We start from the raw sequence: 57,671 nt of genomic DNA, 5'->3' as shown, positions 1-57,671 counted from the left end.
ACAATTCACTGGTACACGCTGGTTTTAATAAAGTATTTCAGAGTATTAAACCAGCTTTAGAGAAAAGTCTTACGCCTTTGTTAACTACAAATGGTCGTGGCACTGTACATTGTGTTGGTCATAGCCTAGGTGGAGCACTAGCACACATCACCGCAGATTGGGTTAAGCGTCGATATAAAAATCGCGTTTGTTTATATACTTTTGGCTCGCCACGAGTAGGTTTAGATGGTTTTTCAATTAAAACATCGGGCAGTATTGATAAAATTTTTCGCTGTACTCATGCTAGTGATCCTGTACCGTTAATACCACTGTGGCCTTTTATGCATGCTCCGTATAAATCTCCAGAAATTTTACTTAGCTCTGCTCCGGGCATACGTGCTTCGGGCCATAGCATGGGAGTAAATGGCGCTCCAGGCTATCTAAATACAGCTAATAGCAATGACTGGGGGGCATTGCAAAAAAAATCGACAGATCTATTCAAAGAAATTGATCTAAAATATCCAGACCGTCATCAGGTTACGTTTACCACTTATTGGTCTAACCGCCTTAACTACGCGTTAATCACCCTACTTAAAAAAGCGGGCCTATTAGCTTTGGTCACAGCTCAGGCCGGTATTGGCACTTTCTTAACTTTTTATGACATGCTCGCCTCATCAGTAGAGAAGATAGCAAAACTGTCAGGAGAATTAGCCGAACAAACCCGCGGGCTGCTAGGGCACATGCTAGTGTTTGCCGGTAAAGCTGGGGTTAAAGTTGCTGACTTATCTTACCGTTTTATCCGTTGGGTATTTGAGGTTACGGTTGGTGCTTTAATGCGTATGGCTAGACAAGCTTTAGATTACATTAACTAAGACTTTTGAAGCCTACTTTTTGTATTAGCTTGCTTTTTCATACATTTACAATGTAAGCGAATGTGTTTATGTCGCAATTTTTTTCTCAGGTAAAAGTAAATTATTTTAATAACAGCTGCTTCATTACCTTTCTATTTATTATTTTATTACAGCCAGTAAGCGCGGATATGTTGGGTTGGTTAAAAAGTTACGATGTACATCTTAGCCCTGAAATCAAGGGTAAAATTATGCTCAATGGTAAACCATTGGCTGGTGTAACTATCTACCGGAGTATGGATTATCATCATGAATACGTAGATTCAACTATTAGTCTAGATGATGGTGCATTCAACTTGCCTATGAAAAACATTAAATCCAGATTGCCTGGTAACAAGCTGGATCAAAGTACACTACGCTTAGTTATTTCGACGGAGTATCTAGGTAAAGAATATTTAATCTGGTACTCCACTACGCCTAGCATTGAACCCCACCAGAGTTATATTGAAAAACTGGCAGAGGTAAATTGTGATTTAACTAGCCCAGAATTAATACATGAATTTATCAATTATGAGTACCCTAATTTCCCTCATTCCGTACACAGTATTTGCCGATGGCAATAGCATTTATAAAAAAGGGACTGTAACTAATTTCACTAACTTTTTTTAGTTTATAAATCCGAGCGTGAATTTGCTAAGTATTATATTATGGCTAGCTATAGCTGCTTGAAATTAATAAGGACTTTTACGCTATGAAAACTTTCTCTCGAGCATTCTTATTTCTTTGCTTAATAGCATTATTAACTATCACTAACACTAGTGAAAGTCAGGCACAAGAAACAGCTGAAGCTAAAACTGCAGCAACAGTTTTACGCATAGGCGTTAAAGACGCCCCACCTTTTGTCATGTATGACGGCACCCGCTATACCGGTTTATCTATTGATTTATGGCATGAAATTGCTGATGAACATGGTTGGCAGTTTGAGTATCATCCTTATGACTTAACCGAATTACTCGATGCGGCATCGAACGCTGAAATTGATGTTGGCATAGGTGCTATTACCGCAACTGCGCAGCGGGCAATAAAAATGGACTTTACCCATATCATTTTAAGCTCAGGCTTATCAGTTGCCGTACGCAGTGAATGGGCTTCTGGTTGGATGGCGGTGTTATCAGCATTAGCCTCAGCGGCTTTTTTAAAAATCATTACGCTGCTTGTGTTAGTGCTTTTAGCAGTTGGCTTTCTTGTATGGTTGCTTGAGCGCAAAAAGAACCAAGAGCAATTTGGCGGTAGCACAGCGCAAGGCTTATTTTCCGGTTTTTGGTGGGCCATGGTAACGATGACAACAGTAGGCTACGGAGATGTGGCGCCTCGTACCGTGGGCGGTCGTTTATTAGGTTTAGTCTGGATGCTTACCGCTTTATTGATCGTGTCGTTTTTTACCGCGTCTATTACTAGTGCTTTAACCGTGGGTCAGTTAAGTAATAAATTAAGTAGTGCTGATGATCTTAGAGGGATGAATATTGCCAGCCTAGGTGGCAGTACTAGTGCATTATGGTTAGAAAGTCGGAAATTAAACTACGACCAAGCAACCGATTTAAGCCAAGCTTTGCAGCAATTAAAAGACGGTAAAGTGGATGCGGTTATTTATGATGAACCGTTATTACGCTGGACCATTAATCAGCAATTTGCGGGGAAATTACAAGTGCTACCGATCACCCTCGCCCGTCAGGATTATGTGTTTATATTGCCTGATAATAGTGCGCTACGTGAAAAGATAAACACTAGTTTATTAAATAAAATTAATTCGCCTGACTGGCCACGCCGCGTAACCAGCTACTTTGATGGTAATCAATAGGCATTAATGCGGTTATGTTTTTGGCTAAGCTAACACTAGCTAGACCTTAAAAATATAACCGCGCTTATAACAGCTATACATCAGAATATAAGATAACGCTAAAAAGCTTAAGGCAAAGGCGAGTGAGCCATTATAGTCACCGAATAAGGGCTGATAGATGGTGTTATACAACCAGCTGTGTAATGAGCTTTCACCTATGCTAATCATACCTAAAGCCCGCGCAGCAACACCGGCAAACATAAAAAATAAAATAGCGTTAGCACCAAACACAATAAAAGGTGCACTCCACAACCGATATCTTTTAATATCACATAACCAAATACAAGCCGCTAAGGCTAAGGCACAGTAACCGCTGCTGAGTAATACAAAACTAGGGGTCCACAAGCTTTTATTAATTGGCAAACCATAATGCCAAAATTCAGCTATCCACACCGCGACAACGCCAAATAAGGCTAAGCCACGCACTTTAGCCACTAAGGTGCGATCTGCTTGCAACCACTGAGCAATTAATAAACCACTGATACAACTAACAATAGCCGGCAAGGTTGACCAAAGCCCTTCAGGGTCAAAAGCAAAGGGGGTGGCACTGCGATAATAAACGTGGCTGGCGCCCAATATCGTATGATCTAGCCAAGCCGCAAAACTATTACCAAACTCAAACAAACCAACAAACTCTGTACCATATTCAGATTGATATGGCAGTTTATACATTGCCGCTAAATAAATGATAGTAAGCCCAATAGCCGCAAAAATTCGACCGCGAGTGCCGCAATATAAAGCGATTACTAAGCTAAAAAAATACACCACAGCGATGCGTTGCAGTACGCCAAATGCTCGCAATGTCATAAGCTTTTGTTCAATATAGCTATAATTAACATCGCGAAAATTATAGTAAAACAGCACTAAAAACAGCCCTAAAACATATAACTTGGCGCTACGTATAAGGCCCTGCTTTAATTGCTCGATTTTATTAAATGCTGAATTGGTTAAGGTGGGCTTGGCTAAACTCAGCTGGATGGAAATACCGACTATGACAATAAAAAAGGGAAAAATTAGATCGGTAACGGTCCAACCATGCCATTCTGCATGTCGCAGCGGCGCATAAACATAGCTCCAACTGCCCGGGTTATTGACTAAAATCATTGCGGTTATGGTTAGGCCGCGTAATACATCTAGCGCCAGCATACGATGGCCAGGTAACTGGGCAAGAATATGTTGGCAGTGCCGCCTAACCATAGCGAGCATTAGTGCTGACTCATTTTTACACTGACCGGTAGTTGACCACCGGCTTTAATTTGTCCTAGCAATACTTGAGCTAATGCTTGGTAAGTGGCGTTACCGGCATCGATACTAGTAGGATCTTCAGCAGTGTTGTAGGCATAAGTGGCTAAGACTAAATCCGCATACTGGCCATAATCACTAATATCATAAGGTGCCCGTAAACTGATATAAACATGCGGTTTATTGGCTGCTACCACTTTAGGTAAAAGCAGCTCAAATATAGTTTTTTGCCGCTGATAAGCCGCGGCTATGGTTCTTATTCCCGTCATATCGTCCATACCGCCAATGTCGGCTAAGCTTTGCATCGGTGAAATAAAGCCGCTAATAACCACATCTGCTTTAGCAATTTTCGCCGCCACATCGCTAATATCAGTTTGCTGTAAGCTTATAATATCAATCGTTAATGCCGCTTTGCTGTAATAGGCCAAGCTAGCAGCCAATGCCGATGCTTTAGCTTGATCTGGCATAATTAATAATAACTTTTGCTGCTTTTTGATAATCAACTGTTCATCGTTCGCTGCGTCAGTATGTGGTGGCTTAACTTGAGTTATGGCCGCTTGGGCTAAGGCAAGCTCACTGGCTCTATGTTGTAGGCTACCTAAAGCCGCAGTAGCTTGTTGCACTTGCTCTGAAACAGAATTAGCTTTTGGTAACAACGGATATTGCTGCTTTAACTTAATAATACGCTGATAAGATGCCGCCAATTCCGCTTTAGGAATAATGTTATCCGCTACCGCTTGGCTTAACTGCTCTAATAAAGCAGCTAACGCGGGCAACTCTGCCGGTTGTTGTAATTTCACTGGCATTAGGGCGATATCGGCGCCAGCTGAAAATGTTTGGATTACCGCTTCGGTATGAGTGAAAAACTTACTAATACCGGCCATATCTAAGGCATCGGTAACAATAACGCCGTTATACCCTAACTCTTGGCGTAATACACCGTGCAAAATTTTACGTGATAAAGTCGCGGGCTTTATCATGACCTCACCTTGTTTAGACACAAAAGTGCTGTCATCTAATGCTGGAAATTGAATATGTGCCGTCATAATCATGCCAGGGTTTTGCTGCTGAATAATGTGCTGATACGGGTATAAGTCCACTTGGCGTATTTGCTCGGCACTATGTTCCACTATCGGCAAGCCTAAGTGGCTATCTACTGCTGTATCGCCATGACCAGGAAAGTGTTTAAGGGCGGCAATCATGCCTTGCTGTTGCATGGCTTGGGTCATTGCAGCGCCTAGCTCGGCGACTTGGTGCGGATCTTCGGAAAACGCGCGAACGTTAATAACCGGATTATCAGGGTTAACGTTTACATCTACCGTGGGCGCAAAGTTAACATTAATACCGAGTGGCAATAATTCTGCGGCTAATACTTTGCCCACTTCAGAAGCAAAGCGAGTGCCATGCTCTGCATACGTGGCACCTATAGCCATATTACCGCTAAAAGACGTGGCTAGTGAACGCGGTAATCGAGCAACACGGCCACCCTCTTGGTCAATACCAATAAATAATGGTTGCTGTAATGGTGAGCTGGTGGCGGCTTGTTGTAAGTCGCGATTGAGCTGCACAATTTGCTGAATATTATCTAAGTTTTCGGCAAATAAAATTATGCCGCCAATATCATAATCGCGGATCAGCTTTGCTAGCTCTGGCGGCAACTTGGTCATAGGGGTTTTACAACGCCCAGCAGCGACGGGCTTTTCGCAATAATAGCGTAAATCTAGCATTAACTTTTGACCCAGCATTTGTTTAACACTGGCCGCTGGGATCTTGTTGCTATGGCTGTTTGGCATGGTTTTAGTTAACTCGCTGTTATTATTCATACCATTACCTACCACAGCAGCCGCCATTAAACTTGAGCTGAACAGCAGCGTCGTTAATATCGTTAATGTCTGTAGACATGACTTTTTTACCTCGATCCGAAATTTGGCCACTTTGGCATCCTATGATTTTGACAAACGCTAACTGCAGTACAACAAAAATAATTTATTCATTCAAGCTAAATCAAAATGAATACTTTACTCCAATATAAGACATTATGGTAAGGTTAGCCTATTGATAATTTTTACTGAGTGTTAACCATGCAACTAACCTTGTTAGATTGGGGGGTGTTTGTTGGCTACTTCGCCATTTTGGCCTGTGCTGGCTGGTATTTTAATCGTAAAAAATCCACCGATAGTAACGACTATTTTTTAGGTGGTAATAACATGCCAGTCTGGGTAGTGGCTATTTCAGTATTAGCGACTTCGCAATCTGCTGCTACTTTTTTAGGTGGCCCCGACATGGGCTTTCGTGGCAATTTAACTTATTTAGCCACTAATATTGGCGCTATTATAGCGGCTATTCTAGTGATTAAATTTTTATTACCGCGCTACTACCAATATAAAGTTACCACCGTTTATGAATTGTTAGAACAACGCTTTGGCGCGACGGCTAAAAACCATGCCGGTAAAATGTATTTATTTGGCCGAGTGTTTGCCAGCGGCGCCCGCTTGTATATGGCGGCAATCGCTGTGGCAATGTTGCTATTTGGTAATATTGATGCCAGCAGTGTGATATCGGCCGTTATCTTACTGGCGGTTATTGGCTTAGCCTGTACCGTAGTTGGTGGTATTCGCTCGGTTATTTATACCGATGCGCTGCAATGTGCGGTTTATGTTAGTGCCGCATTATTAGTTTTAGGCTATTTATACACTAGCCTAGGCTTAGATTTAAGCACCTTGCACCAAGCACTTAGCCAGCCAATTGAAGGCGGCGATTCTAAGTTATTACTGTTTGATTGGCGCTTAGATACCAGCTCTGCTGGCGTATTTAATATGGCCTCAGCCTTAACCGGTTTTATTTTATTAAACATAGCCGCCTTTGGTATGGATCAGGATATGACTCAGCGAGTACTTACCTGTAAAGACAGTAAATCTGGCGCTAAAGCATTATTAAGCTCGGTATTTATGGTAATACCGGTGATGTTAATTTTTATTTTAATTGGCTTTTTACTCTATATCTTTTATCAACGGCCTGATTTATATCAACCCACTCAGCAATTTGCCGATAGTTTTGCCGGTGAAAAAGTCACTGTGTTTATGTACTACGTGTTAAATGAAATGCCTTCTGGTTTACGCGGCTTAGTGATTGTTGGCGTGATTGCCGCTGCCCTATCGACTATCACGTCAGGCTTAAACTCTATGTCTTCAGTGTTAGTCGCCGATATGTATAAACCGTGGAAGCTGGCGAAACAACCTGCTACACCGGCCAAACACTTTGTAAAAGCCGGTCAGTTTGGCATGTTATTTACCGCTGTTACCTTATCTTTAATGGCGATATTGTGTTTTTATTGGCAGCAATATTCCGATATGCCGCTACTGGCATTTGCCCTAAGCGTGATGGTGTTTTCTTACAGCGGTTTATTAGGCGTGTTTTTTACTGCGCTATTTAGTCACCGTGGTAATAGCGTTTCGGTAACCGCGGCATTAATTGCTGGCTTTATGGTGACGTTATTATTTCAACCTTATATATTACAACTTATAAGCCCTCGTTTAGCAGGGCTAGACATTGGTTTTACTTGGCAGTTGTGTATTGGCACGGTAGTGGCCACGTTAGTCTGCTTAAGTGGTAAGCCAGTTAACTCTAATGTTAGAGCACAGCTAGTAGGTAACTAATATGTGGTTGTTAGCAATTGATGGCGGTGGCTGTAAAACTTTAGCCCGCTTAACTAATATAGACACTGGCCAACAGTGGCAACATAAAGCCGGGGCGGCGTCGTTAACTAACGATTACGCCTTAGCGATAGCGAATATTAAGCAGTTAATTACTCAGTTATGCCAAGAGTCGGGGGCTTTACCCTGCCAAATTACTGCTGTGATGGGCTTAGCAGGTGCTGGTAATCCGCAACAGCAGCAACAAGCTGTAGCCGATTTAGCGCCTTTATTCCAGCAATTGCTGATCACAACCGATGCCCGCACCTCTTTGTATGGTGCTAACTTAGGCCAACCTGTAGTCGTGGTTGCTTTAGGCACAGGCTCTGTTGCCATGCGTTTACATGCTGATGGCCAAGAGCATCAAGTCGGTGGTTGGGGCTTTAATATTGGTGATGAAGCCGGAGGTGCTTGGCTGGGTAAAATTGCCATGCGTAAATTGCTATGGCATGTCGATAGTACAGCCGGTATTCAAAGCCCGCTTTTACAGGCTATTGCGGCGAAAACCGCAGCCACCCCAGAATTATTATTACCTTGGTTAAAAACAGCCACTGCAACCGACTATGCCCAATTAGCACCTTTAGTATTTGAGTATCAAAAACAATGTGGTATTGCCCAACAGCTGTTAATTCAGCATGGCCAAGCTGTTAGCAAGCTTATTTACGCTTGCCGTGAAGATACCAACTTACCTGTCATGTTATTAGGCGGTTTAGCTAACATTAGTAAGCCACTATTAAGACAATCAGAACAAGATTTATTTCAGCCAGCACGAGGCGACTCGGTTGATGGCGCTCATATTTTGGCAACGCAATTATATAATCGCACAACTTTACGCAAGGATTTGCCATGACCAATCCACAACAGGATTCTTTATTACAACAACTGGAAAAAATGTCTTCAGAGTCTCGTCATCCTGATACTTGGGATCTTGATCAATTATCCAGTTTAGACATTGTTAAAAAAATTAATCAACAAGATCAAACCGTCGCCACTTCCGTCGCTGCTTGCTTAGAACAAGTCGCGATTGTTACCGATAAAATTGTTGACGCCTTTCAACAAGGTGGTCGCTTAGTGTATTTAGGGGCCGGCACCAGTGGTCGCTTAGGTATATTAGATGCGGTTGAATGTCCGCCCACTTATAGCGTACCGGCGTCACAAGTGGTGGCCTTAATTGCCGGTGGTGATAATGCGGTATATAAAGCGGTTGAAGGCGCCGAAGATAATCCTGACTTAGCGGTAACTGACTTAAAAAATATCGATTTTAATAAGCATGATATTTTAGTTGGCATCGCAGCCAGTGGTCGTACGCCTTATGTGTTAGGGGGCCTAGCCTATGCTCGCTCTATAGGCGCTTATACCGCTGCGATTAGCTGTAATGCCGATGCTGCTGTACTAGCCGCCGCAGATTGTGGCATTTGCGCTGTAGTAGGTGCTGAAGTGGTTACTGGCTCTACGCGGATGAAAGCCGGTACAGCCCAGAAAATGATTTTAAATATGTTAACTACGGCTGCTATGGTGCGCTGTGGCAAAGTATATCAAAACTTGATGGTCGATTTACATGCCAGCAATGAAAAGCTAGAAGCCCGCGCAGTACGAATTGTTATGCAAGCTACCGACTGCCCAGCTGATACCGCACGTCATGCTCTCATTGCGGCGAATAACAGTGCCAAATTAGCTATTTTGCATATTTTAACCGGCGACGATATCAGTCGTTGTCAGCAAAAGTTGCAGCTAAATGGCGATTCAATTCGTCAAGCATTAACGGCGTAAGCAATATGAAACAGCTAACTCGGCTATTAATGTCTGTGCTTATTCTGGGTATCACCGCTTGTAGCAAACAGCTGCCTGCGGATATTGCTAACTCTGAGCAGAGCTCCGCGGCTATTACCATAGGCGCAGCGCAGTTGCAGCAATATTTACCGTTGTTGGTCAATAAACGGCTTGGTTTACTTGTTAACGCGACAGCAGAAGTAGCCGGCCAACATTTAGTTGATGTTTTACTGCAAAATCAGGTGAATATAGACACTATTTTTGCTCCTGAGCACGGCTTTAGAGGGGATTATGATGCCGGTGCTTATGTCAAAAACAGTGTCGATAGCAAAACCGGCTTAAAGATTGTGTCCTTGTACGGCGCCAATAAGCAGCCTACAACAGAACAACTGGCCAATATTGATGTGTTAATTTTTGATATTCAAGATGTTGGCGTGCGCTATTATACGTATATCAGCTCGTTACATTATCTGATGCAAGCTGCGGCTGCCGCTGATATACCGCTTATTGTGTTAGACAGGCCAAATCCTAACGGTGCTTTTATTGATGGCCCTGTATTAGAACTAGCGTTTCAATCTTTTGTTGGCATGCACCCTATTCCATTACTACATGGTATGACAGTTGGTGAATTAGCCTTAATGATTAAAGGCGAAGCTTGGATTGACCAAGCTGATTCTTTGCAATTAACTGTGATCCCCGTCGCGCATTATCGCCGCGATATGGCCTATTCACTGCCAGTAAAACCTAGCCCTAACTTACCCAATGATCAAGCTATAGCGCTATATCCTTCTCTGGGCTTTTTTGAAGCCACGCCCTTAAGTGTTGGCCGTGGTACAGCATTTCCATTTCAAGTTATCGGCTATGATAAATTTGCTTTAGCTGACTTTAGCTTTACCCCGGTTTCGACGCCAGGTGCGGCATTAACGCCACCACTGATGGACAAACCACTACATGGCCAAGATTTACGGCAAGTGTCTAGCCATGGTTTAGATTTACGCTACTTGTTGGACTGGCATCAACTATTTAAACAACATAACGAGCTGTTTTTTACTTCAGAAAATTTTATGGATAAGTTAGCTGGCACCAATAAACTACGCCAACAAATTGAACAAGGCTTAACCGAGCCAGAAATTAGACAAAGTTGGCAAGCCGATTTACAACATTTTCGTCAACAGCGCCGATCCTATTTACTTTATCCAGAATAAATGAGGTTAGCTAATTACATTTTTACACTATTAGAGTATTGGATTAAGCTGCAAGCATAGCTGAATAAGCTACAATAATTTCTTAAGGTAAGTTATTGTTGTAATAACTGATTATTATGTGGAGTAATTTATGAGTATTAATGTATTAGCTATTTGCGGTAGTTTGCGCGCTAAATCAACTAACCGTGGCTTAGTCCGTTATGCCCAAGCTCATGCCCCAGAAGGCATGAAAATTCATGTTGCAGATTTAATGGAAATACCTTTTTATAATGCAGATTTAGCTGAAAAACCTGAATCAGTGCAATTATTATTACAACAAATAGGACAAGCAGATGCATTATTATTAGCTTGTCCTGAATATAATTATTCTATCGCGCCAGCATTAAAAAATGCCTTAGATTGGGCATCTCGCGAAGCAGATAATCATTTGTTAACCGGAAAAGCAGTGGCTATTATGGGCTCTGGTGGCGGTATGGGCACATCTCGCGCTCAATATCATTTACGCCAAGTCTGTGTGTTTTTAAATTTATATCCGCTTAACCAACCAGAAGTATTTTCTAATGCCTTTAGTGGCAGTTATGATAACAATGGTGACTTAATCGATGAGCGGATCCAAGGTTTAGTCAGCAAACAGCTTGATGCATTATTAAGTTGGCACCAGCAATTAAACCGCTGATGCCTATTTCTATCTAGCTTATTTAGCTTAAGTGCCCCTAGGGTACATAACCTGGCCAGTACTTAAATTGACTAACTGGCCCGCTAACATGGCAAACTGGACGCCTTTTTCATTGGCCAATAAAAAAGTCGCACCGTGGTGACGCTGTGGCGCTTGCTTAGCTAAGCCGCGTGGATTAACCAGCACTGGAAATTCAGTCTGTTGGCTAAGCAAAGCAGCGTCACCGCTAAAGTGGCTATAACCTTGACGCATTAGCTCAATAAAACGGGCATTATCCAAGGTTAAAGCCGCTGTAAGCTTGTAGGCTTTACCCTGTTGGTAGCTTAAACCCGTGGCATCAAATTGGTGGTAAGCGCTATTAATACATAAATCACCTACTTCGGTAATGACCGCATGTTGTGGGCTTTTAAATTCTAGCGCTAAGTCGACTTGGGCTTGCTGTTTAGCCACCGTAATGGTCAGGTTATTGACTAAAACATCTTTAATAGCATCACTGCGGTTAAAAGGAATAGCATGATATGTATCAAGCGACTGCTTGGCATAAGCTTGGCTACCTATGCTTTGTACGCTCATAATCAATAACTGCGCATTTAATTTTCTGGCAACCTGTCGATTATCATCTTTAGGATAAGCACCAGACTCTATTAACACTGTGCTCATGCCCATGCCGGCAAAAGTATCACCAAAAGAACGCACCGAATACGTGTCGTTATACTTACCTAAATAGCCGGGAAGTTGCTGCTGCACTAAGTCGTGCATATCACCAATTAACTGCATTGCTTTATGCCGAGTGGCATCAATATCTTTGCTGACATTAAAGGCCGGAGCCAATAAAGAAATAGTCGTGGTTTTATCGCTATCGCCAACCGAGTAAAAGCGATTTTGATCATGCAGATTTAAAGCGAATTGCGCTTTAAATTGCTTGGCCGCTTGCATTAATAACCGCCCTTCTGGCGTTTGTAAGGCTTTAGCGTCGCGATTAATATCAATCCCCATAGCATTAAGTCTGTTACCTGCTGCAGCACCATCTGGGTTTAGCATAGGTATAATACGTAACTGCACTTTGCTTAACCATTGCTGACGCCAATCGGCTTGCTCATCTGCAGCAATAAAGTTTAAAAAATCCATTAACGCTGCCGTGGCGGTAGATTCGTCACCATGCATTTGTGACCAAGCCAATACCCGTGTTTCGCCCGTACCAATATCAATTTGCCAAATAGGCGTACCTTGTACTGATTGCCCTATCTGAGTAAAGCTAAACAAGGCGTTTTTACCATGTTCAGCCAAAATTGGCGCTATATCTGAATAGGTGAGCTGAGGCTTATCTAAGCCCGACTGCTGATATTGTTGATATTGCTGATCTGTAATTGGCGTTAACGTCATAGCTTGTACCATGGTAAATAAACTTAAAAAACCAGCTGCTAACCAGCAGAAAACCTGTTTCATACTACTGCCCTAACCTCTGAAACTAATAATGTTCTAGCATGCCGCAACTATGCAGGCTGCAGCAAGTGGTTAACAAACAACCAAGCTGATACAACACCCCACCTGTCGCAAAAGTCAGCCTATCGCAAAAACATTTGATTTTATTGCAGCATCGCTGAATGAAACGGTATAAGTTATAACAGCTAAACTTGTTATGCACTGCATATTTATCGCTGAAATAAGGCATAATCTGCAATGTTCATATAATAATTTATAATAATAAAAATAGGAGGCCGCTTTGGCTGATTGGCTCACCTTAGTTCCGGCATTGGTTGCTATCGTTATTGTACTTTGGCGCAAAGAAGTTATTTTGGCTTTATTACTGTCACTTTGTAGTTCTGAGTTATTAATCTATTTTTTTAGTGGTGGCGCTGTTGATCCTAGCCTAGCAGTTAATGGCAGCATTAATACCCTAGAGCGTATCGTCGCTGTCACTGGTGATGCCGATAATGCCCGAATTTTAATGTTTTCATTATTAGTCGGTGGCTTGCTCGCCTATATGCGAGATTCGGGTGGTGTATCGGCAACCGTAGAAATGTTGGTACGTAAAGGCGTCGCTAAAACACCACGCCAAGCCGGTTTTCTGACCTTTTTTATCAGCTCGGTCACGTTTATAGAATCAAACTTAAGCTCGCTTACCGCCGGTATTAGCTCGCGGGGTTTATTTGATCGGTTTAAAATGAGTCGCGCCCGTCTGGCCTACATTATTGACAGTACTAGCGCACCTATTTGTATTATCATTTTACTCAATGGTTGGGGCGCTTATATTTTAGGTTTATTAAGCAATTACTCTTTGGGTGAGAATGCTGTTTCGGTGCTTATTGGCACTATTCCGTTAAATTTTTACGCCCTATTTGCGTTAAGTGCCGTGCTTTACACTATTATCACTGGCCGAGTACATGGTCCGTTACGCCGTGCAGAGCAACAGTTACATACCTTGTCACAGCACACAGAAATCGATGTGCCGCCTTCTCACCCATCCTTTATGCTAGTGCCTCTATTTACCCTAGTTGCGGCTATGTTGGGCTTTATGATGATGACTGGCGATGGTCAGTTAGTCGCAGGTTCAGGTTCTAAGTCGGTATTATATGCTACCACCCTAGCCTGTTTAGTGGCCTACAGTATGATGCTATTTAGTCGGCGCTTTAAACATCAACAATTAGTGGATATCGGCTTTAAAGGCATGAGTGAATTACTGCCTTTAGTGACAATAGTGTTGTTGTCTTTGTCACTCGGAAGCAGCTTAAAGTTGTTAGGTACCGGTACTTTTATTGCGTCTATTGTTAATGAAAACCTACCTTTAATCTTAATTCCTGCGTTATTATTTTTAGCCGGTGGTTTAATTTCAGTGACTACCGGCACCAGTTGGGGCACCTTTGCGATTTTAATTCCCATTGGCATGCCCATGGTTGAATTGCTTGGTTTGCCACCCTCATTAGTTTTAGCCGCTATATTAAGTGGTGGGGTCTTTGGCGATCACTGCTCGCCTATCTCTGATAGTACCGCAGTCAGTTCGGTTGCTTCGGGGTGTGATTTATTAGAACACGTTAAAACCCAATTACCTTATTCTTTAGTCTGCGGGGCGTTAGCCTTAATCGCCTTTATCATTGCTGGAGCATTAATGATATGACCAAATATGTTATAAACAGTAAGGAAATGAAAACCCACTTCAGTACCTTAAAAAGCTTACTCTTTGCTGTTGCTATCAGCAGTAGTGTAGTAAGCACTGCTGCTGTTGCAGAAAGCCCAGCGATACCGGCAAATTTTGTCGATGTCACCAGCCTAGCACCAACAATCCAAGTCCATATGGCCTATTTTACTAACAATAACTTTGTCGGTACCGTAGTTGATGGCTATCAAGCCAATACCTGTTTTTTACATATTGATGCGGCGCAAGCATTAGCCAAAGCCCAGCAAGCGGCTATGCAGCAAGGTTATAGCTTATGGGTTTATGATTGCTATCGGCCACAGCGCGCGGTTGATCACTTTATGCGTTGGGCAGCAGACACCGCAGATACGGCTACTAAAGCTGAGTTTTACCCTAACCTAGCTAAAGACACTTTAGTCGGTGAATATATCGCCGAAAAATCTGGTCACAGTCGCGGTAGTACGGTCGATTTAAGCTTAGCTAAGCAAGATAGCAGTGGCCAATGGCAAGTGGTCGATACGGGAAGCCCGTTTGATTTATTTGACCCTATTTCCAACGTTGGCTCTAGTGGCATAACCGCTGAACAACAAGCTAATCGCCAGCGGTTATTAGATATTATGTCAGCAACAGGCTTTAATGTGTATAGCATGGAATGGTGGCACTTTACCCACCAACCACCCGCTTATACCGATACTTATTTTGACTTTGTTGTTCAGTAAGCAAAGCCCATAGCATAAGTGTCTGTAGCGGGCATTTATGCTAAACTGCTCAATTATAAATGTTGTCTAATTGGAGCGAAGTATAGGCGATGGCAAGACGGACTAAAGCGGATGCAGAAGGTACTCGTGCTGCAATTTTAGATGCTGCAGAATATTTATTTTATAAGCATGGTGTCTCGCAAACCACGTTAGCGAAAATAGCCCAGCAAGCTAATGTTACCCGTGGCGCTATTTATTGGCACTTTGAAAATAAAGCCGATTTATTTAATGCCATGTTAGAGCGGGTGCGCCTGCCATTTCAACACTTACTCGCCAATGTAAATAAAGACGAAAGTAGCGATCCTTTTAAGCAAATTCGGGAGTTAATGGTTAACTGTTTACGCTTAGTGGCTGAGAGTGAGCAACACCATCGCGTATTGACCATTGTGTTTCATCGCTGTGAATATATTGATGAGCTTAATCCTGTTGTCACTAAACAAGATGAACTCGATACCTTGGCTATAGCGGTATTAGAGCGCGCTTTTAGTCGCGCAGAACAAGCAGGACTGCTGCGTGAAGGGGTTTGCCCACGCTTAGCGGCAATGTCATTACATATCTATATTGCCGGCATTATCAGTCACTTTTTACTTAAACCTTTACAGTGTGACCTGAGCATTAATGCGCCAGCTTTTGTTGACACTATGTTGTTGGGATTAAAAAAACCGGCTAGTTAGTTCGCACTAAAAGCCGGCCAAAGGTACAACAAGTTTTTCTACTCTTGCTAAGCGTTACTGCTTAGTTACTGTTTAGTTACTGCATGTTTTTTATCAAAGATTTTCATAATCACTAGATAGAAAATAGGCACTAAGAATATCGCTAATACCGTTGCTGAGATCATACCGCCTAACACGCCGGTACCAATAGCATTTCGACTTGCAGAACCAGCCCCACTACTAATCACTAACGGCAATACGCCTAACGAGAAGGCCATTGACGTCATAATAATAGGCCGTAACCGTAATCGAACCGCTTCTAAAATAGCCTCAATAATACCTTTACCTTGCTGCTGCAACTCGCGGGCAAACTCCACAATTAAAATAGCGTTCTTCGATGCCAAGCCCATGGTAGTTAATAAACCCACCTGGAAGTAAACATCGTTTTCTAACCCGCGCATAAAGGTTGCTGCTAACGCACCAACAATACCCAGTGGCACCACTAAGATAACTGCAAACGGAATTGACCAGCTTTCATATAACGCCGCTAAACATAAAAACACCACTAAAATAGACAAGGCATATAAAGCCGGTGCTTGCGAGCCAGATAGCTTTTCTTGATACGAGGTTCCGGTCCATTCAAAGTCGATACCGTCGGGCAAATTAGCAATTAGCTGTTCCATTTTTAACATGGCATCACCAGAACTAACACCCGGTGCAGGCTCGCCTTGAATTTGCATTGCCGATACGCCGTTATAACGCTCTAAACGTTGTGGTCCATACACCCAGCGACTGGTAGCAAATGAAGAAAAACTAACCATATCGCCGGCTTTATTCCGCACATACCAGCTACTGATATCTTCTGGGCTCATACGGAACTTAGCATCTGCTTGGACAAAGACTTTTTTCACCCGGCCGCGGTCAACAAAGTCATTAACATAATTTGAGCCCCAACCTATAGATAAGGTTTGGTTAATATCAGCAGGTGATACGCCTAATGCTTGGGCTTTTAGCTGATCAATATCGATTTGTAACTGGGCGGCATCCTCCATACCATTGGGCCTAACACCCATTAAGCTTGGCTCTTGTCCTGCCATACCTAATAGCTGGTTACGGGCATTTAATAAGGCTTCGTGGCCCAAACCAGCCCGATCCTGTAGATAGAGTGTAAAACCAGTAGCATTACCTAAAGCAGCTATAGGCGGTAAGTTAAAGGCAAAGATCTGCGCTTCTTTTACCGTACTAAAATAGCCCATAGCTCGGCCAATAACGGCGTTGACACTTTGATTATCATCACGCTCAGACCAATCTTTTAAGCGAACAAAGGCTAAACCTACGTTTTGACCACTACCATTAAAGCTAAAGCCCGACACTGTAAAGGCTGCATCAACCGCGTCTTCCTGATTATAGTAATCAGCAATTTTAGTCATTACCGCTTCGGTACGCTCTTGGCTTGCACCTGTAGGTAACTGCACCATAGTAATAAAGATACCTTGGTCTTCAGACGGTAAAAACGACGAGGGTAAGCGTAAGAACATCACCACCATAATCAAAACAATGGCACCGTAAACAAGCATTGAACGCACAGGGCGCTTCAGCATACCGGCCACACCGCGCTGATATTTATGGTTAGTATTATCAAAACCACGGTTAAACCAACCAAAGAAACCGCCTTTTTTAACATGGCCGTTTTTATTTTGTTTCAGCATAGTGGCACATAAGGCTGGTGTGAATACTATTGCCACCAGTACTGATAACGCCATTGCCGAGACAATCGTAATAGAGAACTGTTTATAGATAGCGCCAGTGGCCCCACCAAAGAATGCCATTGGCACAAATACCGCCGACAATACTAAACCGATACCTATTAAAGCACCGGTAATTTGGCCCATTGATTTACGCGTAGCTTCAACTGCGGACAAACCCTCTTCGGTCATTACCCGCTCAACGTTTTCAACCACAACAATAGCGTCATCAACTAATAAGCCGATAGATAGCACCATACCAAACATGGTTAAGGTATTAATCGTAAAGCCAAATGCCGCCATAATACCGAAGGTGCCGAGTAACACCACAGGCACAGCTAAGGTTGGAATGATGGTGGCGCGCAGATTTTGTAAAAATAAATACATAACCAAAAATACTAAAATAATGGCTTCTATTAGCGTTTGCACCACTGAGTTAATGGATATTTCAACAAAAGGAGTCGTATCATAGGGAATAACAGTCGACACACCTGCCGGGAAATACGGCTCTAATTCTGCAATACGTTTTCTTACCGCTGCAGCGGTATCAAGCGCATTGGCGCCAGTAGCTAATTCAACCGCGATACCGGTAGCCACTCTGCCGTTAAAGCGAGCTTTAATAGAATAGTCTTCACCACCTAACTCCACTCTCGCCACATCAGCTAAGCGCACTAATGAACCATCTTGGTTGACACGAAGCAATATATTGCTAAATTCTTCCACCGTGCTAAAACGAGTCTGGGCTAAAATAGCGGCACTATATTGCTGACCATCTAACGCCGGCGCACCACCAAGTTGACCAGCGGTCACTTGATTATTTTGCACTCGAATAGCAGCAGTAACATCAGACGGCGTCATTTTAAACTGATTTAACTTGTCGGCATCTAACCAAATACGCATGGCATATTGGCTACCAAACACCACTACGTTACCTACACCTTCGGTGCGACTTAACGGGTCTTTAACGTTGGCAACCACGAAGTCAGCAATGTCCTCACGGCTCATGCTGTCATCAGTTGATGTAAACGCCACGACCATTAAAAAGCTACCGTTAGATTTAGCAACTCTAACACCCTGTTGCTGCACTTCTTGCGGTAATAAGGGTAACGCTTGTTGCAGTTTGTTTTGCACCTGTACTTGGGCAATATCGCCATCAGTACCGGTTTCAAATGTTAAGGTAATGGATATGCCACCTGATGAGTCAGTATTGGCAGACATATACATTAAGTTATCCAAGCCATTCATAGCTTGCTCGATAACTTGTGTTACCGCGTCTTCTGCAGTTTGCGCCGAGGCACCACGATAGCTAGCACTAATAGTTACGGCTGGAGGAGCAATACTTGGGTATTGCTCAATAGGTAATTGTTTAATCGATAACAAGCCTGCCAGCATAATAACAATCGCTATTACCCAAGCAAAAATGGGACGACTTATAAAGAAATTGGCCATCTGCTACTCCGTTTACTGCGCAGCAGTGTTAGTGGTTTTATTACCGGCTTGCACAACACGAACCGTTGCACCCGCACGCACTTTTTGTAAGCCGGAAATAATTATTTGCTCTCCCGCTTTAACCCCAGATTCAGCTACCCAATTGCCGTCAGTACTTTGGCCCAATATCACTATACGAGACTCTACTTGATTATCGGCATTAACAACCATAACCATTGCCTCGCCTTTTGCCGTGCGGCTAACAGCCGCTTGTGGCACTAAAATAGCATTATCATTACTACCATGATGTAAAACCGCCCGCACAAACATGCCTGGCAGTAAGTCAGATTGTTTGTTATCGAATACAGCGCGTAACGTCACCATGCCCGTACTGGGGTCAACATTAACTTCTGAAAACTCTAAGCTACCTTGCTCTGCATACTTAGAACCATCGTCTAAAATTAAATCGACACTCACCTGCTGCTTATTTTGCTGTTGCATTTGCCGCTTTATTCTTAATAAATCAGTACTGGATTGGGTTAAATCAGCATAGATAGGATCTAATTGACGTATGGTGGCTAAGCCTTGAGCTTGGTTAGCTGTTAATAACGCACCTTCAGTAACGGCTGAACGGCCTATTACGCCACTTATTGGTGCGGTTATTTCAGTATAATCGAGGTTGATTTGCGCATTTTGCAGTGCCGCTTCAGCACTAGCAACGGCAGCATCAGCTTGCATCATCAATGCATTGGCATCGTCAAAGTCTTGCTGGCTAACCACCTTACTACCTAATAAATCTTTAATCCGCTTGGCCTTATTTGCCGCATTAAATTGGCCGGCTTTCGCGCTGGCAACATTGGCTTTAGCACTGGCTAACGCTGCTTGATAAGTTGCAGCATCAATTTTATACAGCAATTCTCCGGCTTCTACCTGCTGGCCTTCACGAAATAAACGTTGCTGTAAAATACCACTTACCTGCGGCCGAATTTCTGCTTGGCGATACTCAATGGTTCTGCCTGGCAACTCTGTAGTTAAGCCAACACTAGTAGTGGTTAAAGTGATTACTTCCACTTCTGGTGCCTGCTGTTGTGCCTGAACTTGCTCCGATTCACTACAGGCTACTAGCATTAAACTCGCCACTGCGGTTACTAGTAATTTTAGCTTTAATGTCATACAAAGTTCCTTAAAAAACTGCCGTTCAAATAATTGAAAAAAATCGGCAAAATAATGTCGTGCAATATACATACATGCCTGTATGTTATCAAGACAAGAACCGCTACAAACACGGTTTTAATCGTTAAAATGCGTAAAATCGGTTAACACATTTTAGTATATAAAATAACGTTATCAGCTAAGCGGGTTATAAATATAAATAATTCAGTATATTCAGAGCCACAAGCTCTATTAATGCGTGTGTTATATCAGATACACTGTTATCTTATACAGTGGTACTATACCGCAAACCTAAGCTGTCAGCAGTACGCTGAGAAACAAGATTTAGCTCAATCATTTACGCATTATAGTAATGGCACAATATAGTCATTGATAACCTGTAGGATTATACATGCAAACAATTCTTTGGAATACAGAGCTCATCACCCTAATAGGGATGGCCTGTGTTATCGCTATCGCACTTGGTTATCTAGCTGCGTTTATTACCAATCAACGTCGGTTAGCAGCACTACAAAAACAATTACATGATAACGCCATCATCACTAGTCGCCTTGAACAGCAGTTAATTGCTGCCCATACTAGCCAAAGCCGTATTGAGCAGCATTTACAGCAAAGCCTGCAACAGCTGCAAGCTGAACGTACAACCCTTAATCAATTACAACAGCAATTGGCAGAGGAAGGTAAAAAAGCCAAGATGTTTGAAACGGCAGGGCTTCAAGCCAAAGAGTATATTACCGATTTAAAAGGTCAACTTCAGCAACAACACATTAAGTTATCTGAGCTGCAAGCCGAGCACTTACAGCTAACCAAACAACATACTGAGTTAGATACTTCTTTGCAGCAGCGCGAAAAGCACTTTGAACAGCAACTGGCACAACTGGCTGAAAATAAACAAATACTGAGTAAAGAGTTTGAAAACTTAGCCAATAAAATTTTTGAAGAGAAAGGTAAAACCTTCACCGATACCAGTCAACATAGTATTGATGTCATGTTAAAACCATTTCGGGAACAAATTGACGCCTTCCAAAAACGGGTTAATGAAGTGCATGATTCAGCAACCCGCGGCAATGCTAATTTAAATGCTGAAATCAAAAAGGTGCTCGATATTGGCGTATCCATGAGCACAGAGGCCAATAACCTGACCTCGGCATTAAAAGGCGACTCGCAACAACGTGGTGCTTGGGGCGAGGCGCAATTACAGCGAACCTTAGAAATGAGTGGCTTAGTGCAAGATGCCCATTTTTCTGCCCAAACCGCGTTTAAAGATAGCGATGGCAAAAATAAACAAACCGACTTCTTAATTAAGTTACCCGATAATAAGCATATTATTATTGATAGCAAAGTATCACTGGTTGCTTACGATCGGGCGGTTGCTGCAGAAACCAACGACGCTTATCTACTGGCGATGGCAGAGCATAATAAAGCGGTACGCCGCCATATCGATGACTTGGCCAGTAAGGATTACACTAACTTAATTGGCATGCACAGCCCAAGTTTTGTATTAATGTTTATGCCTATTGAGCCGGCTTACATAGAGGCGCTAAAACATAACAAAGATTTATTTGAATATGGTTACAAACAGAATATCGTTTTAGTATCGCATACCACGTTAATCCCCATTTTACGCACCGTGTCCAACTTATGGATGATAGAGCGCAGCAATACAGAAGCCCGGGAGATTAGTGAGCGCGCCGCCGAAGTATATAATCAGGTGTGCTTAGTCGCTGAGCGCTTGCAAAAGCTTGGCGTGACCTTAAACACCGTAAGCAATCATTACAATAGTACGGTTACAGCGTTAGCGGGTCAGCAAGGTTTATACGGTAAGGTAGATCGTTTTAGTCAGCTTTCAGCTAAAGTCAGCAAAACCTTGCCAGCTTTAGAAACATCACATCGTGATTTTGAGTCTGAACGCCTATCGATGATGATAGAGCCCATACCTGAACCAACAGCTGAATCGATAGCAGAGCCAATTGCAGAACTAGCTGAACCCAGTTCAACTGAGTCCAGCTAGTTTTATCTGTAATACATGTCGTAGCTTAATATTTATGGCTATTTAGTGTCATATTTAGCTATTTTAGTGTCGATTTTTAATGTAGATCGTTAGTGCAGATCATTATCGACACTAAAATACATTACTCATTATCTGCTGCATCTTGAATAGACTCACCTGCAGTTTCAATATCCTTACCCGCACCTTCAATTGTTGCACAGGCAACAACTGCCATACCTAATATTGCTAACAACGCTGCTTTTGCATATTTATTAAATGATGTTTTCATATTGTTGCTCCTTAGTGGCGTTTAAGCTTACGCTTGAGTACTTGAGTACTTGCGCTTAAAAAAAGAAAGCAAAAATCAAACCATAATTAAATCATTGTTTTATATTGCTTTTAATTGGCATTGATATTATCACCCCTGTATTTATTACTGCCAATAGGTATATTTTTCATATTATTAAGCAAAAAAAAAACGCCGCCAAAACAAATTGGCAGCGCTTGAGGGGGAGTGTTTTGGTTACTGTTTAGATCAACTTTCGTAAAGAATATTTTTGTACTTTACCGGTCGATGTTTTAGGTATTTCAATAAAACGAATTTCCTTCGGTATTTTAAATTTAGCTAATCGGGTCTTACAAAACGCTATTAGCTCTTCAGCTGTTACGGTAGCTGTCGGTTTAAGTTTAACAAAGGCCAGTGGCACTTCGCCCCACTTACCATCCGGCTTAGCTATTACTGCAGCCTCTAATACATCAGGATGATGATATAAAACGCCTTCAATTTCGATACTAGAAATATTTTCGCCACCCGAAATAATAATATCTTTCGAGCGATCTTTTAGTTCGATATAGCCATTTTCATGACAGACACCCAAATCGCCGGTGTGAAACCAGCCCTCGGCAAAGCAATTTTTAGTTTCATTAGCATTTTTAAGATAGCCTTTCATCACGATATTACCGCGCACCATTACTTCGCCCATGGTTTCGCCATCTTGCGGCACCGGTTGCATGGTAACGGGATCGGCTATCATTAAGCCTTCCAATAAATTACTTCTGACCCCTTGGCGTGATTTAAGCCGTGCCCGTTCAGAGATATCGAGGTTGTCCCAATCACTGTCCCATGCACACACCACTGAAGGGCCATAAGTCTCGGTTAAACCATAAGTATGGGTAACATCAATGCCCAACTCTTCCATGCCTTGAATAACCGCAGCTGGCGGTGCCGAGCCTGCCGTCATAACTTTAATGCTATGGTTTAAACCGGCTTTATCTGCTGCTGTGCCATTATTTAGCATATTTAATACAATGGGCGCAGCGCAAAAGTGGCTCACTTTTTCGGTTTTAATTAAGTTGAAAATTTCACCAACATCAATATTTCTTAAACAAATATTAACGCCAACCTTAGCCGCCACTGTCCATGGAAAACACCAACCATTACAATGGAACATAGGTAGGGTCCACAAATAGCTAAAGTGCTGGGGGATGTTCCATGTAACAGCGTTATTAATGGCATTTAAATAAGCACCACGATGATGATATACAACACCCTTAGGGTTGCCTGTGGTACCAGAAGTATAATTTAAACTAATGGCATCCCATTCATCAGCCGGGGCTTGCCAAGCGTAATCTTTATCACCGCTAGCAATAAATTGCTCATAGTCAATTTCGCTTACTGACACCGCTGCCGCAACATTAGCAGCACTCTGCGCTGCACCTTGTGCAGTGCCTTGCTTAGTATCTTGCTTAGTATCTTGCTTAGTATCTTGCATAGTGCTTTGCATAGTGCCTAGAGTAGTACCTTGATAGCTTTTATCATTGATAACAATAACTTTAGGTGGCTGCGCCAGCTCGACTAGCGCTTGCATTACTTGAGGGTAATACTCTAAATCAACCAATAACAGCTTGGTTTCAGCATGTTCTAAAATAAAACTAATGCTGGCAACATCTAAGCGGGTATTAATGGTGTTTAGTACCGCACCGGACATTGGGATAGCAAAATGGGCTTCAAATACTTCTGGAATATTCGGCGCCATGACTGATACCGTATCACCCTTGCCGATACCCGCACTGACTAATGCCGAAGCAAACTGACAACAGCGCTGATACACGTCTCGCCAATTACGGCGTAAATCGCCATAGACGACCGCGGTTTTAGTTGGATACACGCCAGCCGCGCGCTGCATAAAGTGCAGCGGTGTTAACGCCTCAAAATTTGCTGGCACTTTATCTAAATGCTGCTGGTAAATATTCTGCATAACGAACTCTCCGCTATTTTTGATTATATTTTCGGTTGTACATGGCTTTCGTTCTCCACAATAGCAGTATTGCTATAGGGATAATAATAAAGCTCACTAAAGATAGAGATTTACCAACAGCGGTAGGATCTTGGAATACATAGTCGGTTAATACCGCCACTAATACTGGCCCTAGGCCTAGACCTATTAAGTTAATCACAAATAAATATATCGCGGTTGCTTGGGCTCGATATTGAATAGGCGTAATAGTGTGTAGTGAAGCAACGGCCATACCACCATGAAAACTTGAGAAAAACATCAATAAGGTAATTAAAGTTAACACCAGCGTCGTATCTGTGGTTAAAGTAGCAAAACCTGCGGGTAACAATAAGGCGATAGCACCATAGAAAGGGACTTTAAAAAATGCGTCGTTATAGCCTCGTTTTAAAATCCAATCGCCTAAGATACCTCCACATAACACGCCTAAAGGCGAAGCGATAATGGCTATAGTCCCATATACCATACCGGTTTTTTCTGGTGACCATGCCATAGTACGGATAAAAAAACTAGGCGCCCAAGAATGAAAAGCGTAGCCAACTAAAGTCAGCATTGCGAAACCGATATTATGCTGGACAAACATCGGCCATTTGCTTTTAAAGAATTTTAACGAATGTGTGATTGACTGCTCGTTCTCAACGCTACTGGGCTTATCAACTTTAATATCTGTAGCTGTTTGATAACGACCACGCTTAGGCTCTCTAATGGTCAGCGATAACAACGCAAACAACAATCCAGGCAAACCAATACTAATAAAAATTAATTGCCAATTTTTAAGCTCACCAACGATGGGTAAGGTTAACGAATCTGGCAAGGCAACAATTAACAAACCACCAATTAAAAACGCTAAACCACTGCCTAAATAAACGCCCGCGGTGTAAACGCTCATGGCTTTACCCAGTTTTCGTTTTGGGAAGTAATCACTAATTATTGAATAAGCGGCGGGTGATAATGCGGCCTCACCCACAGCAACACCGACTCGGGCTAAAAACATATGGAAGAAGCTTTTGCTTAAACCACACATCGCGGTCATTACGCTCCAGGCCGCTACACCAATGGCGATAATTTTCACTCGCTTTTTCTTATCGGCTAAATTGGCTAAAAACAAGCCAACAAAGGTATAAAATAACGCAAAAGCTAAGCCTTGCAGCAACCCAAACTGAGTATCACTGATACCTAAGTCGGCTTTAATGGGGTCAACTAATAAACTTAAAATTTGTCGGTCAATAAAGGCTAACGCGTAACACAGCATTAGTATAATAACCACGTACCAAGAATAAACCGGATTTTCATGCTTAACCAAAGCTGGCAGTACTGTTGCCTTGGCTATCGCTGGGTTAGGCGTCGCTGTGCTTGCCGTTTCCGCCTTAGTTGAATCAGCTGGTGTTGACGTTATCACTGTCTCAGAGCTCATAGAATTGCCTATTTTTTATGGTGGCTTAGGTCCATTAGCACTTTAATCGCTACTGAACCTAAGCAAAATTAACCTATATCAAAGTGATGATTGTTTTAGTCTCTAAGAAGTTTTCTACTGCTTGAGTACCGGCATCTCTTGACCAGCCTGACTGTTTGTATCCGCCCATTGGAAAGGCTGGGTCAAACACATTGTGACCATTAATCCATACTACACCGGCCTTTATTTGACTGGCTAAACGATTAGCAACACTAATATCTTGAGTCCAAATACTGGCGCCTAAGCCATAAATAGTATCGTTCGCTAATGCTGGTATTTCACTGACATCGCTAAATTTTTGGCAGACTAGTACCGGACCAAAAATTTCTTCTTGCACGCATTTCATTGTGTTATTTACATTAGACAATACTGTTGGCTCAATAAAGCAGTTAGTGTCGCCAAACTGATTACCACCTGTTAATAACTCTGCGCCTTCAGCAATACCCGCATCAATATAAGATTTTACGATATTAGCTTGGTGCTGATTAACCATTGGACCAATCATAGTATCTGCTTTGATACCGTCACCAATTTTTAAGGTTTTAAACACCTTAACAATGCCAGAAACTAATTGATCATAAATAGCTTCGTGGGCATATAACCGCGATCCGGCAATACAAATTTGACCACTGTTATAGGTAATAGCACGCACTGCACCGGTAATCGCTTCTGCAATATTGGCATCTGGCAGTACAACTACCGGTGATTTACCCCCCAACTCTAAAGAGACTTTTTTCAAGTTAGTTTTGGCGGCATCTATAATGGCTTTGCCAGTTTTGGTTGAACCGGTAAAGCTAACTTTATCAACATCAGTATGCTCTGCTAAAGCAGCGCCAGCGGTATGGCCATAGCCACAGACTATATTGACGGCACCAGCAGGGAAACCCGCTTGCTGAATAAGCTCAGCAAATTTTAACGTGCTTAATGAAGTTAACTCAGCCGGTTTAACCACCACACTGCAACCTGTGGCTAAAGCTGGTGCTAATTTAAAGGCTAATAAAATTAACGGTGCATTCCACGGTACTATGGCAGCCACAACCCCAATTGGCTCTTTTACCGAATAAGCTAAGGTTTTTTTACCTGCGGGGTTATGTCTGTCCATCGATTGTGAATAGGTTTCACCTTGGATTTTTGTCGCCATACCGGCGTAAAAGCGATATTGGCCGGCAACACCTTTCATTTCTGATATGGCATGACTTAATGGTTTACCTTGATCGATTGTTTCTAAGTAGGCTAATTCTTCGGCGTGCTGCTCGACTAAATCGGCTAGTTTCCATAATAATATTGACCGCTCAGATGGCGTGCAATCATGCCAAGCACCGTCAGTAAAAGCAGCACGAGCAGCGGCAACAGCAGCGTCTATATCTTGTTTATTACTAGCAGGGATACGGCCGTTTAACTTACCTGTCGCTGGATTAATACTGTCAATCATCTCGCCGCTTACAGAAGCAACCCACTGACCGTTAATAAAGTTTTGTTTATCTGGCGTTGCTAAAAATTCTGTTTTCGTTGCCATTATGCTGTACCTTTTATCTGAATATATAGGGTCAAAACGTTGCTATTTGCACTGATAGTTTTTATGACTTTTAATGTCGCCTTTGCCTTTGTACTGAGCTTGTTGCGGGAATGGACATAATAAGCGGGTGTTATCTCCCTTACCCACTTCGTTTTCATACGTCACAACTTTGTATGGTGCTTGGCCTTTTTCTACCCAATCTTCTAATACCATTAAAGGATCGAACAAATCAGGTGCTACACCTTTTTGCTCCCAGCAGTGGCCATTACCTGGCACCATAAACATGCGGATGTTATCGGTAAAGGCTTGTTTATCTTGGCTTTGAGCATAGGCCTGTTGATAATATTCAACTGTTCTTCCTGGTGGAATTAATGGATCGGCCCAGCCGTGATAGATAAAAAACTTGGTTTTATTTTTTTCTATTTGGCTTAAGTCTAAATTAACCGCATTGCCCACTCGTGCTAAGTCACCATTTTGTAATGCTTGCAGGTTATCAACCACATCAATGCTATGAATATCAACACTATGGCCAATAGGTTGTTTGTAAAGCATATTTTGGAAACTTTGTGATGCTAACGCGCCCCAACCGGCTTGCTTACCATTACCTAACCACCAAATTGACCATAGCTGCTCTGATCCATAAGGCACACCAGTAAATAATTTCTTACCGGTTTTATCTGTCACACCGGCATACACGGCTTTAACATGTTCAATTTGATTATCATTGAAGCAATCTGTTTCGTTTTGGTTAGAGCACGATAATTTGCTGAAATCGAGCTGGCAAGCTTGTGGATTAGACACGACTTGGTCTTTAACACCGTCTAAACTGTCACATTGAGCAATTACTTCTTGACGTAATAGCTCAATATTATCTGGACTAAAACGACTAACGCCGTTTGGTAAATGCAGATGTTGCATCACCCAAGCGCCATATAGCCCAGAGTTCAGCGTCCAATCAATAATAGAACCTCCAGCGGCAATACCATCAAATAAATCCGGGTAACGCTGGGCTGCAATAAAGCCCATTCGACCACCATTAGAGCAACCAGCAAAATAGTTTTGTTTGGCTTTTTTGCCGTAAAAGTTAGCCACTAACTGCTTGCTCAATTCAGCCACCGCAGGGATAGACTGATATGCCCAATAATCTAATTGGATAGGATCTTCTTCAATCCAATCTCTGCCTGAACTTTTACCGCTATGGCCACTATCATGCGCTGTTGCCGCATAACCACGCGCCACCGCAAAGTTGATTGAATTAGAGTAGCCGGTTTTATCGGCAACCACGTCACCACATAAACCGCCACATCCCGCCATCATAAACTTGCCATTCCACTTTTGAAGTGGCAACCGAGTTTCAAAACCAATATAGCCGTCCATTTTGCCGTTAATTTGACAAAACTCCGGCAAGCCAGCCATTTCGACTAACTTTGGTGGTGCAGTTAACTGAATACCTTCAGGTAATATCTCTTGTACCGATAAACAGGTTTGCTGCATATCTTTGGCATAAGCTTGAGGATAAAAACAACTTAATAAAAAGCAGGCTAGCAGTAGCTTATTCATTTTGGGTCGTGTCCTATATAATTTGTTAACCAATTCATTAGCGCAGCAGCAAATTGCTCAGGCTGTTCTAACGGCATTAAGTGACCAGAATGTTGTATAATGGCAAGTTCAGCGTCCTTAGCTAGCTTGGCCATGGCCAATTGGCTATCCATACTCATCACTTGATCCTCTACCGCAGATATCACTAATAACGGTATCGTCATATCGGTTAATACTTGCTCACGATCTGGCCGGGCAATACAGGCCTGTAAATGAGCAACAAAGCGCTCTGCACCATAGTTGTTGATCATTGAACGGCGAATTCGCATTAATTCCGGTTTAAGTAAGCTATCAGCATGAAAAGCTTTACTCGCTTGCTGATTAATCATCTGCTGATAATCTTCGGTTTGTAACCGCGCGATTAAACTGCGGCGAAACTCAACTTGTTGCGGCGAATCGGCTTTTGCGCTGGTACCGGCTAAAATAAGCCCCTGCACCCGCTGTGGATAACGATGCAAAATAGACAGCGCCACATAACCACCGAATGAAAAGCCACACAAATAAAACTGCGCGGGTAATTCAGCTAACAAACTATCGGCAATCGCATCCACATCATCTACAGTTGGGCACTGCAATGCATAGGCGTTAACCTCGCTAGGCAAGTGCGCTAACAATGGCTGCCAGATTTCCTGAGTATTGTTTAAGCCAGGGAGCAAAACTAAGTTAATTGCCGCGCTCATTTATCTTTCACCATTCATCCGATCTAACTCAACCCAACAAGCATGCGTGCCAGCAGTGATACGTTGCGGTAAAATAATCCGAGCGACTGGGCCGGCCGCAATATTTTTGGCATCAATTAAAATACATTCCGAGCGATCTAAATTCATATCTTGAACAAAAGTTATAATATAAGCGTCGTCTTCATCTATGCCATTAAGCTTTGCAGCGATATGTACTTCACCGCCATAGCGATTTTCACCATATTCATAACGCTCACTGGTTCCGGCGGACAAATTAAACTTTTTAAAGCCATACATATTCCAAGTCCCGGCTTCAAATAAGCTGGTATAAGCAAAATTATATTTATAGCCTTTATAATCATTGCGACAAACCGGAAACTCGACTACTTCTTGATCTAAAAACTGCTCTTTGGTTTCGCCCGTTTTCAAGTTAAAGCGCCAGCGATATAAGCGAGTTTGGGTATTATGCTTATCTAAATGTTGTAATATTTTTGCATCCATATCGGTGGTATCACCCACTGCTGGCATGGCTGGGTTTAACGAAATACAGCCGTCCATGATAATTTCATCACCATCTTCATAGCAGTTAGCTAGGTGCAATACAAAGCATGGCGTGGCTTCAAACCAGCGCACATCTTCTGAGCGGCCATAACGTGGGATCACGCCGAAACGGGATTTCACTTCAGGATAAAACTCTAACTTAGGCTTACCACCGGTATTATCGTCAGAGAAAAAGAATGGCAGGTCATGCAGAATACTGTAGTTTTCTGTCATGCCTAAATCATGGGGCCAGCGCGCACCAGGTAACTCAATTGGCACATAATGCACTAACTCGTTATGCTTATTGACCACACCATAGTTCATATATGGCGGTGTCATTGGGTAGTTTTGGAAAATCATATCACCGGTTTTGTGGTCTACTTTAAACTCACCGGCAATGCCCTCTTTAACTTGCTTGGCCCAGCTGGCATCCACGCCTAAATTCTCTAAGGTGCGCGGGTCTAAACGATACGGCTCACTACCTTGCGACATCACAGCAATTAACTTACCAGCATGACAAATAACGTCTGTGCCAGCATTATCTTTCATGGCACCAATAGCCCCCCAACCACGACGAGTCGCATCTTGTGGGTGCAGCAAACCTGGCCATAAAGACTTACCGGCCGCTTGCTCAGCAAGGTAACCCGTAGTGTGGACAAAGCGATTACGATACTCCATTTTACCATCTTTAAAATAAGCGGCATGTAACATGGCATCACCATCAAAGGGATGATAATGGCCCATTGGTTCGTGAACTTGGTTATGGGTGTTACGCACAAATACACCAGCGATATCTTGTGGAATTTCGCCAATCACTTCTAGGCTATCGGTGTCCGCCGTATATTCGGTATCCATCGATTGAAATAAACCGGTTAAAAACGGGCTTTTATTAGTATCTTTAATGGTTAATTTAATTTTATTTTCTATTTTCAACATTAGTTTTACCTTAATATTTAGTGACCAGTTTTACCCGCGATGAAAACAATAAAAACAGCAACGGCATACTAATGAACCGTTACTGCTTAAGCGCTAGACGTAAAAAAGCGAATAACTTTTGATTAAAAACTTCAGGCTGTTCGGCCCAAGCATAGTGTGCAGTGCCATCGATGACTGTAAATGTGCTGCTGTCAATTTTACTGGCCATTTCAGCCATAATGTCAACCTTACCGATAGGGTCAAACTCACCGGCAATACATAACGTAGGCACTTTTATTTTAGCAACTGCACCACGACCATCGTATTCAACAATGGCGCGAATAGCGGCTTTAAAGGTGTCGATAGGTGTGCTTAATGCGACTTGCTTCACTTTCTCGACCAGAGCGCCCGTAGATTTAGGCCCCATCATGGCGTTAATTAATGGCGCAGCGGCATCGGCTAAGGCAACACCAGCATTCAACGGTGCAATTCGCTCACGGATAAAGTTATCTTGAAACTCTTTAGACAAATGACCTAAAGATTCCACCGTGGCCGAAATGACTAAAGCATTAATTTTTTCAGGTGCTAAGGCATATACCATTGGCGCAATAATCCCACCCATACTATGGCCAAATAATATATTTCTCTTGCTACAGGTTGCATAAAGCAACTTAACAAAGCTTTGGGCTAAAAATCGGATTGAATACTGCGCAGGCAGTGGGCTTATGCCGTAGCCTGGTGCGTCCCAAGCCACTACGCGATAGCCTTGTTCAACTAATAATTTAATTTCATACTGCCAATAGTCTTTTGAACCATAGGCACCGTGCAGTAAATAAATGGTGGTTTCACCTGAACCAGCAACTTGATAATCTGGCATTAGCATTATTATGACGCCTTACTTAATTTAATCTGATTAACCAAGACCTAGACCAATGGCTTAGGTATGTGCACCGCCATCAACCCGTAATGCCACGCAATGCACCATACGGCCTTCGTCAGACGCTAAAAATAGTGCCGCATTGGCAATATCGATAGGCTCAGCTAACTTGCGTAACGGTGTGTTTTCAGCCAGTTTACTTAGAACTTGATCGACATCGCCCCAAGCGGTTGTGCTGCGCGCTAAATTGGTATCAGCAATACCAGGGCAAATAGCGTTTACTCGAATGTTTTCAGGGCCTAACTCAGCCGCTAACGAGCGCATTAAACCAATAACAGCATGCTTTGATACGGTATAAGCAGAAGATTTAGTTACGCCATACAAGCCAAGGCCAGATGAGGTAAATAATAACGCTGTGCCATTGGCATTGTTTTTGGCACTTTTTCTTAATTCTGGTAAAGCGGCTTGAGTTAAATTCCATTGGCCGGTTAGGTTTATCGTCATTAACCTTTGCAGTACTTCATCATCAGCGTCAATAAAATCACCTGTCCAGCCAATACCTGCATTATTAATTAAAATGTCGATGCCGCCCCACGTATCTACCGCGGTTTTTACTACCAATTCATTGTTAGCTTTATCGCAATGATCACAACGCATAAATAGACAGTTTTCACCCAACTCGGCCGCTATCGCTTGACCGTTTTCGCTATCAATATCCGCTAGGATAACTTTCGCTCCTTGAGCAACGAACAAACGAACCATAGCCGCACCGAAACCTTTGGCTCCACCAGTAATAATGGCTACTTTATTTTTTAAACGCATATATGCCTCACCAACTTAAGGTGCTTAAACACTTAGCATACAAGTATTTAGACACCTTTAAATTTTGTTATAGATTAACCCTACTGCTTTACTCGAAGTACATATTGAAAGTAACACCTACTGTTCTTGGGTTACCAATACGAGCAAATCCAGTATCTGCAGCAGTAATTGAAGTAGAACGATAAAGCTCATCCGTTAGGTTTTTGGCCCAAGCCGTTACGTTCCAATCACCACTGGTTGACTCGTAACGAACACTGGCATTCAATAAACCATAGCCAGACTCACCACCAACAACAGGGTCATTGTTAGCATCAAAAAATTGATCACCGGTATATTCATAAGCCGTACGGAACGACATCGTGCCTTTACCTGCTAAATCTAACCAATATTGCGCAGATAAGCTGTAGCTAGACTCGGGTGAGCGCGATAACTTATTCCCAGTAAAGTCTTTACCGGCGGCGTTAATATATGCACCCAGTTCGGTATCCAATAACGCATAGTTAAAGCCTAACTGTAAATCTTGGGTTGGTCGCACTAGCATTTCTAATTCTAAGCCTTTAATTTCAGCATTAGTGCTTTGTACTACTAACAAACTATCGGCACCAGTTCCCACTAGCTCGAAGAACTGTAAGTTAGAATAATCCATGTAGAACAAGTTAGAGTTTAAGCGTACTTTGTTATTAAACCATTGAGTTTTAGCGCCAATTTCATAGTTAATAACTTCTTCTGGATCAAATGATTGCTCGGCAGAGATTTTATTACTTGGAGCACTTTGGAAGCCGCCTGCTTTATAGCCTTTGCTTGCAGAGGTATAGATCATAGCATCGGCTGTTAATTGATAATCAACGGCAATTTTAGGCGTGAATGAGCTCCAAGAGTCAGATGCTGTAATAGCATAAACTTCATCGGCTGGGGCTAAGGTAAAAATCTCATCTGGACCTGGTGTTTTACCGGCTAATAAATCGTTTATGGCTAAATCGATATCTTTATCGTCAACCGTATAGCGGCCACCAATGGTCACATTTAATTTATCAGTAAAAGCATAAGTACCTTGAGCAAACACCGCTTTTGATTCAATAGTGGCAAATTGATCAAACTCAGGGAAAGACACTAATGATTTACCCGGTAACGGCTGCTGAGTAGATAAAAAGCGGTACGTTCTATCGTAGCTTTCGGTGCGGTCTACATCTTCTGTTGAATAATAAACACCTGCTACCCAGTTAAGCTTGTCTGCCATGCTTAAACCGTTAATACGCAATTCTTGAGTAAATTGCTTATCTTTTTCGGTAGCTAAATTTACTGTTTTTAATTGCACCACACTAATAGGCAAACCAACTAAATCTTGTAACCAATCAAACTTAGTATGTCGATACGAAGTAAGTGAAGTGACGGTACCGATATCTAATTCTTTGGTGATTTTAACAAAACTATTGGATACATCGCGCTTAAAGTAACCATCTGTATTGGGTTCAACTTCTCGTGGATTGTCATTTGGCACTAAGCCAGCATCATCATAACCGTCTGTAACGAAGGTACCAATTGGAAAGGGTACTCGGCTACCCGCTGCAGTATCATTTTTGGTATATTCTGTACTGACTAACACATCAAGACCATTATCAAAGCTGTGGGATATCTGCCCTCTAATGCTCTTAGTATTAGCATCATCAACATCTTTTCCAGTAACCAGGTTTTTCTGGAAACCATCACGGTCTTTAGTTAATCCGGAAATACGTACTGCAGTATCACTAGCAATAGCAAAGTTAACGTGACCTTTAAGCTCTCTTAAATTATAGTCACCTAAAGTGGCAGAGACTTCTGCACTAAAAAACTCTTCTGGAGCTTTAGTAATAAAATTAATGGCTCCACCAACAGCATTTTTGCCATATAAAGTGCCCTGCGGGCCGCGCATAACTTCAACTCGCTCTAAGTCATAAATGTCTAAGTTAGCGCCACCTGCTCGGTTAATTGCAATATCATTAATAAAAACGACTACAGAAGGATCGCCACCGACACCGTCTGCAGTTGAGCTAATACCACGAATAGATAACTGTGGGTCGGCTTCGGAGAAAGGGGTAAAACTAAGGTTAGGTGTTGCCGAGATAACATCGTCAATTTTAACCATTTGATTTTCTTTCATCTCATTGGCACCAAAGGCCGATATAGATGCCGGTACTTCTTGCAAACTTTGCACCCGCTTTTGCGCAGTGACTACAATTTTTTCAATACCTTTAAATTCATCTTCTTGTTGAGCTTGAGCAAGTGAGCTTGTTAATGCAGCGCTTATTGCTAAAGCAATATAAGTGTACTTCGCTTTACCATTCGACATATTCCTACCCTTTAATAGTTAGCATGTTAACTTTAACTGTTAGCTCAATCTATTGCTTAATAAGTAGTCGTGTCAAGTAAGCAAAAGGCAACCCTGCTAAAAACAAGGGCTTTTATCACAGACAACAAATCAACATATTGTTATATATCAATTAATTACTAATGATAAAAAATAAATTATATTTAGGTAACGTATTTACTCTAAAACAAATCAATTAAAATTTTAATTTGAGAATAAAAATACCATACATAACGCACTAAAATATCGCCAAGTATAACTTAACAAGTTAAATAATTTTAAGTGAATCAATCAATTAGAATTTGATTAAAACTCACACAAAAATTTTATTCAAGATAAGGTTCATATAGCTATATTGTACGGTTAATATTTTTTAGAAATAATAGGGATAAATCATCAGTGAAGGATAAAGCTGAAGTAGTAAATGTTCGCTTTCGACAGAATTTAACTAGACAGGGCTTGAGCTTGGCTTGCAAGTAACCCGTTTGAATTCATTGCTGCAAGCTTATTATTGCTGAGGTAAGGAATTAAAAGAAAGGTAAAGTCTCGACTTCATCTAATAGCTTTAGTAAACGCTCTAATTTTTTTGCGCCAAATTTTTTCTTAAATTGCGCATAACGTTTTTCTATCTGCACACTGACTTCATCAACAATTTGCGTTGCTTCAGGAGTTAAAAATAACAATGTACAGCGCTGATCTTGTTGAGATTTTTCACGATAAATTAAGTTTCGTTCTTCAAGGCGCTTAATAATACCAGTTAAACTTGGACTTAGAATACAGGTTAGCTTGGCTAACTCTTTAAACTCTAAACCACTAAACTCACTTAAGGCTCTTAACACGCGCCATTGCTGATCGGTAAAATCAACTTCATGCAATATAGGCCGAAAAAAAGACATCGTGACTTCTCTGGCGGCAACCAACTTCATCGGTAAAGATTCATTGAATTTGAGCATGATATTAATTATTCCTAACTGCAATAACAGGATGTTAAAGCGTTTCGGTTAACTTGTCACCGATAAATAACCTAGGCTACGACAGCTAATATTATTTTGACAAAAATTATTCCGGATCAACAAAAACAACTAAGGCCTTAAAATAAGGCCTTAGGATATGCATTTGTTATTTAAGCTTAGTTCTGCTAATTGCAAAACTGCTTAATTTACAATTAGATGCAAACGATGTTTTCAGCTTGTGGGCCTTTTTGACCTTGGCTTAAAGTAAATTGTACTTGTTGGCCTTCAGCTAAAGTTTTGAAACCGTCGCTTTTGATAGCGCTGAAATGGGCAAATACGTCTGGACCAGATGCTTGCTCAATAAAACCAAAACCTTTAGCTTCGTTGAACCACTTAACGGTACCAGTAACAGTATTAGACATAATTAAAATCCTGAATAAATTAAAAAATATTGACGCCTTAAAATAGGCAATTCAGCAGGAAGAAAACTGAGATTTAGATATAACAGAACGAAGGTTTATGACTAAAACTGCGGATTGTACTTAAATAAAACTAGGCTTTCCCTCAAGCCGGACGCACTATATCGTCTCTAAGGGTGGTAAGTCAACTATTAGTTTAATAATTGTTCGATTATTAAACTAATAGTCTTCTTTTGCAGAAATATCCATCAATATCAGCAATGAAGTAGCAGTTATGATGAAACGTATGCCTTTATGCCAAACCACCTAAACATAAGTATTTGATATCAGTATAATCGTCTAAACCATATTTAGAGCCTTCGCGACCATAACCTGAATGCTTTACGCCACCAAAAGGGGCGGCGGCATTAGAGATAGCCCCTTCATTAATACCAACCATACCGAATTGTAGCGCCTGGGCGACCCGAAATACGCGACCAATATCGCGACTATAAAAGTATGCAGCCAAACCATACTCCGTATCATTGGCTAACTTAATCGCTTCAGCTTCATCGGTAAATGTTTGCAACGCTGCCACGGGACCAAAAATTTCTTGCTGACTTATATCCATATCAGCCGTTACCTGACTTAATATGGTTGGCGCATAAAACTGCTTACCTGCAGCATGACGCTGAGCACCTAGCTCAACTTTGGCGCCTTGCTTTAAAGCCGAACTAACTAGCTTTTCAACTTTTTCTAACGCCTCAGTACTGATTAAAGGCCCTATATCGCTATCTTGGCTTAAACCAGAACCGACTTTTAGTTTATTCACGGCAGCTATCAATTTTTTAGTAAAAGCCGGGTAGACACTTTTTTGAATTAAAATCCGATTGGCACAGACACAAGTTTGGCCTGCATTACGAAATTTGGACGCCAGTAAACCAGTCACGGCCGCTTCTAAATCAGCATCATCAAAAACAATAAAAGGCGCATTCCCCCCTAGCTCCATGGTGACTCGCTTTACATCGGCAGCACATTGCGCTGCTAGTGTTTTACCCACGGCCGTAGAGCCGGTGAAACTAAACTTTGCCACCCGCCGATCGGTCGTTAACACTTCACCTATAGCTTTTGCATTAGTGCCGACCACCACATTAAATACCCCTTTTGGGATACCAGCCTGCTCTGCTAATACGGCCATTGCTAACGCAGAAAGCGGTGTTTGCTGTGCCGGCTTTACCACAAAGGTGCACCCCGCAGCTAAAGCCGCCGCCGCTTTACGCATCAGCATAGCGTTTGGGAAATTCCAAGGTGTGATAGCCGCGACTACGCCTACAGCCTGGCGCTGGATAATTATGCGCTTATCGGCTGAAGGGGCAGGAATAGTATCGCCATCTAGGCGTTTTGCTTGCTCAGAAAACCATTGTAAATACGAGCCGCCGTAATTAATTTCACCTTTAGCTTCAGCTAATGGCTTACCTTGTTCGGCAGTCAGGATAATTGCGAGGTCTGTTTGGTATTTAACCAATAATAGATACCAGTTATACAATAGCTCAGCACGCTTAGCGGCCGGCAACAAGCTCCAACTGCTAAAGGCTTTGCTTGCTGCTGCAATTGCTGCGGATGCTTGCTCAGCACCCGCATCGGCAACTTGATGCAACTCACTACCATCTGCTGGATTACGAACGGCAAAAGTTTTATCGCTGCTATGCCAATCGCCATTTATATAAGAGCCCGCCCGTAATAAATGGCTGGAAAGATTCAGTTGCATTTATTGCCTCCGCTATTAATAAGATTGGCTAGCATCATTATAATTTAAACCATACAGCGTCGATGCAAGTCGATTTTGTGCCGATAATTAGCCGAACGCTAAGCTGTTATTAAGCCAGAACAGTACTGACTAAATAACCGGTATAGCCAAAATACACTAGCATTAATACGCCACCTTCTAGCCGATTAATGCGACCTTGTTTTTTGTAACCATAGCTCATGATAAATAAAGCGGCGGTTAATAACGCCATTATGGTCCAATCTCGAGTTAATACTACTGAGTCTAGTGTTAATGGTTCTATTGCAGCAGCAATACCTACTACGGCTAGGGTATTAAATAAATTTGAACCAATCACATTACCTAGGGCTAAATCATGTTCGCCTTTTTTTATCGCGATAAGCGAGGCGGCTAACTCGGGTAACGAAGTACCAATAGCAACGACCGTTAAACCTATGACTAAGTCACTGACACCTAAACTCTCGGCAATAAATACGGCACCAAATACCACTAAACGAGAAGCGATAATCAATAACACTAAACCGATGATTAACCACATAATCGCTTGTTTTAGCGTCATGTCGTTTTCGCTTAACTCAGCGACAGTTTGGGTGCTGTAATTATCTTTAGTATTACGCATGCCCTGCCAAATAGACCAACCCATGACCACAAAAAACACGCCTAATAGCCCCCAAGCGTCAGCTTGGCTTAAATGACCATCATATAATTGCCAGCCCGCAAATAAGGTGACTAGCATTAAAATAGGTATTTCTTTGCGCACAACTTGTGAGTTAACAGCAATAGGGCTAATCAATGCCACTAAACCTAGGATTAAGGCAATATTAGTAATGTTAGAGCCATAAGCATTACCAATAGCTAAAGCGGGGTTACCATCCATAGCGGCAATGGCAGAAACCACCATCTCAGGCGCCGAGGTACCAAAGCCGACAATTACCATACCAATTAATAATGGCGGCATACCAGCATAACCTGCCGTTGCCGCAGCGCCATCAACAAACTTATCAGCACTCCAGACTAATAATGCTAGCCCTGAAACTAAAGCCAATATTGCCCATAACATTTCTAACGACATCGCTTATCCTTATATCTAGCAAAAAAGTGCGCAGCATATCACGATGTAAAAAGCGGGCACAGAGTAACAACTTGCTTTTGCTCGCTTTTCAAGCCTAAGTTACACTAGCCTGTAATCTGCCGGCAAATACGGAGTCTTTATGGCATTATTTATTATTTTAGCCGTGCTATTAGTTGGCTTAGTGTTAGTGGTTAGCCTAACTGAAAAATTCGGCAAAAAAAGTGATACTGCACCCAGTAAAATAAGTGCTTTTATTATTCCATTATTGATAATAATGGTTACCTTACAAGTATTACGTGCATTATTTTGGCCTGATGGCTTCTGACTTTAGCGCCAGCTAAGTGGATTGACGCGATAAAAGTGACTGAGTTGTTGATACAGTTTTTGGTGTTGGCTAAAAAGCTCATTGGGTTGTTCAAAAAACACTTCTGAGATAACAGCAAAAAACTCGGCGGGATTAGTGGCCCCATAAGCATCAAACAAACTGGCTTCACCCACCGCGACTTGGCGCTGTAACTGACTAAACTCTGCTGCTAACACTTTAGACCATTGTTGATAGTCGGTACTACGCTCCAGTAGAGGTGCGCCAGTTGCCATGCCTTTTTCTTGGTCTAATTGATGGGCAAATTCATGGATCACCACATTGCGACCATCGCTGGGATTAGCAGCGCCCTCTTTAGCATCGGCCCAACTTAAAATCACCTTACCTAAACCCCAAGATTCGCCAGATAATAAACGCTGCTGCTGATGCATCACCCCGGCTCCATCCCGTTGCGGCCCCTTGACGACAAACACGCTAGGATAAATAAGAATTTGTTTTAATTTTGGATAATAATAATTGGGCCGATTGAGCAATAATAAACACGCTTGAGCAGCTATAGTCACCCGCATTTCGTCTGTTACTATAACGCCGGCACAGCCAATAAATTGTTTTTCAGCAATAAACACCTGAATATGTTGTTTTAACTGTAACTGTAAATCAGCCGGTAAGGCACGAAAAAAAGGCATACGTTGTTTCAGAATTTGCCGCCAAGCGGCAGAGAAAGGTTGCTTCATTAACCGCTGCCGTTTATAACGTTGCCAATAGGGCAGAAAAAGCACCAAGCTAATGATCACAATGCCGATTAGGAGCGTAATTATAATGGCCAACTGTCACCTCTTTATGTGCAACCTAGTAATTTGCAACATTTAAGCTTCGATAGATTTACGCTTTGAAACTAGTTGCGAAAAATTTTATTAAACCGTTAATGTGGTTGCAACGGGTTAAATGCAAGCGAAGCAACTATTTATGCAACAAAGCTAGCTTAGTAACCTCTAACTCGCTACTCAATAAACACCAAAAGGTATAGGAAATTTTATGCTGCAATTATTTAAGACTCTGCTTGATAACCTTAGCAGTAACAATCGCCCAGTAGATAATCAGCATGCCGCTGTTTGTGGTTTAAACAGCGAACAGTTTGCCAGTGTATCGTTAATGTTAATGTTAGCGAATGCTGATTTCAGCTTAGCTAATGAAGAAACTGATTTGGTTGAAAAATATTTACAACAAGAATTAGCGTTATCGTCTGCTGAAGCTAAAGAGGTGTGCCAGCAAGCCATTAAGCGGGCTGATGAAGCAGTATCATTACATGAGTTTACTAAAGAGTTAAAGTTGCTGAGTTATGACACTAGGTTAAAATTAATGGACCAGTTATGGCAACAAGTTTATGCCGATAATGAATTAGACCCAAATGAAGAGGCGATGATACGTAAAATTGCTGATTTACTGTTTATTCGCCATAGTGACTACATTCAGGCCAAGCTCAAAGTTATTAACAATTAGAATTTTTAATAATTAAAGTTCTTAATAATTAGAGTGCTAAACAATTAATCTTGTTTTTTATCTAACACTTCGCCTTCAATAACCGCAGGGTCACGCTGTGCAGATGTCTGAGCGTGATCGGTTGCATGCTGTTGCCGTTGTTGCTGCCAAGCTTTAACTTTGGCTCTGTGTCTAAATAGCATAATTGGGATCACAATCCAGCTAAGTAATAGCATAAAGAGTAATAAACCGGCGCCAACAACTAAAAAAACACCTAGCATTAACCAAGCAAAAAGTTTTTGTAACGGCCCGGCAGCCTGGCGTTGAGCAAATGCCTGTTGCCATTGACTAGTCTGTTGCTTGAATGATGATGAAAACATAATTACCTCGGCAGTATTGAGCGCCATTATAAATTTAAGCCTAACTGGCATTGCTTTGACATAAAAATCTGTGGCATAAAAATGGGCGACATAATAAGCCTAGTGTAACAGTTATGACTGAGCGCCACCTGAATTAACCTTAATGAATCCGCTAAGGCTAAATTTCAATGCTTAGCGCCGCTTTATTTTAGTAACGCTACTTTGTCTAATATATAAGCTCTAATTATTACACATTATAAAAGCTATAATATTAAATCAGCACTTCAAGTTAACAACTTGAAAAATATAGCCTTACATTGTCATTAATTCTTTAAAGCTTTAATGAACATCTTTTACCGCTAGTCGGCATCATATAATATCGCTACACTGGTTAAAAAAGCGGAACAATATTCAGCCATGCGCCTTATTATCTTAGTATTAATGTGTTTTCCATTATGGGTATCTGCTTCTATTGAATTAGAGCCAAGAATCATTGCTGCAGCTGCAAACCCTGGCTTAGTCAGTGAGCAGTTATTGCAAAAATTACCGTCAAGCTTTACCGCTAGAGACTATATGGTGTTGGCCGAGACTCAATTACATTTAAGAAATAAAGACACCGCGCTTGATGCCATTAATAAAGCGTTATCGCTAGCCGATAGTCGTTATTTGCGCGCCTACAGTTATTTAATGAAAGCAAAAATATATGGCATATTATTTCGTGACACTCAATTAGCGATTACCCAACTAAAAGAAGCTGAGAAATTATTAACCGATGAAAATAGCCGTGAAAGTAAAAGCTTGTACGGTGATGTTCTACAAAACTTTGCTCAGGCTTATAATCAATTAGGCCAACCACAAAATGCGATGCCCTACGCTCAACGTAGTTTAGAAGTGGCCTTAGACTTGCAACATTTTGACTATGAGCTGCGAGCAAGAATTACCATTGGTCGACTTGCCTTACCTAATAATGATTTTAACTTAGCCTATCACCAGTTTACTGAAGCTCTAAAATTAGCCACTAAATTAAATGACCTGCCTGCTTTAGCCTCAATTCATTTTCGCTTAGGTAAGGCTTTTTTAAAATTAGATGATACCAAAACGGCCTTAGAGCATTTTCAGCAAGCTTTACCGCTATATGACAAATTGCAACGCAAAGGTAACTATACCTATATTTTAGTGTTTATTGCTGAAGCGCATGTAGTGGCAGCCGAGAACTCTGAGGGGTCTGAACACACTGAGCATGTACAACTCGCTAAAGAGAGTTTAGCCAAAGCCATGGTATTGGCTCGCGAACAAGATGACGCCTTTCGTGTCGCGTTAATCTTGCAGTCTTATGCAAAAGTAGCAGTTATAGAAAAACAACCGCAACAAGCAATACAGTTTTACTCCGAAGCCATAGAGTTATTTCGCCAGCAAAATATTATTACCACCCGCTACGAAGCGATGATTAATTTAGCTGAAGTACTATACGACACCAATGCTATTGAACAAGCGACAAACCTACTGGATATTGTAGAGCCTGAAATAACAAAATCTGCAGCATTTATGCATTTTAGATTTTATAGTCTGGATGCAAAAATAGCGGCAGATAAACAACAATGGCAGCGCGCTTATACCAGTTTAGACTATGCTAGCAGCAAACGTTTTGAGCAGTTTAGTTCAGAAAACAAGCTCAAATTAACCAGCACCCATAATGCTATTAATGAGAACAGCGAATTAAAGCGCCAACTTGAAACCGCTCAAAAATATCAGCAGCTCAATATAAAACTGCAAAACAAACTGATTAAACATGCTTACGTTATTGGCGCTTTGCTTATTAGTTTAGTGATAATGCTGCTACTTTGGCGTCAAGCTCGGCAACAGCAACATGCCAGCCATAATAAAACCGCCTTATCGGATTGGATTCGCTTTTGTCAGCAAGTGCAACAATTAGAACAGCGGTCTAATATGAGTTTAATTGCCATACAGTTACACAACAGTCAGCAATTAAAACTAGAGCTTGGTGAGCCATTTTATCACCAAATACTGGATAGCTTTATACAGCAATTGCCCGTGCAAAAATATTTAACTAGCTGCCGTCATAACGACACTATTTGGTTAGCATTGGATCAAAACTCTGAGCTTGACAGCTTACAACAAGATTTAGTGACCCAACTGCGCCAGCTTTTACCTATTACTTATCAACAACTGCCTATGTTATGTATGAGCTTTACTTTAAACCAACTGATTAAAAAGCCTTGGCGGGTTAAAACTCTCCGCGCATTAACTCATGCCCTATGGTTAGGACATCGCTTTGCTGCAGCAACAGCTAAAGAGAGCAATACTTGGCTAATGTCGATACACAGTGACAGCCCAAGCGCGTGTGAGTGGACCAGTGCTGCTATTCGCCACGATTTACTGAACACTATTCGATTGGGCAATATTAAGTTGTATTGTAATGGCCAAATGATAGCCCCTAGCGCCGCTGACAATCTTGATTAACGATAAGCAGCAGCTAGAAATGGTCTTAATACCCAGCGAGTCGTCACAACGCTAATTTACACTGAAACATGCTGTAAATTAGCTGGTAACGTAATATTTTGCCGCTGTTTGCTTTGCGGACAAGTAAAGCTTATCCCCACCGCTTGCAAGGCCAAACCTTTACTATCTTTATTATCACTGCCATACATAGGATCGCCCATTATGGGGTGTTCTAACGCAGCAAAATGACGGCGAATTTGATGTTTTCGGCCTGAAATCAGTTTAACTCGCAGCTTGCTTTGGTTTAAGTCAGCATGGTAACTAACGTCACTAAACTGGGTTTCACAAGCTTTGCCATCTAAGGGCAAGGTGATTTTCGCTTGTTGCTGTAACTCGGTAGCCAACTGGCCTTTAACCGCTATCCGGTAATACTTATCAATTGTTTGTTCGGCAATCATTTTACTAAAAGCGGCGGCCATTTTTTTTGAATGGGCAAACAATACTAATCCGCTGGCTTCTCTATCTAATCGATGTAATAAAAACACTTGCCTTTTATGCTCAAAATGCAACTCTACGGCGCGCAACAAAGCTAAATGATCACCCCACTCATTGCCTTGCGATAACATAGCGGCCGGCTTAAACCAAACGCTATAGCCTTGCATATCATGCAACAATACCGCGCTATCACATTGCCGTTGTAGCAAGTCGTCGTCATAATGTATTTCTAACTTCTGCCCTGGTTGTAACGCCGTTTGCGCCCGTCTTAAACGTTTTTTCGGTTTGGTATGCAGCAATACCGCGCCTTTTGCCATCGCATCTTTTAAGCGGCCTTTTGATAATTCAGGTAAGGCTTTTGCTAGTAGTTCAATAGCACTTATCGGTTGTTCTACTGTTAAGCTACGTACTAATTTCATGTCTTTACCTGTTCTTTACGTTTAAATTCAGCCGATATTCATGCCGTTAGCCTGTAATAGTATCAAAGCAAATGGAGAATCTGATATGAAAAACTTGCTGCAATGTATCATACTGTTTATTGCTCTCACTGTACCAGCGTATAGCGCAGAACAAGCACTAGCAGTAACAACCGAGCGACTCGGTGTACCTGATGTAAGCCAGTTAGCCTTAAAGGCACAAAACACTCGCGGCTCTGACATCACTACGCAAGCTTATGAAAGCTATGTCTGGTTTCATAGTATTGATTTACGTTTAAGCCGCGATATTAATGATAATGGCTATTATCATCGCTTAGAAGTAGATATAGATGCTGATACCTCTGATGCCTATGTCCAAGTGTTTGCCGAGTATAGTTTACAGCCTCGTTACGGCAACGAATATATATTTTATACCAGCTCTGTTTTTGAGCTTTATGGCCAGCGTAATGACGACTGGTTAGCCATAGATACGGTGTTACAACGCGATTATCCTCGGGATGAATATGTACTGACTATTCGTATATTTGATGCTAGCAGCGGTTATTTAGTCGCCGAGATCTCGGGCTATGATGACAGCAGCTTAGATCGGTTACCGCTAGAAGATTATCAGCGCGATAATCATTTTGGCAGTAGCACAACCGTTGGTGTCGGTGTTGGCGTATCTAGTGGTAGTAGCGGTATATTGACTCTGCTTGGTCTGGGCTTGGTATTGTTTCGGCGTAAATTTATGTTAGCGAAATAAATGCTAATTTTTACATAATTTAATCAGTTGCTGGCTGCCATTGTCATTGGCAGCGGCAACACCTTCGACTGATGCAACAACGATGATCAATGGTCAAGCTTATATATTAGTTGATGCTACCGGACCGGCATTATTAGCGGTAGGTGAAATAAGCCCACAATATCGGCTGTATATGAGTAACGGTCAAACGGATTATCGCTTATTTTAAATCGGTTATTTTCAGTTTTTGTCTTGTTGAGTAAGCCGGTACACTTTATCAAATATATCATTCCAACCCAGTGGAATATGCCTTACCCCCTGCACATCACTTTTGCCTAAGCGTTCGATATGAATAAATAAACGATTTACCGGTGAGACTACTCGGCGTTTAAAGCGATAATGCATTAAGAAAAATAATATCGATAATAAAACCAGATAACTTACTAGATGCCAGACAAACATATTTAAGCCTGAGGTAAATAAACTGGTTTTTGGCTCTAACACCGCCAGTGACCAGGGCGTGTTGGCTAAGCGTTGGACATGGATTAGATGCTGATCTATTTGTGGCAAGTTGCGTGACGTTGAATGCGGTATTAAGTTTCCAGCTTGATCCAATAACATTAAATCGGTATTGGCATATAAAGCGTAAACCGGCTTTAATAATTGCTTTAAATCTAATGCAAATAAAAACCGACCGAGTTTTTTATCATCTTCATATAAGGGTACCTGTAACACCGACTGATCTTGCATAAATTGAGCATGAAAGGTGGTTTCTCGATTATATGTGGTTCCCTGATCAATTCCGCTTTGCCAACTTAATATTTGTTCAGCAATATAATCAGGCCAACGTACTAAGCCGTTGTAGGCATAACCTTGTTCAGAAATATAATAAATATTACTAATAAACGGCTGCACCTCAGTGACCAAATCAAAATACGGTTGCAGCTGCTGCAACATATTTAACTCTGCACTTAGCGGATGCTCAATATCGGTTAACGCGACGTTCACTGTTTCGGCATCCGTAAAAGATAATAGCGGCAGGCTAATCTCCGCAGGCGGAACCGGTAATAATAATTTTAATTGAGCTGTCTTTTGCAAGGCAGTGGCATAAGCCAGTAAAGCACTAAACTTAGTGTCTATTTGGCTACTGGCACTATTTAGACGCAGTTTAGTTTGCAGTACACTATCATCCACCGCTCTTAAATAGTGGGCAAATGCCCCAAATATAGATAAGGCTATAATTAAAATAATACCGATTATTCTTGCGCGTTTGTATTCAGTATAAACTGGGTTTTTCATGCAACTCCTTTGCACATAAAAATAAGGGGTGAGGCTCATAAATTAGACTAGTTGATCAAACGGATAAGTCAATTTAATGTAACTGTATGATTAAACCTTATAATAATTCTCTTTATTCAAATAAGACTTTTCTAGCTTTAATACTAGGTGCAGAAACATGGGATTTTTAGTACTATAGCGCCCCGCTTTTTTGTTGATGTGGTATGTAATGAAGTTTGCTCTTGGCCAGCGTTGGATTAGTGATACAGAATCAGATTTAGGGTTAGGCACTGTCGTTGCCTTAGAAGGTCGTATGTTGACCTTATTATTTCCAGCAAGTGGTGACACTCGGTATTATGCCCAAGCAGAAGCCCCGTTAACGCGAGTGACTTTTAATGTTGGCGATGAAATTAGCAGTGCCGATGGCTTTAAAGTGCATGTAAGCGCGATTAAGCAACAACATGAGAATTTAATTTATTGTGGTCAGCGCAGCGATACCGAAGAATATATTGAGCTGCGCGAAACCTTTTTGGATCATTTTATTAGTTTTAGTAAACCACAAGATCGCTTATTTGCCGGCCAAATTGATCGCTTTGATTGGTTTACTTTACGTTATCAAGCGTGGCAACACATTCACCAGCAACAACAAAACCCGTTGCAGGGTTTAGTGGGCGCCCGGATCAGTTTAATTCCGCATCAGTTACACATTGCCAACACAGTAGCAAAGCGGCATGCGCCACGAGTATTACTGGCCGATGAAGTCGGTTTAGGTAAAACCATTGAAGCGGGCTTAATTATTCATCAACAAATTATTAGTGGCTTAGCCAGTAGAATATTGATTGTAGTGCCTGAAACATTACAACATCAATGGTTAGTAGAAATGCTGCGCCGCTTTAATTTACATTTTGCTATTTTCGATCAAGAACGTTGCGAGCAAGCTAGTTTAGATACCGCTAATCCGTTTGACACTGAACAACTGGTACTGTGTAGTTTAAACTTTTTAAAGAATTCACCGCGTTGGCATCAACAAGCGTTAGAAAGTCAGTGGGATTTATTAGTTGTTGATGAAGCACATCATTTACAATGGCAACCAGACGCACCGAGTGAAGATTATTTGCGAATTAGCGAGCTAGCAGAAAAAACTGCTGGCTTAATATTGCTAACGGCGACACCCGATCAATTAGGCCATCAAAGTCATTTTGCGCGCTTAAAACTACTGGACTCGGATCGCTTTCACAGCTATGAGCAATTTGTTGCTGAAGAAAAAAATTATCAGCACATTGCTACTGTTGCTAAGCCTTTATTAGGCGAAGAGGACATTAACGAAGCTTCTATCTCTGCTTTACAACAGACCCTGAGTGAGAGTGATATCAGCTCGGAATTAGCCCAGTTAAATAGCACTGATAGTAAGTTGCAACTTAGCGCTCGCCAGCAATTGTTAGAGCAATTACTGGACCGTCATGGTACCGGTCGTATTTTATTTAGAAATAGCCGTGCCAGCGTTAAAGGCTTCCCTAAGCGCCAACCGCAATTTGCCGGCTTAACCATGCCAGAGCAATATACTAATGCATTAAAAGTGCATAACAGCTTTAATCCTGATTTAACCGCAGCCCAACGCGCTGATGCCCATTTATTTCCTGAGCAAATTTTTCAAGCATTAGATCCTAGCGCGAGTTGGTGTCAATTTGATCCTCGGGTTGAGCACTTACTACACTTGCTAAAAAGCCATAAACACGAAAAATTTCTTCTTATTTGCTCTAATGCTGCTACCGCCATAGCACTAGAAGAAGCGGTAAGAACTCAAGAAGGCATTCGTGCTGCAGTCTTTCATGAAGGCATGAGTATTGTAGAACGAGATAAAGCGGCGGCTTATTTTGCTCAAGAAGATTACGCAGCACAATTATTGTTATGTTCTGAAATAGGCAGCGAAGGGCGCAACTTTCAATTCGCTCATCATTTAGTATTATTTGATTTACCCTTAAATCCTGACTTATTAGAACAACGTATTGGCCGCTTAGATAGGATTGGCCAGCAAGCGGATATTCAAATCCACGTTCCGTATTTTATTGACCATGCCCAACAGATATTAATGCAATGGTACGATCAAGGATTAAACGCCTTTACCCAGACTTGCCAAACCGGCCGCGTTATATTTGAGCAGTTCGCCGATAAACTGCAATCGTTATTGGCTGAAGCCAATTATGATCAGCAAGCTGTACAAACTGTTATTACAGCTACCACTTCGGCCAACCAAGCGTTAAAGCAACAATTAGAGCAAGGCCGTGATTTATTGCTAGAAATTAACTCTGGCGGTGGCACAGCAGCACAGCAATTAGCTGACACGATTGATGCTCAAGATGATGGCACTGAATTACCAATGCTTATGCTAAAAGCTTGGGATATGTTCGGTGTTAATCAAGATGATCATAGCGATACCAGTATAGTGCTGACACCTGGCGATCATATGCAATGCAATTTCCCTTGGTTACCTGAGGATGGCACCACTGTCACCTTTGACCGCGCTACTGCATTAGCCCAAGAAGATATTCAGCTTCTGACGTGGGATCACCCCATGGTGCGTGGCACGTTAGATTTATTAACCACAGAGCCACAAGGTAATAGCTCAGTCGCCATTCTAGCCAATAAAGCCCTACCCGCAGGTACCTATTTTGTTGAGTTTAACTTTATTGTTGAAGCCAGTGCGCCAGCACAGTTGCAATTAAACCGTTACTTGCCGGCAACGCCCATTCGAGTATTACTAGATAAATCTGGCACTAACTTGTCAGATAAAGTTAAATTTGAGCAACTGAATAAACAACTGAAACCGATTGGCCGGCAAACAGCGTCTAAATTAGTCAATGCCTTGCAAAGCCTAATACACCCGTTAATTAGTCAAGCCAGTAGTTTTGCCGAGCAGCAATTAAGCCAAGTACAAAGCCTAGCTGTGCAACACGTTACTGAGCAACTTAACCAACAACACCAGCGTTTAAGTGCTTTGCGTCAACTGAACCCTTCGGTACGGGCTGATGAAATAGATGCGGTAGCAGAACAACAACAACAATTATTAACTTATGTTAGCAAAGCAAGATTAAAGCTAGATGCATTAAGATTGATTATTGTTACTGGCGATTAATAGCAGATGTTATTTGTATACTCACCACCCACTGAACCTTATCTCGATATCATTTATCAAGATCAACAGTTGGTGGTATTTAATAAACCCAGCGGATTATTAACCGTGCCAGGTAAAGCTATTGAACATAAAGATAGCTTGGAGTATCGGGCGCGATTAGTTTGGCCACAAATAAGACTAGTCCATCGTTTAGATATGGCGACATCGGGTATTGTTATTATGGCCTTAACTGCAGAGAGCCAACGGCAATTAAATTGGCAGTTTCAATTTAGGGAAACAAAAAAACATTATATTGCTAACGTGTGGGGACACCTCGCCACTAACAATGGCAGTATAGACTTACCTTTAATATGTGATTGGCCAAATCGACCTAAACAAAAAGTCTGCTATGAGCACGGTAAAGCCTCTTTAACCCATTATCGTGTACTAAACCAAGATACTGATAGCAGCAGAGTTTTGCTAACCCCTGTTACCGGTCGTTCTCACCAATTGCGCGTGCATATGCAGTGGCTTGGCCATCCTATTTTGGGTGATAAGTTTTATGCCCACTCTCAAGGATTTACGGCGGCTAATAGACTACAATTACATGCAGAAAGCTTAACAATAATGCATCCTGAATCAAAAAAAGAAATGCAATTTAGTAGCCACTGTCCTTTTTAATTAATAAATAATGAAATAAATTTTAGTGTTTATTAATCCAAGGTTCATTTACTTCGTATAACATTATACCCATTGTTGAAAAACGCTGAATTTTTACTACTTTTATAGTTACAATTTAACATTTACGGTACAATGATACCGAGATATTGATTCCACCCAAGGAGATATGGATGAAACTTAAAAAATTATGTGTTGCTATCGCTGTCGCTATGCCTTTATTAGGATCGTTTGCTGCTCACGCAGTTGATGCCGATAAAGAAAATCGTGTATTTGGCTCAATCTTTGGCGAATACTATATGCCAGACACTGATAAAACCGAGTCAGCTGCTTGGGATTACATGAAAAAAGATTGGGGCTACGGTGTTGAAATTGGTTACTACCTAAATGAACATTGGGCATTACGTGCAGAGTATGCTCGTTTAGAAATGCAATCTAAGCTAGATGGTACTGACGTAAACGGTAACCGTATTGGTTTTGATGCTATGTATCACTTACCACAAATGCCTTCAATTTATATCGTCGGTGGTTTAAAGCGCTTTGATGCAGCTCAAACTTCTACAGCGGTAAACGTAGGTGTTGGTTATAAGCACTTCTTTAACCAAAACGTAGCGTTATATGCTGAAGGTAACCGTTACCAAGGTATCGACGAGAGCTATGGCGATGCTGGTATTAAAATTGGTATGAGCTATTTATTTGGCTCTGTTGTTGAGAAAGCCGCACCTGCACCAGCGCCTGCTCCAGTAGTAGTTCCTGTAGTAGCAAAAGTTGTTGATACAGATGGCGACGGCGTAAATGACAATGAAGATAAGTGTCCTAACACTGCTGCTAACCATAAAGTTGGCCCAGATGGCTGTACTATCTTTGTTGAGAAAATGGCTGCTGTTGGTGACGTAGATATCGAAGTTCGCTTCCCATTTGACTCTGCAGCAGTACCTGCTGACCAGCGTTTTGATGTGCAAAGCTTAGGTGCATTTATGCAACGTTTCCCTGAGTCTACAGTAGCGATTGAAGGTCATGCTTCAAACATCGGTAACCCAGCTTACAACATGAAGTTATCACAACGTCGTGCTGATGCCGTTGCTAAGATGTTAAAACAAGACTTTAATATTGCTGAGTCACGTATTAGTTCTGTAGGTTATGGTGTAACTAAACCTCGCGTAGAAGGTAGTACTCGTGCAGCGCACCGTGCTAACCAGCGTATCGAGGCTAAAGTAACAGCCAAAATCAAAGAGCCTGTATTACGTTAATTAATATTGCCTATTAATTTAGGCCACATATTTAATTAATTAAAGCCGCTGAATTTCAGCGGCTTTTTTATTTTGTGTATATAATAAGTTGCAAAAAAGCTGCCAGATGAAAAAAGCTGTGGTAGCATGCTCCTTGTCTGCAAATATATGCAGTAAAAACCGCCAGAGTTTCTGGTCATTATTTACCCAGTTTCTGCTATATATGGAGCGTCAGACGGAGACCGGGTTACCTGGAGTAATAATGATAAAGTCTATTCGCCCACTATATTTAATGCCTCTGTTAGCGCTGGGTTGTAGTGCTACAGTGATGGCTGAGCAAATTCCATTTACTAACGTGGATCTGTTAGCGCATTCGCATGTTTGCAATGCTGAAGCAGAAGTTGCCCGCTTAGCCGAAAATGAGCAATTACAAGAAATGGCCAAAGCATTAGTGGAGTTTAAAGCCACTAAGTATTGCTTTATATTAACACCCGATAGCAGTGTGCAATTGCTAGAACAACATCCTAGCTATATTAAGTTTAAGTATAAAACTCAAATTTTATATACCTTCAATAAATATCTACAGCTAGACGATAACCACCAACAAACCGCACAACTAGATTAAAGTCTGGTTAACTCACGCCGATATCTATTTATATTTCTTAAGTAAGAATAGATATGCGGCGTAATTTCACCTATTTACTTACCACTTTTGTATTTAGTTTTCTCTATGCCACTGCGGCTATTTTTTCAATTTATGCTAGTGCTAATAACGTCTTTATCGAAGCAGACTTACAACGCCAGTTTCCTGATACTGAGCGAGTACAATTAAGCGCTGACTCGACATTTATGGCATTGTCACGCCCGCGCATGACTGGCTACCAAAAAGGCACGGTAGTATTAATTGCCGACATTAATGAACACGCAGCCAGCCCAAAATACATTAATTATTTGCGCTTAAACTTAACTGAGCTAGGCTGGAATACGCTATCGATAATGCCACCCGCTATCGCTAGTTTTGACCCCAGCAGCATTGATAGTTATCAGCAACAATTACAACAACGTACCGCAGCAGCAATCACTTATGCGAGTCGTGAACCTGGCGCTATTGTTATTATTGCCCAAGGCAGCAGTGCGGCAATAATTAACCAACTGTATGCCGAGCAACAACTGCCAAACGTAATGGCTTTAATTATTGTAGGGGCCTATTTACCCGAGCTTGCATTGAATAAGCAATTAGCTGAAGCGATTGCCGCTCACACCATACCGGTACTTGATATCAATAACAGTTTAGATAATAGATTTGTTTTAACCCAGCTAAAACAGCGGCAACAGCTAGTCAAGAAAAACTTTAAAGCTATTTACCGCCAACGCTTAATCACGGGTTCTGGGTATGATGCAAGCAGCCAAGACTGGGTGTTACAGGAAATATACGGTTGGTTAGTGTCTATTGGTTTATAAGCTTTAATTACTGCGATGCCGTTTAAGAAGCTCATAAGCGGCTTGAATATCTTGGGTGCGCTGCTTTGCCACTTCGAGCATTTCTTTTGGCACCCCTTGTGCTATTAACTTGTCGGGATGATGCTGCGACATTAATTTGCGGTAAGCACGTTTTAAACCGGTTTCATTTATATCTGCGTCGACACCTAGCACCCTATATGCATCGCTAATACTTAGCTTGCTGTTTGTCTGCTGCTGTCTATTGTGGCTACCAAAAGCTTGGATTAAACGCTCTAATTGCACTGAGCTAACATTCAAATAGCCGGCAACTTGTTGTAACAGCAAATATTGCTCATCACGCATTTTACCTTGTGCACAGGCAGTACTGATTTGGATTTCAAGAAATATCTGTAATACATCTTTGCGTCGGCGATATACCTGATAAAAAGCCTGTAATTGCTGCCGTAACGGAAAGCTAACTAATTTGCCATCGCGAAAAGCGGCTTGAGCTTCTTTTTGTTGCTCTGCAGTTAAATCTAATTGCGCCATAAAATGGGTTGCTTGCTGAATATGCGCAGCCGTCACTACACCCATTGCTTTGGCAATGTGGCCCATAGTGGCAAATGTGGTATAACGAAATAAAGCTTGTTCATCCGTTTTCTCACTAAACAAGCTATTAAAGCCACCATTTTTTTCAAATTGCTGGCTATAAGCCTTATCAAACCAGTGCCCGACCATGATGCCTAACACTAAACCGGGTAAACGAAATAATGCTAAGCCAAATAAGGCTCCTAAAATTTTACCCCACACCCTTTATTCCTTATTAACTGTTTGCATGTCGTAAACATGCTTTATTTCATGGCTGATCTGTTCTGTGCACTATATCGGATTAGCAGGATTTCTAAAATTGATTTATCATAGCAAGTTAGCTATCAACGAAATTAGTAAGATAATCCAAGGTAAGGCAAAAATCGCTGCATGAAACATCGGTTAGCTCTGTTTTTATATTTCCCTCTCATGGCAACTTGCTATAACGCATTTGCTGAGCAACCCACTGCTAATTTCTGCTACCAGCCGATTTTACTACCGGATGCTGTGTCGCATTTAGATATTAACGATCCCGCTATTCATATTAATTCTAATACGGTGGAGTTAAGTAACAACCAAACAGCTCATTTTAGCGGTCAAGTTGAAATCAGTCACCGCGATACATTACTGATAGCACCTAACGCCAGTTATAATCGCTTCCAGCAAAGTTTAACGGCTGCTGGCGGTATTGCCTATTTTAATTCGGATATTACGGTAAACGGTAGCAGTTTTGCGGCCGATATGACCAATGATAAAGCCCAGCTTGATGATGCCCAGTATCAATTTTTAGCCCAAGCCGGCCGAGGCTATGCTCAACAGTTACACGCAAGTCAACAAGGTCTCTCATTACAGGGTGCGCTATTTACCACTTGCCCAACAACAGACAACAGCTGGGCCTTACATGCTAAAGAAATTAATATTGAGGCTGATGAAGGTTGGGGCGAAGCGCATCATGCGGTTTTTAAAATCAGTGATGTGCCGGTATTTTATTTACCTTACTTAACTTTTCCAGTAAATGATCAGCGCCGCTCTGGGGTATTGCTGCCCAAAATTGGCAGCTCACAAAAAGTGGGCTTGGAATTAGAACTGCCCTATTATTTTAATCTTGCGCCTAATTATGACTTAACATTAACCCCGCGCTATATGAGCAAACGGGGTTTACAGCTTAAATCTGATTTTCGTTATTTAACCGAGCAGCATCAAGGTAATATGCAACTAGAGTACCTTGATAATGATAATGAGAAAGCCGATAACTATGGTGCACGTTATTTAGGCCATATTAGTCATTTAAGTGACTTTAGCCCTAAAATTAGAGCCCATATTGATATTACTGATGTGAGTGATGATGCCTATTTAAATGACTTAGGCTCTGATTATGCAAACCAAAGCGATACCCAATTATTGCGCGAAGCGTCTATTAGTTATTATGGTGAAGCCGTTCATTCGCAATTAAAAGTGCAAGGCTTTGAGATTTTAGGTAACTATAATTCTGCCTATAGTGCCTTACCCGAGCTACAGTTAAAGTCAGCAAGCCCTATTACTTTATTGCCAAATGTTAACTTATCTTGGCAAGCCCAATATGCGCATTTTATTAATCAAGATGCTGACATTACGGCGGCGGATCGGGTGCATCTACAGCCAACGATTGAGATCCCATTTATTACTCCTGCGTTAGAAGTAACGGCACAAGCCAGCTTGCTTTATACCTATTATCAACAAACTGCTGCCGACCATATTAGTGGTGTTAGCACTAGTGTAAACCGTACCGTGCCAAAATTTCGCCTACACAGCCGACTTAATTTAGAGCGTGAATACGATTGGTTCGGCGAGCCTGCCTTGCAGACATTTGAACCACAAATACAGTATCTGTATATTCCTTATCGCGACCAAACCGATATTGGCTTATATGATACCACTCGATTACAAGACGATTATTACGGCTTATTTAGACAAAACCGTTATTCTGGTTTAGACCGGATTAATCAAGCTAATCAAGTTACTGTTGGCTGGACATCACGTTTTTATGATAATGCCGATAATGAATTATTCAGGTTTAGTTTAGGCCAGATATTCTTTCTTGAGCAGCCAACTATTACGCCAGAGAATGAAGATGAACTGACATCAACTGAATCCATGCTAGCATCAGAGTTAGTTTGGCATTGGTATCGTAAATGGTATTTCAGTACAGCCTTACAGTACGACATCGATAGTGACAAACTGATAAAAAGTAATGCCTCTTTAGATTACCGCTCTAGTGACAAAAGTTTGTTTCAATTGAACCATCGGTACAGCCGAGCAGTCTCAGGTTTGGAGATCCAACAACTTGGTGTCTTAGGCGCAGTACCTGTTAGCGATAATGTTCAGTTGGTAGGCAGTTACTATCGCGATGTAACAAATCACCGTATGATAGATGCTAGTTTAGGTTTGCAGTATGAATCCTGCTGCTGGGCCATACGACTTGTTGCTAAACGGCAAATTATTACCGATCTGGAGTTGCCAATTGGCAACTTCACTCAGACCAGTAAGCTTGATAGCAGTATCGGCTTACAGTTTGTACTTAAAGGCTTTGGCGACAGCGCCGGCTTTGGTGTCAGCGATATGTTATCTAATGGGATATTTAGTTATCGTCGGCCATATTTACTCACTAATTGATGTAGGATTATATGAAGTTATCTAAAATCATTGCCATAGCGCTGTTGTGTAGTGGCAGTTTTGCTTTGAACGCGCAAGAGCGTGAAATTGATCGCATTGCAGCTGTCGTTGATAATGGCGTGGTATTAAAAAGCGATGTCAGTGAGGTTATTAATCGAGTTAAACGTAATGCAGCAGCGCAAAATCAAACCCTGCCTTCGGACAGTGCTCTGCATACCCAAGCCTTAGAGCGTTTAATTCTGACCAGCATCCAATTGCAACTAGGCCAGCGTATGGGCTTACAAATTAGTGACGCTCAGTTAGATGATACTATTCGTAATATAGCCCAAGGCGAGAATTTATCTTTAGACGCTTTTCGGCAGAAAGTAACAGCGGATGAAGGCGATTTTGAACGCTTTCGTGAGCGCTTACGTGAAGAAATGATTACGGGTGAAGTAGTTCGTGCCAATGTGCAACGTCGTATTTATATCAGCCCGAAAGAAGTTGAAACCCTAATGAAAATTATGGAAGAACAAGGTGCTGTTAATGAGCAGTATAATCTTGGCCATATTTTAATCACTATCCCCAATCAAGCTACTAACGACGATATTCAAGCGGCGAAAGAGCGCGCAGATAAAGTGTTAGCGTTATTACGAGATGGTAGTGACTTTAAACGTATTGCTATTGCTTCATCGTCAGGCAGTAATGCTTTAGAAGGCGGTGATTTAGGTTGGCAAAATATTAACGAAATGCCGACGCTGTTTTCTGAAGCCATTCGTGGTAGAAAGAAAACCGATATTATTGGCCCGCTGCGCTCAGGCGCTGGTTTTCATATCCTAACTATTTTTGATATTCGTGGCGAAAACGTCGCAGAAATTCAAGAAGTTAAATCACGTCACATCTTAATTAAACCTTCTATAATTCTTAGTGAAGACCGTGCTCGGTCTATGCTAGTAGAATTTGCAGCTAAATTACGTGCCGGTGAAGCCGATTTTGCAGAATTA

Annotated in this window: 48 protein-coding genes (2 of these 48 running past the window's edge); 24 read left to right on the top strand and 24 right to left on the bottom strand. The window is 41.7% G+C overall.

What is annotated here, in order from left to right:
* The 3 genes from BI198_RS03090 to BI198_RS03080 all read left to right on the top strand — a co-directional run.
* A protein-coding gene (locus BI198_RS03090; RefSeq protein WP_070048234.1) for a lipase family protein crosses the window boundary here: on the top strand, positions 1-851 show its 3' portion. 319 nt of this gene lie to the left of the window's left edge; 851 of the gene's 1,170 nt are visible here — the last part of the coding sequence; its start codon lies beyond the left edge, outside the window; the stop codon is at positions 849-851.
* Between the two features lie 68 nt (positions 852-919).
* Complete coding sequence (locus BI198_RS03085; RefSeq protein ID WP_235605210.1) at positions 920-1,450, top strand: DUF6795 domain-containing protein; 531 nt, start codon at positions 920-922, stop codon at positions 1,448-1,450.
* Between the two features lie 128 nt (positions 1,451-1,578).
* A complete protein-coding gene (locus BI198_RS03080; RefSeq protein ID WP_070048233.1) occupies positions 1,579-2,685 on the top strand; it encodes a transporter substrate-binding domain-containing protein in 1,107 nt (368 codons plus the stop codon).
* Between the two features lie 39 nt (positions 2,686-2,724).
* On the opposite strand, the gene BI198_RS03075 is transcribed toward BI198_RS03080, so the two are convergent.
* A complete protein-coding gene (locus BI198_RS03075; RefSeq protein WP_201243386.1) occupies positions 2,725-3,930 on the bottom strand; it encodes an acyltransferase family protein in 1,206 nt (401 codons plus the stop codon).
* Positions 3,930-5,789, bottom strand: a complete 1,860-nt coding sequence (gene nagZ, locus BI198_RS03070) for a beta-N-acetylhexosaminidase (protein ID WP_235605208.1) — start codon at positions 5,787-5,789, stop codon at positions 3,930-3,932. Before nagZ ends, BI198_RS03075 begins: the two co-directional genes overlap by 1 nt.
* Positions 5,790-6,047: 258 nt before the next feature.
* Here nagZ and BI198_RS03065 point away from each other — a divergent pair, with 258 nt between their 5' ends.
* The 5 genes from BI198_RS03065 to BI198_RS03045 all read left to right on the top strand — a co-directional run bounded on the left by BI198_RS03065 (position 6,048) and on the right by BI198_RS03045 (position 11,309).
* Positions 6,048-7,622 carry a sodium:solute symporter gene (locus BI198_RS03065; RefSeq protein WP_070048232.1) on the top strand — a complete coding sequence of 525 codons (1,575 nt, stop codon included), beginning with the start codon at positions 6,048-6,050 and terminating at the stop codon, positions 7,620-7,622.
* A gap of 1 nt (position 7,623) precedes the next feature.
* Positions 7,624-8,508, top strand: coding sequence for a BadF/BadG/BcrA/BcrD ATPase family protein (locus BI198_RS03060; protein ID WP_070048231.1), 885 nt, complete (start codon positions 7,624-7,626; stop codon positions 8,506-8,508).
* Positions 8,505-9,428 carry an N-acetylmuramic acid 6-phosphate etherase gene (gene murQ, locus BI198_RS03055; protein WP_070048230.1) on the top strand — a complete coding sequence of 308 codons (924 nt, stop codon included), beginning with the start codon at positions 8,505-8,507 and terminating at the stop codon, positions 9,426-9,428. The genes BI198_RS03060 and murQ overlap by 4 nt, the downstream gene beginning before the upstream one ends.
* A gap of 5 nt (positions 9,429-9,433) precedes the next feature.
* Positions 9,434-10,633 carry an exo-beta-N-acetylmuramidase NamZ family protein gene (locus tag BI198_RS03050; protein WP_070048229.1) on the top strand — a complete coding sequence of 400 codons (1,200 nt, stop codon included), beginning with the start codon at positions 9,434-9,436 and terminating at the stop codon, positions 10,631-10,633.
* Positions 10,634-10,763: 130 nt separating this feature from the next.
* On the top strand, positions 10,764-11,309 hold the full coding sequence (locus BI198_RS03045; protein ID WP_070048228.1) for an NADPH-dependent FMN reductase: 546 nt from the start codon (positions 10,764-10,766) through the stop codon (positions 11,307-11,309).
* A gap of 27 nt (positions 11,310-11,336) precedes the next feature.
* On the opposite strand, the gene BI198_RS03040 is transcribed toward BI198_RS03045, so the two are convergent.
* Entirely contained in the window at positions 11,337-12,755 is a 1,419-nt protein-coding gene (locus tag BI198_RS03040; protein ID WP_083256540.1) for a M14 family zinc carboxypeptidase, read from the bottom strand.
* 277 nt (positions 12,756-13,032) lie between these two features.
* Here BI198_RS03040 and BI198_RS03035 point away from each other — a divergent pair, with 277 nt between their 5' ends.
* From BI198_RS03035 to BI198_RS03025, 3 genes are all read left to right on the top strand, one after another.
* On the top strand, positions 13,033-14,424 hold the full coding sequence (locus tag BI198_RS03035; protein ID WP_070048227.1) for a Na+/H+ antiporter NhaC family protein: 1,392 nt from the start codon (positions 13,033-13,035) through the stop codon (positions 14,422-14,424).
* The gene (locus BI198_RS03030) at positions 14,421-15,161 is read left to right on the top strand and encodes a M15 family metallopeptidase (protein WP_235605207.1); all 741 of its coding nucleotides are present in this window, start codon (positions 14,421-14,423) and stop codon (positions 15,159-15,161) included. The genes BI198_RS03035 and BI198_RS03030 overlap by 4 nt, the downstream gene beginning before the upstream one ends.
* A gap of 89 nt (positions 15,162-15,250) precedes the next feature.
* Complete coding sequence (locus BI198_RS03025; protein ID WP_070048226.1) at positions 15,251-15,874, top strand: TetR family transcriptional regulator; 624 nt, start codon at positions 15,251-15,253, stop codon at positions 15,872-15,874.
* Between the two features lie 65 nt (positions 15,875-15,939).
* Here BI198_RS03025 and BI198_RS03020 read toward each other — a convergent pair whose 3' ends face one another.
* Positions 15,940-19,047 carry an efflux RND transporter permease subunit gene (locus tag BI198_RS03020; RefSeq protein ID WP_070048225.1) on the bottom strand — a complete coding sequence of 1,036 codons (3,108 nt, stop codon included), beginning with the start codon at positions 19,045-19,047 and terminating at the stop codon, positions 15,940-15,942.
* A gap of 12 nt (positions 19,048-19,059) precedes the next feature.
* Positions 19,060-20,199: an efflux RND transporter periplasmic adaptor subunit gene (locus BI198_RS03015; RefSeq protein ID WP_070050598.1), complete on the bottom strand. Its 1,140-nt coding sequence runs from the start codon at positions 20,197-20,199 to the stop codon at positions 19,060-19,062.
* 391 nt (positions 20,200-20,590) lie between these two features.
* Here BI198_RS03015 and rmuC point away from each other — a divergent pair, with 391 nt between their 5' ends.
* Complete coding sequence (gene rmuC / locus BI198_RS03010; protein WP_070048224.1) at positions 20,591-22,210, top strand: DNA recombination protein RmuC; 1,620 nt, start codon at positions 20,591-20,593, stop codon at positions 22,208-22,210.
* A gap of 121 nt (positions 22,211-22,331) precedes the next feature.
* Here the strand turns inward: rmuC and BI198_RS15860 are convergent, their stop codons facing one another.
* The 14 genes from BI198_RS15860 to BI198_RS02945 all read right to left on the bottom strand — a co-directional run bounded on the left by BI198_RS15860 (position 22,332) and on the right by BI198_RS02945 (position 39,438).
* On the bottom strand, positions 22,332-22,478 hold the full coding sequence (locus tag BI198_RS15860) for an entericidin A/B family lipoprotein (RefSeq protein ID WP_074467404.1): 147 nt from the start codon (positions 22,476-22,478) through the stop codon (positions 22,332-22,334).
* Between the two features lie 241 nt (positions 22,479-22,719).
* Complete coding sequence (locus tag BI198_RS03005; RefSeq protein WP_070048223.1) at positions 22,720-24,447, bottom strand: acyl-CoA synthetase; 1,728 nt, start codon at positions 24,445-24,447, stop codon at positions 22,720-22,722.
* 13 nt (positions 24,448-24,460) lie between these two features.
* A complete protein-coding gene (locus BI198_RS03000; protein ID WP_083256539.1) occupies positions 24,461-25,897 on the bottom strand; it encodes a spinster family MFS transporter in 1,437 nt (478 codons plus the stop codon).
* 73 nt (positions 25,898-25,970) lie between these two features.
* The gene (locus tag BI198_RS02995; RefSeq protein ID WP_070048222.1) at positions 25,971-27,452 is read right to left on the bottom strand and encodes an aldehyde dehydrogenase family protein; all 1,482 of its coding nucleotides are present in this window, start codon (positions 27,450-27,452) and stop codon (positions 25,971-25,973) included.
* 42 nt (positions 27,453-27,494) lie between these two features.
* Positions 27,495-29,012, bottom strand: coding sequence for a tannase/feruloyl esterase family alpha/beta hydrolase (locus BI198_RS02990; RefSeq protein WP_070048221.1), 1,518 nt, complete (start codon positions 29,010-29,012; stop codon positions 27,495-27,497).
* Positions 29,009-29,731, bottom strand: coding sequence for an alpha/beta fold hydrolase (locus tag BI198_RS02985; protein WP_070048220.1), 723 nt, complete (start codon positions 29,729-29,731; stop codon positions 29,009-29,011). Before BI198_RS02985 ends, BI198_RS02990 begins: the two co-directional genes overlap by 4 nt.
* Positions 29,732-31,207: a carotenoid oxygenase family protein gene (locus BI198_RS02980; protein WP_070048219.1), complete on the bottom strand. Its 1,476-nt coding sequence runs from the start codon at positions 31,205-31,207 to the stop codon at positions 29,732-29,734.
* A gap of 79 nt (positions 31,208-31,286) precedes the next feature.
* Positions 31,287-32,069 carry an alpha/beta fold hydrolase gene (locus tag BI198_RS02975; protein WP_070048218.1) on the bottom strand — a complete coding sequence of 261 codons (783 nt, stop codon included), beginning with the start codon at positions 32,067-32,069 and terminating at the stop codon, positions 31,287-31,289.
* A 54-nt stretch (positions 32,070-32,123) separates the two neighbouring features.
* Positions 32,124-32,885, bottom strand: a complete 762-nt coding sequence (locus BI198_RS02970) for an SDR family NAD(P)-dependent oxidoreductase (protein WP_070048217.1) — start codon at positions 32,883-32,885, stop codon at positions 32,124-32,126.
* 88 nt (positions 32,886-32,973) lie between these two features.
* Entirely contained in the window at positions 32,974-35,211 is a 2,238-nt protein-coding gene (locus tag BI198_RS02965; protein WP_070048216.1) for a TonB-dependent receptor, read from the bottom strand.
* A gap of 545 nt (positions 35,212-35,756) precedes the next feature.
* A complete protein-coding gene (hpaR, locus tag BI198_RS02960; RefSeq protein ID WP_070048215.1) occupies positions 35,757-36,182 on the bottom strand; it encodes a homoprotocatechuate degradation operon regulator HpaR in 426 nt (141 codons plus the stop codon).
* Between the two features lie 212 nt (positions 36,183-36,394).
* Complete coding sequence (locus BI198_RS02955) at positions 36,395-36,604, bottom strand: cold-shock protein (RefSeq protein ID WP_070048214.1); 210 nt, start codon at positions 36,602-36,604, stop codon at positions 36,395-36,397.
* A gap of 289 nt (positions 36,605-36,893) precedes the next feature.
* Positions 36,894-38,348 (bottom strand): NAD-dependent succinate-semialdehyde dehydrogenase, encoded by a 1,455-nt coding sequence (locus BI198_RS02950; protein ID WP_070048213.1) that lies wholly within the window; start codon positions 38,346-38,348, stop codon positions 36,894-36,896.
* Between the two features lie 109 nt (positions 38,349-38,457).
* A complete protein-coding gene (locus tag BI198_RS02945) occupies positions 38,458-39,438 on the bottom strand; it encodes a calcium/sodium antiporter (protein WP_394331515.1) in 981 nt (326 codons plus the stop codon).
* Between the two features lie 139 nt (positions 39,439-39,577).
* Between BI198_RS02945 and BI198_RS02940 the strand changes: the two genes are divergently transcribed.
* The gene (locus BI198_RS02940) at positions 39,578-39,763 is read left to right on the top strand and encodes a hypothetical protein (RefSeq protein WP_070048212.1); all 186 of its coding nucleotides are present in this window, start codon (positions 39,578-39,580) and stop codon (positions 39,761-39,763) included.
* 2 nt (positions 39,764-39,765) lie between these two features.
* On the opposite strand, the gene BI198_RS02935 is transcribed toward BI198_RS02940, so the two are convergent.
* Positions 39,766-40,539, bottom strand: coding sequence for a M90 family metallopeptidase (locus tag BI198_RS02935; RefSeq protein WP_268793913.1), 774 nt, complete (start codon positions 40,537-40,539; stop codon positions 39,766-39,768).
* Positions 40,540-40,795: 256 nt separating this feature from the next.
* On the opposite strand from BI198_RS02935, the gene BI198_RS02930 reads away from it, so the two are divergent.
* Positions 40,796-41,260: a tellurite resistance TerB family protein gene (locus tag BI198_RS02930; protein WP_070048210.1), complete on the top strand. Its 465-nt coding sequence runs from the start codon at positions 40,796-40,798 to the stop codon at positions 41,258-41,260.
* A 44-nt stretch (positions 41,261-41,304) separates the two neighbouring features.
* Here BI198_RS02930 and BI198_RS02925 read toward each other — a convergent pair whose 3' ends face one another.
* Positions 41,305-41,646 (bottom strand): hypothetical protein, encoded by a 342-nt coding sequence (locus BI198_RS02925; protein WP_235605204.1) that lies wholly within the window; start codon positions 41,644-41,646, stop codon positions 41,305-41,307.
* A gap of 369 nt (positions 41,647-42,015) precedes the next feature.
* Between BI198_RS02925 and BI198_RS02920 the strand changes: the two genes are divergently transcribed.
* Entirely contained in the window at positions 42,016-44,079 is a 2,064-nt protein-coding gene (locus BI198_RS02920; RefSeq protein ID WP_070048209.1) for a tetratricopeptide repeat protein, read from the top strand.
* A gap of 56 nt (positions 44,080-44,135) precedes the next feature.
* On the opposite strand, the gene BI198_RS02915 is transcribed toward BI198_RS02920, so the two are convergent.
* Positions 44,136-44,972 carry an RluA family pseudouridine synthase gene (locus BI198_RS02915; RefSeq protein WP_070048208.1) on the bottom strand — a complete coding sequence of 279 codons (837 nt, stop codon included), beginning with the start codon at positions 44,970-44,972 and terminating at the stop codon, positions 44,136-44,138.
* 85 nt (positions 44,973-45,057) lie between these two features.
* On the opposite strand from BI198_RS02915, the gene BI198_RS02910 reads away from it, so the two are divergent.
* Positions 45,058-45,732: a choice-of-anchor H family protein gene (locus tag BI198_RS02910; protein ID WP_141728829.1), complete on the top strand. Its 675-nt coding sequence runs from the start codon at positions 45,058-45,060 to the stop codon at positions 45,730-45,732.
* 40 nt (positions 45,733-45,772) lie between these two features.
* Entirely contained in the window at positions 45,773-45,940 is a 168-nt protein-coding gene (locus tag BI198_RS15970) for a hypothetical protein (RefSeq protein ID WP_158007082.1), read from the top strand.
* Between the two features lie 11 nt (positions 45,941-45,951).
* Here BI198_RS15970 and BI198_RS02905 read toward each other — a convergent pair whose 3' ends face one another.
* A complete protein-coding gene (locus BI198_RS02905; RefSeq protein ID WP_070048206.1) occupies positions 45,952-47,010 on the bottom strand; it encodes a cache domain-containing protein in 1,059 nt (352 codons plus the stop codon).
* Positions 47,011-47,218: 208 nt separating this feature from the next.
* Here BI198_RS02905 and rapA point away from each other — a divergent pair, with 208 nt between their 5' ends.
* From rapA to BI198_RS02880, 5 genes are all read left to right on the top strand, one after another.
* Positions 47,219-50,122, top strand: a complete 2,904-nt coding sequence (rapA, locus tag BI198_RS02900; RefSeq protein WP_070048205.1) for an RNA polymerase-associated protein RapA — start codon at positions 47,219-47,221, stop codon at positions 50,120-50,122.
* 6 nt (positions 50,123-50,128) lie between these two features.
* The gene (rluA, locus tag BI198_RS02895; protein WP_070048204.1) at positions 50,129-50,782 is read left to right on the top strand and encodes a bifunctional tRNA pseudouridine(32) synthase/23S rRNA pseudouridine(746) synthase RluA; all 654 of its coding nucleotides are present in this window, start codon (positions 50,129-50,131) and stop codon (positions 50,780-50,782) included.
* A gap of 170 nt (positions 50,783-50,952) precedes the next feature.
* Positions 50,953-52,029 (top strand): OmpA family protein, encoded by a 1,077-nt coding sequence (locus BI198_RS02890; RefSeq protein ID WP_070048203.1) that lies wholly within the window; start codon positions 50,953-50,955, stop codon positions 52,027-52,029.
* Between the two features lie 241 nt (positions 52,030-52,270).
* Positions 52,271-52,633: a hypothetical protein gene (locus BI198_RS02885; protein WP_070048202.1), complete on the top strand. Its 363-nt coding sequence runs from the start codon at positions 52,271-52,273 to the stop codon at positions 52,631-52,633.
* A gap of 53 nt (positions 52,634-52,686) precedes the next feature.
* Positions 52,687-53,469 (top strand): DUF3530 family protein, encoded by a 783-nt coding sequence (locus BI198_RS02880; RefSeq protein WP_070048201.1) that lies wholly within the window; start codon positions 52,687-52,689, stop codon positions 53,467-53,469.
* 3 nt (positions 53,470-53,472) lie between these two features.
* On the opposite strand, the gene djlA is transcribed toward BI198_RS02880, so the two are convergent.
* Positions 53,473-54,258 carry a co-chaperone DjlA gene (gene djlA, locus BI198_RS02875; protein WP_070048200.1) on the bottom strand — a complete coding sequence of 262 codons (786 nt, stop codon included), beginning with the start codon at positions 54,256-54,258 and terminating at the stop codon, positions 53,473-53,475.
* A gap of 168 nt (positions 54,259-54,426) precedes the next feature.
* On the opposite strand from djlA, the gene lptD reads away from it, so the two are divergent.
* Positions 54,427-56,688, top strand: a complete 2,262-nt coding sequence (gene lptD, locus BI198_RS02870) for an LPS assembly protein LptD (RefSeq protein ID WP_070048199.1) — start codon at positions 54,427-54,429, stop codon at positions 56,686-56,688.
* An 11-nt stretch (positions 56,689-56,699) separates the two neighbouring features.
* Positions 56,700-57,671, top strand: partial view of a peptidylprolyl isomerase SurA gene (surA, locus tag BI198_RS02865; RefSeq protein WP_070048198.1) — the 5' portion only. 318 nt of this gene lie beyond the right edge of the window; the window shows 972 of its 1,290 coding nt (coding positions 1-972); its start codon is at positions 56,700-56,702; its stop codon lies off the right edge, out of view.

Source organism: Rheinheimera salexigens (assembly GCF_001752395.1).
GTDB classification, from domain to species: Bacteria; Pseudomonadota; Gammaproteobacteria; order Enterobacterales; family Alteromonadaceae; genus Alishewanella; species Alishewanella salexigens.
The sequence above is the reverse complement of the archived record's forward strand: the minus strand, read 5'-3'. Positions and strand labels throughout refer to the sequence as shown.

What these genes read in the sequence shown, in the direction of transcription:
- BI198_RS02975 (WP_070048218.1), bottom strand. Translation starts at nt 32,069, where the DNA reads ATGCTAATGCCAGATTATCAAGTTGCTGGTTCAGGTGAAACCACCATT.
- BI198_RS03050 (WP_070048229.1), top strand. Translation starts at nt 9,434, where the DNA reads ATGAAACAGCTAACTCGGCTATTAATGTCTGTGCTTATTCTGGGTATC.
- BI198_RS03075 (WP_201243386.1), bottom strand. Translation starts at nt 3,930, where the DNA reads ATGCTCGCTATGGTTAGGCGGCACTGCCAACATATTCTTGCCCAGTTA.
- BI198_RS02995 (WP_070048222.1), bottom strand. Translation starts at nt 27,452, where the DNA reads ATGGCAACGAAAACAGAATTTTTAGCAACGCCAGATAAACAAAACTTT.
- BI198_RS15860 (WP_074467404.1), bottom strand. Translation starts at nt 22,478, where the DNA reads ATGAAAACATCATTTAATAAATATGCAAAAGCAGCGTTGTTAGCAATA.
- BI198_RS02905 (WP_070048206.1), bottom strand. Translation starts at nt 47,010, where the DNA reads ATGAAAAACCCAGTTTATACTGAATACAAACGCGCAAGAATAATCGGT.
- BI198_RS03080 (WP_070048233.1), top strand. Translation starts at nt 1,579, where the DNA reads ATGAAAACTTTCTCTCGAGCATTCTTATTTCTTTGCTTAATAGCATTA.
- BI198_RS03065 (WP_070048232.1), top strand. Translation starts at nt 6,048, where the DNA reads ATGCAACTAACCTTGTTAGATTGGGGGGTGTTTGTTGGCTACTTCGCC.
- BI198_RS03000 (WP_083256539.1), bottom strand. Translation starts at nt 25,897, where the DNA reads ATGAGCTCTGAGACAGTGATAACGTCAACACCAGCTGATTCAACTAAG.
- BI198_RS02910 (WP_141728829.1), top strand. Translation starts at nt 45,058, where the DNA reads ATGAAAAACTTGCTGCAATGTATCATACTGTTTATTGCTCTCACTGTA.
- BI198_RS02955 (WP_070048214.1), bottom strand. Translation starts at nt 36,604, where the DNA reads ATGTCTAATACTGTTACTGGTACCGTTAAGTGGTTCAACGAAGCTAAA.
- rapA (WP_070048205.1), top strand. Translation starts at nt 47,219, where the DNA reads ATGAAGTTTGCTCTTGGCCAGCGTTGGATTAGTGATACAGAATCAGAT.
- BI198_RS02920 (WP_070048209.1), top strand. Translation starts at nt 42,016, where the DNA reads ATGCGCCTTATTATCTTAGTATTAATGTGTTTTCCATTATGGGTATCT.
- BI198_RS02890 (WP_070048203.1), top strand. Translation starts at nt 50,953, where the DNA reads ATGAAACTTAAAAAATTATGTGTTGCTATCGCTGTCGCTATGCCTTTA.
- murQ (WP_070048230.1), top strand. Translation starts at nt 8,505, where the DNA reads ATGACCAATCCACAACAGGATTCTTTATTACAACAACTGGAAAAAATG.
- BI198_RS03060 (WP_070048231.1), top strand. Translation starts at nt 7,624, where the DNA reads ATGTGGTTGTTAGCAATTGATGGCGGTGGCTGTAAAACTTTAGCCCGC.
- BI198_RS03085 (WP_235605210.1), top strand. Translation starts at nt 920, where the DNA reads ATGTCGCAATTTTTTTCTCAGGTAAAAGTAAATTATTTTAATAACAGC.
- BI198_RS02980 (WP_070048219.1), bottom strand. Translation starts at nt 31,207, where the DNA reads ATGTTGAAAATAGAAAATAAAATTAAATTAACCATTAAAGATACTAAT.
- rmuC (WP_070048224.1), top strand. Translation starts at nt 20,591, where the DNA reads ATGCAAACAATTCTTTGGAATACAGAGCTCATCACCCTAATAGGGATG.
- BI198_RS03015 (WP_070050598.1), bottom strand. Translation starts at nt 20,199, where the DNA reads ATGACATTAAAGCTAAAATTACTAGTAACCGCAGTGGCGAGTTTAATG.
- BI198_RS02940 (WP_070048212.1), top strand. Translation starts at nt 39,578, where the DNA reads ATGGCATTATTTATTATTTTAGCCGTGCTATTAGTTGGCTTAGTGTTA.
- BI198_RS03025 (WP_070048226.1), top strand. Translation starts at nt 15,251, where the DNA reads ATGGCAAGACGGACTAAAGCGGATGCAGAAGGTACTCGTGCTGCAATT.
- BI198_RS03045 (WP_070048228.1), top strand. Translation starts at nt 10,764, where the DNA reads ATGAGTATTAATGTATTAGCTATTTGCGGTAGTTTGCGCGCTAAATCA.
- BI198_RS02885 (WP_070048202.1), top strand. Translation starts at nt 52,271, where the DNA reads ATGATAAAGTCTATTCGCCCACTATATTTAATGCCTCTGTTAGCGCTG.
- hpaR (WP_070048215.1), bottom strand. Translation starts at nt 36,182, where the DNA reads ATGCTCAAATTCAATGAATCTTTACCGATGAAGTTGGTTGCCGCCAGA.
- nagZ (WP_235605208.1), bottom strand. Translation starts at nt 5,789, where the DNA reads ATGAATAATAACAGCGAGTTAACTAAAACCATGCCAAACAGCCATAGC.
- BI198_RS02990 (WP_070048221.1), bottom strand. Translation starts at nt 29,012, where the DNA reads ATGAATAAGCTACTGCTAGCCTGCTTTTTATTAAGTTGTTTTTATCCT.
- BI198_RS02970 (WP_070048217.1), bottom strand. Translation starts at nt 32,885, where the DNA reads ATGCGTTTAAAAAATAAAGTAGCCATTATTACTGGTGGAGCCAAAGGT.
- BI198_RS02925 (WP_235605204.1), bottom strand. Translation starts at nt 41,646, where the DNA reads ATGGCGCTCAATACTGCCGAGGTAATTATGTTTTCATCATCATTCAAG.
- BI198_RS02915 (WP_070048208.1), bottom strand. Translation starts at nt 44,972, where the DNA reads ATGAAATTAGTACGTAGCTTAACAGTAGAACAACCGATAAGTGCTATT.
- rluA (WP_070048204.1), top strand. Translation starts at nt 50,129, where the DNA reads ATGTTATTTGTATACTCACCACCCACTGAACCTTATCTCGATATCATT.
- BI198_RS02880 (WP_070048201.1), top strand. Translation starts at nt 52,687, where the DNA reads ATGCGGCGTAATTTCACCTATTTACTTACCACTTTTGTATTTAGTTTT.
- BI198_RS02945 (WP_394331515.1), bottom strand. Translation starts at nt 39,438, where the DNA reads ATGTCGTTAGAAATGTTATGGGCAATATTGGCTTTAGTTTCAGGGCTA.
- BI198_RS03030 (WP_235605207.1), top strand. Translation starts at nt 14,421, where the DNA reads ATGACCAAATATGTTATAAACAGTAAGGAAATGAAAACCCACTTCAGT.
- lptD (WP_070048199.1), top strand. Translation starts at nt 54,427, where the DNA reads ATGAAACATCGGTTAGCTCTGTTTTTATATTTCCCTCTCATGGCAACT.
- BI198_RS03040 (WP_083256540.1), bottom strand. Translation starts at nt 12,755, where the DNA reads ATGAAACAGGTTTTCTGCTGGTTAGCAGCTGGTTTTTTAAGTTTATTT.
- BI198_RS03020 (WP_070048225.1), bottom strand. Translation starts at nt 19,047, where the DNA reads ATGGCCAATTTCTTTATAAGTCGTCCCATTTTTGCTTGGGTAATAGCG.
- BI198_RS02985 (WP_070048220.1), bottom strand. Translation starts at nt 29,731, where the DNA reads ATGAGCGCGGCAATTAACTTAGTTTTGCTCCCTGGCTTAAACAATACT.
- BI198_RS02950 (WP_070048213.1), bottom strand. Translation starts at nt 38,348, where the DNA reads ATGCAACTGAATCTTTCCAGCCATTTATTACGGGCGGGCTCTTATATA.
- BI198_RS03005 (WP_070048223.1), bottom strand. Translation starts at nt 24,447, where the DNA reads ATGCAGAATATTTACCAGCAGCATTTAGATAAAGTGCCAGCAAATTTT.
- BI198_RS02930 (WP_070048210.1), top strand. Translation starts at nt 40,796, where the DNA reads ATGCTGCAATTATTTAAGACTCTGCTTGATAACCTTAGCAGTAACAAT.
- BI198_RS02965 (WP_070048216.1), bottom strand. Translation starts at nt 35,211, where the DNA reads ATGTCGAATGGTAAAGCGAAGTACACTTATATTGCTTTAGCAATAAGC.